The 41,328-nt window shown below is 32.8% G+C and carries 29 protein-coding genes; 13 read left to right on the forward strand and 16 right to left on the reverse strand.

Annotated features, from left to right (window positions below; translation table 11 throughout):
* Nucleotides 1-3,052, forward strand: a 3,052-nt coding sequence (locus F6K15_RS27295; RefSeq protein ID WP_293067002.1) for a tetratricopeptide repeat protein, incomplete at its 5' end; no start/stop codon positions are given.
* A gap of 1,107 nt (nt 3,053-4,159) precedes the next feature.
* Here F6K15_RS27295 and F6K15_RS27300 read toward each other — a convergent pair.
* Nucleotides 4,160-5,461 (reverse strand): glycosyltransferase, encoded by a 1,302-nt coding sequence (locus tag F6K15_RS27300; protein WP_293067005.1) that lies wholly within the window; start codon nt 5,459-5,461, stop codon nt 4,160-4,162.
* An 842-nt stretch (nt 5,462-6,303) separates the two neighbouring features.
* Entirely contained in the window at nt 6,304-7,413 is a 1,110-nt protein-coding gene (locus F6K15_RS27305; protein WP_293067007.1) for a glycosyltransferase family 1 protein, read from the reverse strand.
* A 436-nt stretch (nt 7,414-7,849) separates the two neighbouring features.
* Here F6K15_RS27305 and F6K15_RS27310 point away from each other — a divergent pair, with 436 nt between their 5' ends.
* From F6K15_RS27310 to F6K15_RS27325, 4 genes are all read left to right on the forward strand, one after another.
* Complete coding sequence (locus tag F6K15_RS27310; RefSeq protein WP_293067010.1) at nt 7,850-7,996, forward strand: hypothetical protein; 147 nt, start codon at nt 7,850-7,852, stop codon at nt 7,994-7,996.
* The gene (locus tag F6K15_RS27315) at nt 7,986-9,080 is read left to right on the forward strand and encodes a glycosyltransferase family 1 protein (RefSeq protein WP_293067013.1); all 1,095 of its coding nucleotides are present in this window, start codon (nt 7,986-7,988) and stop codon (nt 9,078-9,080) included. Before F6K15_RS27310 ends, F6K15_RS27315 begins: the two co-directional genes overlap by 11 nt.
* Before the next feature lie 15 nt (nt 9,081-9,095).
* Nucleotides 9,096-10,007, forward strand: coding sequence for a sulfotransferase (locus F6K15_RS27320; RefSeq protein ID WP_293067015.1), 912 nt, complete (start codon nt 9,096-9,098; stop codon nt 10,005-10,007).
* Nucleotides 10,008-10,241: 234 nt separating this feature from the next.
* Entirely contained in the window at nt 10,242-11,216 is a 975-nt protein-coding gene (locus tag F6K15_RS27325; protein WP_293067018.1) for a glycosyltransferase, read from the forward strand.
* 84 nt (nt 11,217-11,300) lie between these two features.
* Here the strand turns inward: F6K15_RS27325 and F6K15_RS27330 are convergent, their stop codons facing one another.
* Genes F6K15_RS27330 through F6K15_RS27345 form a run of 4 tightly spaced genes read right to left on the reverse strand, consistent with a single transcriptional unit; the run spans nt 11,301 to nt 14,670 of the window.
* Nucleotides 11,301-12,008, reverse strand: coding sequence for a sulfotransferase family 2 domain-containing protein (locus tag F6K15_RS27330; protein ID WP_293067020.1), 708 nt, complete (start codon nt 12,006-12,008; stop codon nt 11,301-11,303).
* 17 nt (nt 12,009-12,025) lie between these two features.
* Nucleotides 12,026-12,955 carry a sulfotransferase gene (locus tag F6K15_RS27335; protein ID WP_293067023.1) on the reverse strand — a complete coding sequence of 310 codons (930 nt, stop codon included), beginning with the start codon at nt 12,953-12,955 and terminating at the stop codon, nt 12,026-12,028.
* A 45-nt stretch (nt 12,956-13,000) separates the two neighbouring features.
* A complete protein-coding gene (locus tag F6K15_RS27340; RefSeq protein ID WP_293067025.1) occupies nt 13,001-13,762 on the reverse strand; it encodes a sulfotransferase family 2 domain-containing protein in 762 nt (253 codons plus the stop codon).
* Complete coding sequence (locus tag F6K15_RS27345; RefSeq protein WP_293067027.1) at nt 13,753-14,670, reverse strand: sulfotransferase; 918 nt, start codon at nt 14,668-14,670, stop codon at nt 13,753-13,755. The genes F6K15_RS27340 and F6K15_RS27345 overlap by 10 nt, the downstream gene beginning before the upstream one ends.
* A 96-nt stretch (nt 14,671-14,766) precedes the next feature.
* Between F6K15_RS27345 and F6K15_RS27350 the strand changes: the two genes are divergently transcribed.
* The 3 genes from F6K15_RS27350 to F6K15_RS27360 all read left to right on the forward strand — a co-directional run bounded on the left by F6K15_RS27350 (nt 14,767) and on the right by F6K15_RS27360 (nt 20,323).
* A complete protein-coding gene (locus F6K15_RS27350; protein WP_293067029.1) occupies nt 14,767-15,771 on the forward strand; it encodes an Npun_R2821/Npun_R2822 family protein in 1,005 nt (334 codons plus the stop codon).
* A gap of 1,930 nt (nt 15,772-17,701) precedes the next feature.
* Nucleotides 17,702-18,637: an Npun_R2821/Npun_R2822 family protein gene (locus F6K15_RS27355; RefSeq protein ID WP_293067072.1), complete on the forward strand. Its 936-nt coding sequence runs from the start codon at nt 17,702-17,704 to the stop codon at nt 18,635-18,637.
* Between the two features lie 906 nt (nt 18,638-19,543).
* Complete coding sequence (locus F6K15_RS27360; RefSeq protein ID WP_293067032.1) at nt 19,544-20,323, forward strand: hypothetical protein; 780 nt, start codon at nt 19,544-19,546, stop codon at nt 20,321-20,323.
* A gap of 820 nt (nt 20,324-21,143) precedes the next feature.
* On the opposite strand, the gene F6K15_RS27365 is transcribed toward F6K15_RS27360, so the two are convergent.
* The gene (locus F6K15_RS27365) at nt 21,144-22,094 is read right to left on the reverse strand and encodes an NAD-dependent epimerase/dehydratase family protein (RefSeq protein WP_293067034.1); all 951 of its coding nucleotides are present in this window, start codon (nt 22,092-22,094) and stop codon (nt 21,144-21,146) included.
* Nucleotides 22,095-22,163: 69 nt separating this feature from the next.
* The gene (locus F6K15_RS27370; RefSeq protein ID WP_293067036.1) at nt 22,164-22,466 is read right to left on the reverse strand and encodes a hypothetical protein; all 303 of its coding nucleotides are present in this window, start codon (nt 22,464-22,466) and stop codon (nt 22,164-22,166) included.
* A gap of 367 nt (nt 22,467-22,833) precedes the next feature.
* On the opposite strand from F6K15_RS27370, the gene F6K15_RS27375 reads away from it, so the two are divergent.
* Entirely contained in the window at nt 22,834-24,057 is a 1,224-nt protein-coding gene (locus F6K15_RS27375; protein WP_293067038.1) for a transposase, read from the forward strand.
* 412 nt (nt 24,058-24,469) lie between these two features.
* Here F6K15_RS27375 and F6K15_RS27380 read toward each other — a convergent pair whose 3' ends face one another.
* Nucleotides 24,470-26,206, reverse strand: coding sequence for an AarF/ABC1/UbiB kinase family protein (locus tag F6K15_RS27380; RefSeq protein WP_293067040.1), 1,737 nt, complete (start codon nt 26,204-26,206; stop codon nt 24,470-24,472).
* A 1,011-nt stretch (nt 26,207-27,217) separates the two neighbouring features.
* A complete protein-coding gene (locus tag F6K15_RS27385) occupies nt 27,218-28,372 on the reverse strand; it encodes a DegT/DnrJ/EryC1/StrS aminotransferase family protein (RefSeq protein ID WP_293067042.1) in 1,155 nt (384 codons plus the stop codon).
* Between the two features lie 684 nt (nt 28,373-29,056).
* Here F6K15_RS27385 and F6K15_RS27390 point away from each other — a divergent pair.
* Both F6K15_RS27390 and fetB read left to right on the forward strand, forming a co-directional pair.
* The gene (locus F6K15_RS27390; RefSeq protein ID WP_293067044.1) at nt 29,057-29,260 is read left to right on the forward strand and encodes a hypothetical protein; all 204 of its coding nucleotides are present in this window, start codon (nt 29,057-29,059) and stop codon (nt 29,258-29,260) included.
* Between the two features lie 536 nt (nt 29,261-29,796).
* On the forward strand, nt 29,797-30,567 hold the full coding sequence (fetB, locus tag F6K15_RS27395; RefSeq protein ID WP_293067047.1) for an ABC transporter permease: 771 nt from the start codon (nt 29,797-29,799) through the stop codon (nt 30,565-30,567).
* 123 nt (nt 30,568-30,690) lie between these two features.
* Here fetB and F6K15_RS27400 read toward each other — a convergent pair whose 3' ends face one another.
* The 6 genes from F6K15_RS27400 to F6K15_RS27425 form a co-directional block, all read right to left on the reverse strand.
* Nucleotides 30,691-31,134: a tetratricopeptide repeat protein gene (locus tag F6K15_RS27400; protein ID WP_293067050.1), complete on the reverse strand. Its 444-nt coding sequence runs from the start codon at nt 31,132-31,134 to the stop codon at nt 30,691-30,693.
* A gap of 183 nt (nt 31,135-31,317) precedes the next feature.
* A complete protein-coding gene (locus F6K15_RS27405; protein ID WP_293067053.1) occupies nt 31,318-31,725 on the reverse strand; it encodes a sulfotransferase family 2 domain-containing protein in 408 nt (135 codons plus the stop codon).
* Nucleotides 31,726-32,695: 970 nt separating this feature from the next.
* On the reverse strand, nt 32,696-34,627 hold the full coding sequence (locus F6K15_RS27410) for a hypothetical protein (protein ID WP_293067056.1): 1,932 nt from the start codon (nt 34,625-34,627) through the stop codon (nt 32,696-32,698).
* 288 nt (nt 34,628-34,915) lie between these two features.
* The gene (locus F6K15_RS27415) at nt 34,916-35,569 is read right to left on the reverse strand and encodes a nitroreductase family protein (protein WP_293067059.1); all 654 of its coding nucleotides are present in this window, start codon (nt 35,567-35,569) and stop codon (nt 34,916-34,918) included.
* Nucleotides 35,570-35,616: 47 nt separating this feature from the next.
* Entirely contained in the window at nt 35,617-35,778 is a 162-nt protein-coding gene (locus F6K15_RS27420; RefSeq protein WP_293067061.1) for a hypothetical protein, read from the reverse strand.
* Between the two features lie 1,257 nt (nt 35,779-37,035).
* Nucleotides 37,036-38,019 carry a GntR family transcriptional regulator gene (locus F6K15_RS27425; RefSeq protein WP_293067064.1) on the reverse strand — a complete coding sequence of 328 codons (984 nt, stop codon included), beginning with the start codon at nt 38,017-38,019 and terminating at the stop codon, nt 37,036-37,038.
* 238 nt (nt 38,020-38,257) lie between these two features.
* Here F6K15_RS27425 and F6K15_RS27430 point away from each other — a divergent pair, with 238 nt between their 5' ends.
* Nucleotides 38,258-38,995: a dienelactone hydrolase family protein gene (locus tag F6K15_RS27430; protein WP_293067067.1), complete on the forward strand. Its 738-nt coding sequence runs from the start codon at nt 38,258-38,260 to the stop codon at nt 38,993-38,995.
* A 122-nt stretch (nt 38,996-39,117) separates the two neighbouring features.
* Nucleotides 39,118-40,032: a S1 RNA-binding domain-containing protein gene (locus F6K15_RS27435; RefSeq protein ID WP_293067069.1), complete on the forward strand. Its 915-nt coding sequence runs from the start codon at nt 39,118-39,120 to the stop codon at nt 40,030-40,032.
* Nucleotides 40,033-41,328 lie beyond the last annotated feature (1,296 nt).

A 41,328-nucleotide genomic window follows, 5' to 3' on the forward strand; every position in this document is an offset into this window, starting at 1 on the left:
GAACGAGAATAATACCGAGAATTTGCCCGGTCTAAACCAAGTAAATAAAAATCCGGAAAAATTCAGTCAAGATAAAACCTTTGAAAACCAAGAATTAGAAACAGAAAAATATCTTGATTCAGTAATTGAGGAGAAATCAAGTCAATATATAGAACAGGAAAAATTCACAGTAGAGCCAAATCAAGAAATTATTGAGTCTGATGAGAAAAATGAAATTCAAGCTACTAATTTAAATCTAATTCCAGAGCAAAAATTTGAGAGGAACGAGAATAATACCGAGAATTTGCCCGGTCTAAACCAAGTAAATAAAAATCCGGAAAAATTCAGTCAAGATAAAACCTTTGAAAACCAAGAATTAGAAACAGAAAAATATCTTGATTCAGTAATTCAGGAAAAATTCACAGGAGACCAAAATCGAGAAATTATTGAATCTGATGAAGACTATGAAATTAAAACTGCTAATGTCAATCTAATTCCAGAGCAAAAATTTGAAACTTTCCAGAATAATATCGAGAATTTACCCAATCAAAATCAAGTCAATAAAAATCAGGAAAAATTCAGTCAAGTTGAAAATTTTGAATGCCAAGAATTAGAGCCAGAATTTCCCCAGAAACTATTAAAATATCCCGCAGCAGAAACTTATAGAAATCAAGCCAATACTGCTATTGGACAAGGAAATTTAGCAGTAGCGATCGCTCGCTGTAAAGAAGCTTTAAAAATTCAACCGGGTTATGCTCCATGTTATGTAACTTTAGGAAATGCTTTTTACAGACAAAATAATTTATCAGCAGCTTTACGTTCTTATCATCGGGCATTAGAAATTGAGCCGGAAGTTGCAGAAGTTTATGGAAATGTGGGTAGTGTATATTTGCAGTTAGGTCAATATAAACAAGCACTGTTTTATTATCAAAAGGCTGTTGATTTAAAACCTGGTTTGGCTGGTATTTATTGGAATATTGGTAAACTATTTCAATATTTAGGAAAGGTTGATGAAGCTCTGGAATCTTGGGGAAAAGCATTAGAAATTCAACCAGATATAGTAGAGGCAGATTTTCACTTTAAATTAGGCAATACCTTAGTTAAACTGAGTAGAATTAATGATGCAGTTAGAAGTTATCAAAGAGCTATTAATCTCAAACCAGATTATACCGAAGCTTATAGTAATCTAGCTAATATTTTAGGTAAACAAGGAGATAGAGAAGCAGCAGCAAAATATTATCAGAAAGCATTAAATATTAATCCAGAACTCAAACACTTACATGAAAAAATAGCTAATAATTTTTTGCTGAAAGGAGACTACGACCAAGCAATTTATCATTATCAAATAGCCATTCAATATAATCCTAATTCCTATGATGCTTATGCCAACTTAGGAACAGCACTTTCCAATAAAGGATTATTAGAATCAGCATTAGAAAAATATCATCAAGCATTAGAACTTAAACCAAACTGGGCAGAAGTATATTCTCGCATCGGACATATTATTAAACAAGAAAAAATGGAAGAAGCGATCGCTTTATTTGAAAAAGCTATCGAAGTTAAACCACAATTTGTTGAAGCTCATCAACAATTATGTGATTTACTGAGTCATACAACTAAACTTGCCCATGCTAGAAAAGCAGCCGATAATTTTTGTAATTCTTGTGGAGAAATAGCTCCTATTCTTTCAGGTACTGCCTTTTTATTTGCCTACTTTCAATCTGGAGTAAGTGATATGGCAAACTCCAAGCTTTCAGAAGTAGAAAAAATTTGTTATCAAAGCTGTGAAACCTTCAGCGAACTAGAAATAAAACTACTCTATGAAATTTTCTTATTTTCCGTACCTCACCTCCGGGATAACTTAGAAGAAAACGCTAAAATTTACAAATTAATAGCCAAACAATATTATCAAAATAGAGTCAAAAACTATCCAACTCCAAAAACTCATATTTCTACTTCCCAACCTCTAAAAATAGGATTCCTTTCCAAACATTTTCGCCGTCATTCAGTAGGTTGGTGTAGTGAAGCTTTAATCAGAGAATTATCTCAAATTACACCTCACATTCATCTATATATTACAGGTCCGTTGAAGAGAGATGACATTACTCAAAGATTTGAACAAATGTCTGTCAAAACCTATTGGCCGAAAAAGTATCCTAATGGGTTTCCATCCTACGAAGAAATTGTCGAACAAATATTAGAAGACAAATTAGATGTAGTAGTAGATTTAGATTCAATGACATTGCCAGTAAATGTACATATTATCCATGAAAAACCTGCACCAGTCTGTGTTTCTTGGCTAGGTTTTGATGCACCCTATATTTCTGAAAATAATTATTTTTTATGTGACTCGTATACTCACCCCGAAGGAAGAGAAAAATATTATCTAGAAAAATTAGTTAGATTACCAGAAACATCTGTAGCTGTGGGTGGGTTTGATAGTCATTTGGTTGATAGAAATACTGCTAGAAATAGTATCGGTATTGACTCAAATAAGATGGTTTATTTGTGTATAGCACCGGGACGAAAAACGAATCCAGAAATGGTACGCGCTCAATTAAAAATTTTGCAACATACACCAGAAAGTATATTAATTCGTAAAGGTCAGGGAGATGTAGATATAATTTATCAAACTTATCGTCAAGAATCTGAAAATTTAGGGGTAGACTTTAATCGAATTATCTTTTTAGGACAAACTCAAACAGAAGAAGAACATCGAGCAATTTATCAGATAGCGGATGTTTTATTAGATTCTTATCCCTACAATGGAGGTACTCATAATTTAGAAGCTTTATGGGCAAACTTACCAATAATAACTAGAGCTGGCGAACAATATTTGTCTAGAATGGGTTACTCATTTTTGCAAAATGTAAATTTGGATATAGGAGTAGCTTGGAGTTGGGAAGAATATACAGAATGGGGAATTAAATTAGGTAAAGATTTAGGTTTAAGAAATTCAGTGCGGGAGCATTTGCAAAAGTCAAAAAATCCAGATAATTTAGCGCCTTTGTGGAATCCTAAAAAATTGGCAAAACAGATTTATCAGGTATTTGTTGAACTCAGAAATAAGTAGGGCTTGCTGATTAAATCTAAAAGCATTGACATATAAAGAAAAGTGCCTTTTTGGTGCTTTTAAAAAGTACCTGGTTTTCAGCTCTTCATGCTCAAAAAGGAGCGTATTTTAGGCGCACAGTTGGGCAGAAAAATCATTCTTACAATTCTTACTCCTACCTCTTCGCTCATTCCCATTTCTCCTGTCTCCTGTCTCCTGTCTCCTGTCTTCTACAAAGAGCAAAAAGACTTTCCATAAGCAAACCCTAAGTAACAAGGAAGATGGAAAAGGTAGATGAGGAATTGGCTGAACTTTAGGAAAATTAATCACAGGAATTGAAATGATTTACCCCTAATTCTGGGAAAGCTGACAGAAAAAAGATAATAACGTATTAGTTATCAGATTTTAGATATAGGTCTGGATAGAACTTCTTTTGAGTGATGATTTACTTTGAGTTAACTGCAACGTCTTAGTTATCAGATTTTAGATCGAGCTCTCTCGCGTACGCCTCCTGAGTTAACTATATATTTGGACCTAACTATAACGTCTTAGTTATCAGATTTTAGATCGAGCTCCCTCGCGTACGCCTCCTGAGTTAGGTTCAAATATGTAGCTAACTATAACGTCTTAGTTATTAGATTAAATATTGGTCTCTCGCGTACGCCTCCTGAGTTAACTACATATTTGGACCCAACTATAACGTCTTAGTTATCAGATTAAATATTGGTCTCTCGCGTACGCCTCCTGAGCTGACTATTGCTTCAACCCAAACGTCTTAGTTAAATTTTGACACTTAACTTCTGACTCAGGTGGGTAAATATCACTTAATCTATAGTTGAGATTCATCACTCAATTTTATTGCTTTTTAAAATTTAACTTAACAGGCAACTTTTTAGTCCCTACAGAAAACTAACTACATATTTGGACCCAACTATAACGTCTTAGTTATCAGATTAAATATTGGTCTCTCGCGTACGCCTCCTGAGCTGACTATTGCTTCAACCCAAACGTCTTAGTTAAATTTTGACACTTAACTTCTGACTCAGGTGGGTAAATACCACTTAATCTTAAGAATAGTTTCGTCACTCAATATTATGACTTTTCAAAATTAAACTTACAGTTAACTTTTTACAACTGCTCCAACAGACGAACATACTCTTTAGCAGTCTCCCTCCAAGTCCAATGAGAAAAGCGTTTATCTACTTCTTCAGCAGACAACTTACTCTTAGGATGTAGAATAAATTTCTCCATACAATTTGCTAAAGCATCCACATCACCAACCGGGAAAAAATCTACCATATCCTCACATTTATAAAGTTCTACTTGTTCCTCAAAAACTTCTAAGTCTGACACAATAGCAGGTATTCCTCTAACAACTGCCTCAGATAAAGCCAAACCAAAACCTTCATACTTAGAAGGAAAAACTACACAGGAACATTTCCGATACCATTTTTCCACATCTTCATCAGAGCAATATCCTAACCCCTCAAAATATTCCTGCATTATATTCTGATTATTCTGAGATATTTCCTGACATTGATTCAAATAATCAATATACTCTTGACTATTAGCTTGCTGAGATAAACTAATATTTCCTGCAATCAAATTATCCGTTTCTTTACCAATCAAAACTATTTTAAACTTCAGATTTTTTTGAGCAAGCTTAATACCTGCTTTTAACAGAGTTAAGTGGTCTTTATAAACACCAAAAGAAGAAGGCAAATAAAATATTGGTAATTCATCATTAGATTCATGGGAATTTTCTGCTAAACCCAATAACCTTTGTGAAGGTGAAGCATTTGACTTAGTAGGAAAACCTGATATGGGTACAGGTGTTATTTTGCCACTAAATTCAGGAAAAACCGAGAGAATATCCTTTCGTGTTTTTTCAGAAATAGTAAAAACAATATTGACCTTTTTCAACCATTCTAATAAGCTTAAATCGTATTCATTAACATAAGATTCTGGATAAGTTAGTGGTGAAAATCTCCAGAACATATCATGGGTGATCATTGCTAAAGGAATATCAAGATTGGGTGGATTTAATCTATTAGCCAGAAAGTACAAACAATGAGTAGCTTGATAACGACTAGCTAAATATTTGAGACTAAACTCAGTCTGATATTTACGACGGAGACGCTTAAAAAAAATTTTAACTTTTTGTGCCTTAACATTAGCTGAGAAAGACGAAAACTTATCAATTAAAGAAAGTATTCGAGATTGTAAAGATTTAGGAGGTAATATAAATGATTCGTATTTAATTATTGGAGATTTAGGCAACTTTTCTTGAAAATGAGGAATATCTTTTTTTTGCAAAATTAATATGATTTCCTCTACTTCGTCAATTTCAATCCATTCTTCTACCGTTCCACAAATTACCCGTTCTATTCCACCTTTACGATAAAATTCAATAGGAAGTATAAGTTTCATAGTTGCTCCAAAATTTACTATTTTTTTCTCTTTCTATAGCAATTTCCATATTGGTAAGGTACAAAATTTTAGGTTTGAGGGAACAGGGAACAGGGAATAAAGAGACAAAAATATAACTGTACCTCACGACCTTGGGAAACGCTATATCAATTATTAACTAAACTAATTATTGTTCAGATAGTAAAAATATTTTTTACCGAATAATTATGGTTTTACAGCAAAAAAAAGAAAGAATAAGGAAGAATAAAGAAGGAAAAACCTGGCATTGTCTGAATTTTAAGCTTTTGATATATCCTAATTTTTCCTTCGACTGCTATATATGGTAAGAACTTAGAACTTTATTTCACAAGGTGGCGCATCTTCACTTTACTCATTCGAGCAAAAAAAATTAACCGAATAATTAAAGTTTAAAGCCTCTATACAGGTGCGACACTAATTGTAAACCTACAGGGAAAAACAAAGAAAAAATCCTTTTAATTAATCCTCCTCTTTTACTCTTTTCAGAACAGGTAATTATTAATTGTTAAATCCTAAAGATTTGAATAATCTCAAATAATGGGCAAGTCATTTCAGTTATCAGTTATCAGTACCTCTGTAATAAGGAGGCAAGAAAATACGGAATTCTCTTTTTATTTATCCCCTTAAAAGGGGAGGCTTTAGACCATAATTTTTCGGTAAAATACTAAAGCTCACCTTCTGTAATTTTTACTACTATCTGACCACTGAATCCTCTTCTATTTACAAAATAGACGTAGTTATTACTACCTTACTAAAGAATAAGCTAGATATTTTTTAGCTAATTTTCAATACCAACTAAATATATAGCCTAGAGTTTATTTCAGTCATACTTCATCAATATTTTTCAACCACAATGGTGCTACCTGCTCCCAAATTTCATTCTTGACAGATTCCTGGATTTTTCCCCTCATATCTTCTAACTCTTGAGGATTTTTTAAAAGTTCAACTACTCTATAAGCTAAAGCCTCTTGAGTTTCCTTTACCTGGGGTTCGCCATCCACTTTTATACAGTAATCTTTCTCCTTTATTGCTGCATAATTAGTAGTGACAGGAACACATCCTACCATCGCTGACTCCCGCAAAGAAATACAGTCTATTTCTTCATAAGCACACCCATAATAATGAATAGCTGAAGTAGATTTTTCATACATTAATTGATTGTGACCCACAATACCATGTTCAATTACTCCTGGCTGCTCCATTAATTCCATCATTTTTTGCCTCCAAGGTATTAGTTTTTTACTATAGTCACGCTTAGTCCACCCATAATAAATATGTAATTCTGCCTCTGGAATTTCTCTTTTAATAATCGGCCATCCCCACATCAACATAAATTCTAAACCTCGATAATACCTCGAAGCATATACTAATCTATATGGTTGTTTTTGATTTTCACTCAGTTCTAAAACAGTAGAATCTGCACCATTATTAATAACTACGAACTTATCATCAGGTATGTCTGGTAATAAATTACGTTGGTAATAACTTTTGACAAAAATTTTATTATATGGCTTTAAATATATAGGATCGAATGTAATTATATCGTGCCAATCAAACCAGGTTCTTTGAGCTTTAGCATAGGGAGGTAACATCTTAGGATGTCGCCACATAATCAAAGTATCAAAGGTATCGTACCAGTTAATTTTGTCATAATTAACATACTTAACTCCTCCATAAATACCCTCTTTGTCTTCACAATTAGTAAAAACTGTAACGTCATAGCCTTGCTTGACCCATTCTCTAGTCAAAAAGAAAACTGCACTATCCGAACCACTAGCACCCTTAGTTTTAAGATCGGATTCTAGTACTAAAAAACGCTTTCCTAGATAATATACAATTGACTTTTCCGGCCATTTTTTAGCAGTTAGTTTTTTAGTTAAGTCATTAGCAAAGGGAATTTGAGATTTAATCCACTTTTTTATAGGTGTTAACATAATATGCTCTAATATCAACTATAAAATCACAATCTTTGAAGAGATGTTGCATCTTTTTTTGCTATAGTAGTTGTTTAATATTCACTAAGTAGTTAATTTATATAATTCAGAAAAAGCATCTACTACAAAAAAATTATTCTTGATTACACTCAACCCTGTGTTAGAATCATATCACAAAATAGATGAATAAGTTCTAAGATAGATTATCTAGTTATCAAGGTTTACTCCAAGTTGATTAACATAGTATAGTCTGTATGTCAATAATTATTTTGTATTTGAAATTAGTAGGCAACAAGAAAAAAAATATTAGAGGTATCAACTATGTTAATAAATGTACTTGAGGAAAACCTATATAGTTAATAATTTATTGCATCTGTAGATGTTTAGTGAAAAATAAAAGAGACTATCTTCAATAGAAGAAATAATTTTTAGCTATATGAATCGGAGGAGATGTCTTGGCGATCGCCAAAAACCTCTAAATACTACTAATACTAAATATCATTCTGATTCGAGAAAATCTTTATTGTTAACAGCACAAGGAAAATTAAAAAATCTACTGGGAGTAATTAACTGTGGCGACTAAGAAACTACTCGATAGTTTTAATTCTAAATTAACTGCTTTAAAACAAAGAATAACACCAAAAATATGGTCAGAAAATTCAATAGTTTACTACACTGGTAACACTTCTTATGAATGGTCTCCAGAAAGTTTAAAAACAGGATTAGGAGGTGCTGATGCCAGGATTGTTTTTCTAGGCAGAGAATGGGTAAAGTTAGGTTATAAAGTTGCTGTCTATAATAACTGTGGCAATAAAGAAGGTATCTATGATGGAGTAGAATATCATCACTATTCAAAATTTAATCCTTACGATAGTTTTGATACTCTAATTATGTGGCAATTTGCCTGGAGAATTAAGTTTCCCATTAAAGCAAAAAGAGTCTGGCTAGATTTGGGTTCGGTATTGTTGCCTAGAGAAGTTACTTATGAAAAATTAAAACACTACGATAAAATTTTCTGCAAGAACAATTATCACCGTTCTTTATTACCAGAAATACCTGACAATAAAATTGCTATTATCCCCAATGGAATAGAACCATCTTTCTCATCTCTTTATCAAAATTCTAAAGAGCCTAACAAAATTATTTATGCTTCTAATTATATTAGAGGCTTAGAAAGAATGTTAGAATTTGGCTGGCCGATTATTAACAAAGAAATTCCGTCAGCAGAGTTGAATATTTACTATGGTTGGAGTAGTAAAGTCGAGGCAGATTGGAAAGAAAAAATGTTAAAATTAATGGCACAACCAGGAGTAACTGAACGAGGGAAAATAGGGCGAGAACAACTAATGCAAGAAAAATCAACTTCATCTATTCATTATTATGGTTGTACTTTTCAAGAGTTAGATTGTAATACAGTGCGAGAATCTGCCCTAGTAGGAGCAGTACCAGTAACAACAGATTATGCTGGATTAACAGACAAAAATTATTGTGTTAAAGTCCCTGGTCATCCTTACGAAAAAGAAACTCAAGAAGCATTAGCTTATAAAATAGTAGAATTGCTCAGAAACCCAGAACAAATTCAAGAAATCCGACAAAAAAATGTTGAGTTAGTCAAAGATGAAACCTGGGAAAATGTAGCGAAGTTGTGGTTAGCTGAAATATCATAGGGAGGTATTTTAATTATGACAATGCCAAATTTTTTATTAATAGGTGCTGCTAAGTCAGGAACTTCTTCTCTTTATTATTATCTGAAGCAACATCCTCAAATTTATATGCCAGCTTCTAGAGACCAAAAAGAACCAGATTTTTTTACTTTAGAAGGAGAAAGTAAAGAGCGAATTGGTCCTAATGGTATTCATTTTATGGGGAATGCAATTACAGATTTAGAAAGCTACCAAGAATTGTTTACTGGAGTAACAGATGAAATAGCAATTGGGGAAGCTTCTACTTCATATATATATAGTGAAAAAGCTCCACAGCGAATACATAACTATATACCTGATGCTAAAATAATTGCTATTCTCAGAGACCCAGCAGAAAGAGCTTTTTCTCACTTTTTATTTTCTCTAAGTAATGGTAGAGAACCAGAACCTGATTTTAAGAAAACATTAGAACAAGAAGATTGGCGAGTAGAGAATAATTGGAGTTTTCAATGGCATCATAAACGTCGAGGTTTTTATTATCTCCAACTCAAGCGTTATTTCGATCTATTTCCTCCTAATCAAATTAAGGTTTGTCTATACGAAGATATTAGAAAAGACCCTATTGCTTTAACTCAAGATATCTTTAAATTTTTGGGAGTAGATGATACTTTTGTTTTAAATGTGGCTAAAGTACATAACCCGACTAATGTACCGAAAAATCAAACTATAAATACATTGCTAAATCGTCCGAATCCAATTAAAGATAGTTTGAAATTATTTATGCCAATGGGAATTAGGAAAAAAATAGCAGGGACTATCAAAAAGAAGAATTTAGGTAAACCAAAATTATCTCCAAAAATTAGAAAGCAATTAATTGCAGATTATCGGGAAGATATATTAAAGCTTCAGGATTTAATTGGCAGAGATTTGTCAAAATGGTTAGAAGTTTAGTTCAACAATTAATAATTAATAATTAATAATTAATTATTACCTCTTCTTTCTAAGAATAGGATTGACTAAAAGGATCTTTTTTATTTTTTATCCATGAATGGAGAGGCTTTATACCTTTATTTTTCTGTAAATCAAAGATGATTTTTTTTAAATTACCAAATAAATAAATCAAGTTTCAAAGCTGCCTACTTGTTATAGGTAGTAATAACTGATAACTAATAACTGATAACTGAAATGACTGATTTACCCCCTATATATTTTTATCTTCCCCAAAAAGATTGGCTAGATGATATGCCAGATAAACCAGATGTTTACTGGGAAGAATTTGGCAGAGGCATATACTGTTGGACTTTACAAACCTATCTTTATCTTAAAGCAGATGGGTTTCCTTGTACTTTAGTAGGAACTATGCCAGATGAAGGAATTGTAATAGCTCATCGAGATTCTTTTCCATATAAATTAAGACCAACGCCAAAGGTTTTAATGGTCTGTATTAAACCAGATCGAAATCCTCATCCTTATGCTCAGTTACAAGTAGTTCAAAATCCTCAAGATGCCAAAAATTTCAGAAATAGTTACTATATTCCTCTATGGAGACAACCAGGATTAATTCCTCGTAATTCTGAAAGAGGCGATCGCTTTGAGAATATTGGTTATTTTGGCATTACTTCTAATTTAGCGCCAGAATTAAAAGCTGCTTCTTGGTCAAAGCAATTAGAAGAGTTAAGATTGAATTGGCAAATTATTCCTAGAAACCGCTGGTATGATTATAGTAATATTGATGCTGTTGTGGCTGTTCGTAATTTTCAACAGCAAGATTATACTCAAAAGCCAGCTACTAAGCTTTATAATGCTTGGCAAGCTGGAGTACCAGCAATTTTAGGTAAAGAATCAGCTTTTCAGTCAGAAAGGAAAAATGAGTTTGACTATTTTGAAGTTAGTTCAGTTGAAGATGCTATTGATATTTTGAAGCGTCTGAGGGATAATCCTCAGTTGTGTGAAAAAGTTAGAGAAAATGGTAAAGTTCGTGGGCAAGAAATTGAACCTCAAAATGTTGTTAAGCAGTGGCGTAATTTTCTAACAGATGTTGCTGTACCTGAATATCAGCGTTGGTTTATTGCTTCTAGATGGTCTCAACAGGTATATTTACAACGTTGTTATTTATTAATCAAATTTGATGCTTTGAAACAGAAATTAAGCTTGACATAACAATTTTCATATTAATTTCAGTTATAAGTGCCTATTCCTTAGTTGTATCTTTAATTTCCATCTATAAAATTTTAAACTAAAAGTTTACTTGTATATTTTTGCAAGCATATCTCTCAGGAAATTTTTGAATGAATTTTTTGGAGTTACCTCCCGTTTAAATTTTGTTAATCCTTCTTCATTAAACGACTGTAAATTTTCGATGAGTTTATAATCAATGGCATAATATTCATTAATTTCCTTTTTAATACTCTCTTCTATATCTTTAACTTCAATTTTCCTAGTAGTAGAAAGATTACTTTTTGGGAATTTTGATAAATTTACATCTAAAATATCTCTAATTTTTAGAAAATCTTCTAACAAAAATTCTTGCCTACACAAATAATCCACCTTAATAGACTTATCGTTAAGAGTAAAAAACATATTGTATTGAGGTTCCAGAAATTCTTTTGTTTTATTCATGTTCCAGAAATCATTAAAGCTTAAATCTCCTGTATATTGTTCTTTCCTCTTCAATGTTGGTCTGGAACGAAAATTGTACCAACTAACAACTCTTTTTACAGGATCTCTAATTATTCCCCACTTGAAAAATTTATCTAAGCTAAGTTCTTGATGTTCAAAAATCCAATTGAATCTATCGTATATTTCTTGTAGAGATAAATGCTTTCCTATTGGAGATCTTGTAATTCTTATATCTGCAATTTTACCAATGTAAGATGCTTCTACGGAAGATGATGCACATTTACGATTAGCAATGAAAATAAATTTATTATTTCCTGAATATTTAATGAGCATTTTTACTATCTAGTATTTTAAACATTCCATTCATAAGGTTTATTCAAATCTCCAACAATTCGATTAAACTCTTCAAGCTGTTCAGATGATAACTCGTTCTTCCATCGTAAATCTAACTTTAATTTCAAACCCATATTGTCATAATAGTCTCCCTGACGTTGTTGCACCTGATTTTGAACTGCGGTAGCTTCTTCATTTCTATACTTTAAAATCAAGGAACGAGTTCCTGTATTTCCAGCAATAGGATGGTGGTCATGTTTCCAATATTGAGCTATTTCTGGCACATATTTTATCTGTAAAAGCTGACATAAACTTTGTAAAGTTTCCTGATTTTCTGTGATAAATTTTTCATAACGAATAACCATTTTCCGTTCAGAAGGAAACTTATCAAAAAATTCATTAGTTTCTTTAATTCTTTTAGCCCACTGATGACTAAATTCCGTAGCTGTAAGTCCAGGAGTAATTCTCAATTTTGAACTCATAGTAGCTCTACCATCACGAACCATGTGAATGAGATAATTTTGAATTTTTCCCGCAGTAAACTCTTTAGCTTTATATCGTTCTTTCACCCAATCAACTTCTTTACTCGAATCGATTAAAACTGTTTTAGATAGTTTCTCAAAAATTGATGAGTAAGCATTAAATACTCCATCTAGATGGAATATTTCTCTAACTTTTTTTTCTAACTGAAGAGGAATTAATGGATTTAATCGGGTGTTACCTAAAACCGCAGTTAATCTATCTAGTTCTGTTTTAGTAAATTGTTGTTCCCAAAATGAGCAAGTACCCAAACATATACCACAAAGAGCTTGCTTTTTTTTATAATATCGATATAATTTACTAATTTCTCCTAGTGCAAAACATTCAGGGTGACTGCCCAAAATTAACATCAATAATGTTGAACCAGTTCTACCACTACCTACAATAGATACAACTTTTTTAGTCATTTACTCCTCATTCATTTCCTGACTTTTTTATAATGAAACAAAAACTTAAAAATTGTAATTAAAATACTTAATATCTTTATGATATCTTTCTTGAACTATTTCACGAATTTCATCATTATAATATTCTTGATAATTCCTGTGTTTGGATTTATGTGTGACATGAGGTAATTCCATATGTGACAAATTTAAGTTGCTCTTAAGTTGATTAAAGTCATTCTCTAAAGATTCAAACTTGCCAATGAAATCTACTATTATATTGCCCTCTTCATCCACCAAATAGTCTAATTGATTCCTCATATTTTTCATATTGTCTCTATGACTATTTTTGATAAAATCTTCAAAGCTATTGCAGTTTTTCAAGACATAAGAATAAAATTTACTGTTATTTGAACGATTAAGATATCGGTATTTTCTGTAGTTTCTAACAACTTTGTGCCATAAATTATAACTAGAGTAATTTTGGCTCATTTTTTCATCTAAACAAATTCCTAAAATCATGCTGTACCAAGATACTAATCTATCCCAAGGATTTCTCACAAAAGCAAATTTATAGTATTCATTCCATTTATCAACTCCCAATATATCTCTACCTGTTATGGCAGAACCATGTTTATGCTGAGTAACAAGTTTTTCTAAGTCAGGTACATTTTTCTTTAAAGTTTCTGTCAAACTTTGTCCTGCTGTTTTTTGTACATGAACAAAAATAAATTTATGTTTGTGAGATATTAGCATTTTGATTGTTTCTAAGTTATGAAATAATTTAATTCTTGTTTGAACAACAAAAAATATTTTGACTTTTAATTCCACTCAAAAGGTTTATTAGCTTCTCCCGCAATACGATCAAATATTTCTAGTTTTTCTGGTGCTAGCTCTCTTTGCCAGCGTAAATCTAACTTTATAGCTATATCTATATTATTATAGTAATCGCCATTGATTTTCTCTACTTTCTTTTCTATTTCCTGTCCTCGATAGCGACGAATCAGAGAATAAGCACCCTCATTACCAGAAATATCATAATGATCGTATTGCCAATATTCTATCATGGAAGGAACAAAATTTATATTAACAAAATTACAAATTTTTTCCACAGTTTGATGAGGATTACTCGCTAATTGTTCATAAGCAATCTCAATTCTTTTATTAGGATTAAATTTTTCAAAAAAATCATTTCTTAGTTTGTATTTTTCAACCCATTCTGTTGCTACCTTAGCCATATCCCAATGAGGATATTTTCTGAGATAAGAGTTAACAACAGCTCTACCATCACGAACTAAATGAATTAAATACGCTTCTACTTTTCCTGATGTAAATTCTTGAGCTTGAATTTTTTCTCCAATCCAAGGATAAGCTTTACTAGCATCAATAATAACCCTTTTATTATCTAACTTGGAAAACATAAAAGAATAAGGATTAAAAATCTCATCTTTTTTGAAAATTTGTCTAATTTTTTTCTCCAACTTTAAAGGAATATACTTATTTAAACGAGTATTTCCTAGAACACTAGCCAATTCATATAGCCCTTTTTCTCCAAAAGTTTTTTCCCAAAATTCAGATGTCATATTCACACAATCAATGGGCTTTTTTTGACGATAACGATTGGGAAGACCGACTAATTCACCTGCGGAAAAACAGTCTGGATGACTTCCTAAAATTAGGGATAAAAGACTAGATCCAGAATGCCCACTTGACATGATAAATATGACTTTTTTCTGCATAAATAATTATTCCTATAAATACAAAAATAAATAACAATAGTTTGTGATGAGTGTTGAACTTGATATAATCAAGGACAGTGGTTCAAATAAATTTTTATGACTAACGGCATATACACTGTAGCAAATGATGTTGTCTTCGATCAACTGGTAGCTCTACTCAATAGTATTGAGGTTAATGTTGATACTGATACTCCAGTTTGTGTTATTGCTTATGACAGTAATACTGCAAAAGTCCAAGCTGATATAGAAAAACGTAAAAATGTCCAATTTTTAGACAATCCAGAAATATTTGCCCCCTGGGAAGAATTTTCTTACGAAGCTTGGAAAGGTCATCCAAATGCTTTGAATATTTGGGCAGAAAAAGGGATTAAGGGAGTAAACCGAATTGGCATGAATCGTAGATATTGTGGCTTCGATCTTCAAGCTCCTTTTGAAAAGTTTATGTATTTTGATGCAGATATTCTGGTACTTAATTCTGTTGAATATATTTTTGAACAGTTGGATAAGGATGATTTTGTTGTCTATGATTTTCAGTATAAAGACCCCTCTCATATTTTTAATTTAGACTCGCCTAAATTGTTTGATGTTTTTCCTGAATCACGGATTAAATCTGAAATTTTTTGTGCGGGATTTTATGCAGGAAAAAGGGGTTTATTTTCTGAATCACAGAGGCAGTTTCTAGTAGAAAAGCTCAACTCTGGAGAAGGAGAAGTTTTATATACATCTGCTCCGAACCAATCTTTACTTAACTATATGAAAATGCGATTGGATATTCCTGTTTATAACTTTGGTCTTGATTTACCACCAGAAAAAAGAACAGGTTGTTCTGTAACATCGCCTCATTTTGAAGAAAGGGATAATGTACTATATGATAAAGGAGAAAGATTGACATATCTTCATTATATTGGAGTTTCTTCTAAAAGATTTGCTAGGCTTTGTCAGGGAGAAAATTTAGATTTTCCCTATCGAGATATTTTTCTCCACTATCGTTATCTCCATGAACCCGATAAAAGACCAAAATTTACAGGAAAACCAGAACCCTATAATCCGCCAGTAAACATAATGACTAAAATCTTCAAAAAACTGGGTTTAAATAGTTAAATAAAAAAAGATAAAAGAAATTTATATGGTAGATAAGAAACAGGGGAACGCTCAAACTATCTATTTGTGGAAAACTGTTCAATTTCTGATGATAATTTCTCGAAAATTACTCAAATTAACTGGTTAGTTAAAATTTGAAAATCTGCCAGTAAATATAATGATTGAAATCTGCCAAAAATTGGAGAGAAATAACTAAGGAAAAAAAAGATAAAAAGCATCTATTTATGTTGTCGTAAACTACTGGGGGAACGCTAAAATTATCTATTTGTGGAAAACTGTTCAATTTCTGATGATGATTTCCCGAAAATAGCTAAAATATACAGGTCAATTAGAATCTGATAATCCGCCAGTAAATGTAATGACTAAAATCAGCCAAAAACAGGATGAAAATAGCTAAGGGAAAAAGACGAAAGGCATTTATATTATTGCTAACTACAGGGCGATCGCTAAAATCATCCATTTGTGGAAAAGTCTTCTATTTATGATGATTTATTCCCGAAAATCGCTAAAATACACAGGGCAACTATAATCCGATAATCCCCAAGTAAATGTAATGACTAAAATCAGCCAAAAACAGGATGAAAATAGCTAAGGAAAAAAGATGAAAGCCATTTATATTGTTGCTAACTACTGGGCGATAGCTAAAATTATCCATTTGTGGAAAAGTCTTCTATTTATGATGATTATTTCTCGAAAATAACTAAAATTTACTGGTTAGTTAAAATTAGAGAATCTGCCAGTCAATATAATTCAGTAATATCTGCAAAGGATTGGAGAGAAATAACTAAGAAAAAAAAGAGAAAAAGCATTGATTTATGTTGTCTATGTTGTAGTAAAGTACTGGGCAATCGCTAAAATTATCTATTTGTAGATGTTAAATTTCAGATGATGATTTCCCGAAAATTACTAAAAGATACAGGGCAACTATAATCCGAGAATTCGCAAGTAAATGTAATGACTAAAATCAGCCAAAAACAGGGTTAAGATATCTAAGGAAAAAAATGAAAGGCATTTATATTGTTGCTAATTACTGGGCGAACGCTCAAGCAATCCATTTTTAGAAAAGTCTTATATTTCTGATAATTTATTTCAGAAAATAGCTAAAATTGACTGGTCAACTAAAATTAGAGAATCTGCCAGTAAATATAATGATGAAAATCAGCAAAAAATAGGAGAGAAATAACTAAGGAAAAAAAAAGAGAAAAAGCATTGATTTATGTTGTCTATGTTGTAGTAAAGTACTGGGCGATAGCTAAAATTATCTATTTGTAGATGTTCAATTTATGATGATTTATTACCGAAAATTACTAAAAGATACAGGGCAACTATAATCCGAGAATTAGCCAGTAAATGTAATGACTAAAATCAGCAAAAGAACAGGATGAAAATAGCTAAGGAAAAAAGATGAAAGCCATTTATATTGTTGCTAATTACAGGGGGAACGCTCAAACTATTCATTTGTGGAAAACTGTTCAATTTCTGATGATAATTTCTCGAAAATTACTAAAATTTACTGGTTAACTAAAATTTGAGAATCTGCCAGTAAATATGATGATTGAAATCTGCCAAAAATTGGAGATAAATAACTAAGGAAAAAAAAGATAAAAAGCATCTATTTATGTTGTTGTAAACTACTGGGCGAACGCTCAAATCATACATTTGTGGAAAAGTCTTCTATTTATGATGATTATTTCCAGAAAAAACAAAATTTACAGGGAAATCAAAATCTGAAAATCTGCCAGTAAATATAATCAGTGATATCTGTCAAAAACTAGGTGAAAAAAATCCAGATAAACAAGATGAAAGGAATTTTTTAATAATTCTTTCTCCAAAAAAATCAAAATTTGCAGGAAAATCAAAATCTGAGAATTTTCCAGTAAATATAATCAGTAAAATCTGCCAAAACTAGGTGGAAATAACTAAGGAAAAAATTATGAAAGGAATTTATATTGTCGCCAATGATAAAGTGCTTGATAATACGATCGCTCTGCTGAAAAGTATCCGATTATATGACACTGAGACTCCGATTATTATGATTCCTTTTGATGAAAATTATCAGCAGGTAGCAGAAATAGTTACGAGTAAATATGGTGTAGAAATTTATCCAAATTTAGAATTTGTAGATAATCTTTGCAATAATTTGTATAACATTTTTGGTCAGGGATTCTTCAATACTCCTAACAAACAAAAAAAACAAGCTTGTTGGTTCGGACCGTTTGATGAATTTCTCTATATTGATGTTGATATTGTTGTCTTTGAAAAAATTGCCGATAATCTCAAATATCTGGAAGATTATGATTTTTTGTGCTGCGACTATCAATATTTAAGTGGGATAAAAAATGTCTTTACATCCAAAGTTCTAGAAAATCAAATCTTTACTGAAGAACAACTTCAAGATGTATTTAATAGTGGGTGGTGGGCGTCAAAGAAAAACCTATTTACAGAAAATGAATTATATGAAACCTTTGCCGAATGTGCTGCCAATACTGAGTATTTTGACTTTTCCGAAAAAACCACAGACCAGCCAATTTTCAACTATATAGTATTAAAACATATTTCTCGGCGACTAAATCTAGTTAGACGGCCAGAAGGTAAAGGTCCAGGAAGTTGGGCAGGTAGTCCTCATTTTCAACAGGAAGGCGATCGCTTGATTGACCCTAAAGTAGGTAAACCTGTACAATATTTACATTGGGCAGGTTTTCGGATTGAACCAGGATGCCCTTATTGGGATATTTGGGAGCATTATCGATATCTGGGTGAAGCTAAACCTACTTACTATCCTCAAAAAACTGAAAAGGAAAAAAGTCCAGGAGAAAAATTTATTGATAAAGTCAAAAATATAGTTCGGCAAATTAAGAAAAGTTAGGGTCATTTCAGTTATCGGTTAGCCTTCTAGGTAGGAGTTGCCTCTCTTAGAGGAGCTATCCTACAGAATGCGGAGCATTCATGTCGCGAAGCGAAACAGTACTTCCGACTCAAGGCGAAGGTTGAAATCTGAAATTTCCTTTTTTATTCCTTTCAAAGGGGAAGCTTGAGACCTTATTTCTTGGTCATAAAGACAGAAGAATAATTTTTAATATATTTCAGATGATTTGGAGTCAGAAAAAAACCATCCCTAAAATAAATTTACCCCTTAAAGATATAGAGTAGTAAATCAAAAAAAGTTAAATAAAGAAGGCACAATTTTTTTTTTCAACAGGGATATATTGATAATTCAGATTTAGAAAAACTTGAAAGATTAAAAATATAGAGTTTCTCTAGAAGCATGATTTACACTTGTATTTTTTCCCTGTTACCTTTTCCTAGATTAGCTATTCCCTAAAACCTATAATTTTTTTTGTCCCTTACTTTTAATAACAATTGGTATATAAACCATTTCTCAAGTTATTTAAGTACTGTTTTGTTAGTTTATTTTCTATTCCCTGGAACCAGGTTTACTACTCCTTACTCCCTCAAACAAAGAAATTTTTTACCTCACTCAGAGATGAGATGGGAATTGGTATATAAATTTCTATTCTAGGATTTATTCAAGATATTTTTGAGTTATTATCCTTGTTATACCAAATTGAAATGAAGCTGCATAGAATAATATTTCAAGCAGAATTGACCGCAGATAGGAGTAGATAGAGATAGATAGATTTAATGAGTTTCATAATTCTATGCAACCTCATATAAAACTGGTATTATATTCAAAATTATTTCCTAATTTTGTCACTTCTTCAAATCAAATAATTTTAAGCATTTTTTATCGTTAAAATTTCTAGGTAAAAATATGACCGCCGAACAAAAAGATTTTTGTTTTTGTACATTGGCACTAGGGCAAAGATATCGCGATATAAGCAAAGAGTTAGCTAAAGATTTGGAAACTAATGCTCCAGGAATTTCACTGGTAATTTATACAGAGAAACCTGATGATTTTAGTAGCTATAAAAATGTCATGGCTTTTAAACATTATCAACAAGGTATTCTACATTGTTATAATGACAAAAGATTTCTCTGTCAGAAAGCAATATCATTATTTCCAGTAGCTATATATATAGATGCCGATACTAGAATTTTAGAATCACTACCAGAAGATATTGAATGGAAACCAGGAATAACTGGACGCCATAAAAAATTAGTAGAACACGTTTCAAAATATCGCGCTTCTAGTTTACCAATATTGAAAAAGTTGGCAGATAAGCTAAATATTTCTGATGATTCATTTAATAATTCTAGTTGGATAGGGGAGTCTTTATTTATTATAGTTAGAGATAATGGTAAGGAAATAGAATTTTTGGAAACTTGGGGGAAAGTTTCTAGGTATGCAGAATTAAAAGGAATGCACGCTGGAGAAGGTAGTTTAATGGGATTAGCTGCTGCAAAAGTGGGATGGGTTATTAATAGTGAAGCGTGGGAAAAACTTACTGGAATTACTCAACACTGGGATGCTTCTCGTAGTAAACCAAAAGCAAATTCTTGGGATAATTTACAAAAGAGGATGGGTTATCATTATCGTTTAAATAAAACTAGAATCATGGCTTTAAGAGATTTTGAATTTTATTATAGATGAGCAGTATAAAATCTGGTTGCTATAAACACCGAGGATAAAATATACAAACTAATTTTTAAAGCAAATATGATAACTTTGACAAAGATAGACAAAGATAATTGCCGCTGATTTACTGATTTAAAAAAATTGGTAATAAGTTCAATTTATTAGAAGAATATTTATATAGCAATTTTCATGCACATAGAAAACAACTATTACACATTACATCTTTAACTTATAGCAATTCCTATCTCTGAGTGAGGTACAAAATTTGTTTGTTTTAGGGAATAGTAATTCGGAAAACGGGAATAGAAAATAAGAAAAACAACTGTACCTCAGTAATATCATTCATCTTGAGAATAACCACAATAAAAAATTTAGGGAGCAGGGAGCAGGGGAAATTTTAAAAAATATTCTCGCACTTGAGATAAGAACGTTTTTATTATGGCTAATTAATCAGATTTGATATAACTTGAGAAACTCTAGATAAAACTTCAAATATACTTACTTATTTTGTTTTTAAGGGTTTTGAGATATTTTTAATTTTATTATGAGACCTCTTGCAAAAGTTTTAATTAAATCAATTCAATATCTGAAATCAACAATTTTGTCTCCCTATTCCCTATTCCCTATTTCCTGACTTCTGCAAGAAGTTTATTGTATTGTTAGTATCTTGGGTAGTGGTGCATTGTAATGGTACAGAGCATCTTGCTCCCGTTCTAAGTTTTCCTTGTCTCCACCTACCATTACGCGAGCAGGACTACCGTATTTTTAACTAACGAGTAAAGTGTTTACTCAGCACCTTACTCTATAAAGCTTTTTTCAGACAATAAATAAAAATCTAACTATAGAGAGACTTTACCCATTCCCACTCTCTTGATAACCCCTCTTTCAAAGAAACTTGAGGTTGATAACCCAAAATTTTCTGTGCCTTAGAAACATCAGCACTTGTATCACGAGCATCTCCCCTTGCTTTTTCTACAAAATTTTTCTTAATTGGACGCCCGACTATTTCCTCCATCATATTGATCACTTCTGCCAATACAACCCGACTACCCCCACCTACATTAAATACTTCACCCACTGCTTCTGGTACTGTACCTGCTAATAAGTTAGCTGCTACTGCATCGCTAACAAAAGTAAAGTCCCTTGTTTGCTGACCATCTCCATAAATAGAAATTGGTTCATCTTGCAATATCCACTTAAAAAATTTATGAAAGGCCATATCAGGTCTTTGCCGGGGACCATAGACTGTAAAGTAGCGTAAATATACACATGGTACACCAAAATTCTGATGGTACAACTTACCTAATCGTTCTGCGGCTAACTTAGTAATTCCATAAGGGGATACTGGTTGAGGACAAATAGTCTCAGGAGTAGGAAAAGTTTCAGCATTACCATATACAGAAGAAGTAGAAGCATAAACCAATCTTTTCAAATTAGGAGCATCTTTAGCCGCTTCTAAAATTATTTGAGTAGCATTAATATTACGTTCTGTATAAGCACGAAAACCTTCACCCCAACTAGCACGAACACCTGCTTGGGCAGCTTGATGATAAACTATATCTATATCTGCTAATAACTCTGACCAATTTAAAGATTGAATATCATTTTCTATTAGTTGGAAAGCGGAATTATCTTTAAATTGAGAAATATTCTGACGTTTCAAAACAGGGTCATAGTAATCATTAAATTGATCGATACCTATTACTTTTTCTCCTTGATTTAAAAGAGTTTCTGCTAAATGAGACCCAATAAACCCACCTACTCCGGTTACGATAATATTACTCATTTTTTCCTATATTCAAGTGGCTATTTTTTGCTGAAAGCGGGAGTCAATTTATCCTGATGTTGAAAAAAATTAACCCTCTTCTGTTATGCTCTGTTCCATCTTATCTAAAATTTTAGTAAGCTGAATCCAGACAACTACCCCAGTTGCGACAGTTAAAGGCAAACAAATAGAATAGGCAACTAAGTTAGTAAATCCAAATAATTGTAAACTTGAGGATAAAAATATTAATGCACCAATAGCAATACCTATGTATGGAAGCTGTAATGTTAATCCTCTCATACTAACTATATTACAAGTAGAAGGATTGGCTGACCAATCTTGAACCAGTTGCTTAATTAATTTGGCAAATACTATTCCTGAAGATAAACTCATGAATAAACCAACTGCGATTAAAAAATAGGGAGGTTGAGGGAGATTATACACAAAAAAATACTTCCTTAAATTAATACTTTTTATTTGCTAAAGTAGGTTGGTTAAAATAAGCTTTTTTTATGCTCCGCATAGTTTCTGTTTTTCATGTCGTAGTAATGCGTAGAATTTAATGGTAAAGCTTTTTTTAAAAGGGGAAAAAAACTTGGATTAACCAGATTGTTTTCGTTTTCCTTCCTCAATCCAACTTGATACGGTCTCGGGGTCTCCCATTATAATCTGCGATTTAACAGGAGGGGAATTGCCGAGCTGCAAATTAAATAGGTTTCGATTGCTGTTCAAATATAGCACTAAAGAGTAGTATAAAATTATGATAATTACTCATTGCTACAAAATTAAGCCTACTTGTGAACAGTCAGTCAAAATTGATTATTGGCTAGAACTTTTGCGGAAGCATTACAATTATGCTTTAGGCCAAAGACTAGATTGGTTAAACAGAACTAGATGTCAAATTGACCGTTGTTCATTAATTTCATGTCCTATTGGCGAGATTTCCAGTAGACCAGATTATTATTTTCAGCAATCAGCACTTAAACAGACAAAAAAGTTATTTCCTGATTACAAGGAAATATATTCGGAAGTTCAACAAATTAACTTACAAAGACTAGATAAAGCTTGGAAGCGTTGGCTAATACCTGACAAAAAGGGTAAGCGTGGAGGACGACCAAGATTTAAAAAATCAGGAAAGTTACGGTCATTTTGTTTCAGTAGATTTAATCATTCCAAAGCAGTAATTAAATTTGACGGAAAACAAATAATTACTACGAGGTTTGGTGCTATTCCAGTCATAGTTCATAGACAAATTCCAGATGGATTTACGATTAAAACTGCAACTATAACCAAAAAAGCTGATGGTTATTATATAAGTTTCAGTTTAGAAGATAAGTCGATTCCTAGTTTAATTCCTACAGAAAATATCAAAACTGCTGTAGGTATTGATGTAGGCTTAAAATACTTCTTAACTACCAATACTGGTGAGACTGTTTATGTACCTAAATTTTATAGAAAATCTCAATTTAATTTAGCAAGAAAGCAAAAAAAAGTATCTAGAAAAGAAATTGGGTCTAACAATTGGAAAAAGGCACAAAATAAAATAGCTAGACTACATCAACATATTGCTAGACAAAGAGAAGATTTTCATTATAAAACTGCTCATAAATTAGTTAAAGAATATGAGTTAATTGCTGTGGAAGACCTAAACATTAGAGGTTTAGCTAGAAACACGAAACTATCAAAATCAATTTATGATGTAGCCTGGGGAGCATTTATTGAAAAATTGAATGCAGTAGCGGTAAAACGCGGTGTTCATGTCATTAAAGTTAACCCTCACAATACATCACAAAATTGTAGTAATTGTGGCCACAAAGTTCCTAAGACTTTATCAGTTAGAACTCATTCTTGTCCTAAATGTAAAGTAGTTTTAGATAGAGATGAAAACGCTGCAATTAATATATTAAATAAAGCGTTAAACGAGGTGGGTATCATCTTGTCTGCTTGTGGAGGCTTAGGCATTAGTCAGCCTGTGTTCGCGTAGCGTTGCGTCAGCAAAACAAGAAACTTCTTTGTTTGAGAAGCTCCCGTTATCATCTCTGATTTAACGGGAGAGAACTTCACAATTAACCAATTTATTTTTATAGGACTACGGATTTAGGTTAGGACACTACTAAACCTTGTTTGCGGAGGATTTCCGCAGGAAAAAGTTAACAGGAAAAAGTTAATCAGAGATTACTTTTGACTTTTGACTTTTGACTTCTAACTTCTAACTTTTCCGTAGCACTATACCTGTAATTCAGTAATATCAAGACATCAATTAATTCATGCTTTTTTTGAGCAATAATAATTCAAGTATAAGAGTCGTTGAATTACAAATTTACAGAATATTTTAGGGGAAAATTATGACTACTTATTGCTGATTTTCCTGATGATTTATCTACAAAATAAACTCTTCAATTCTGACTCCTGAGTTCTGACTCCTGACTCCTCACTTGAAAATTTGTCATTGCCATTACAGAAGGTAAAATTGCAGTAGCTCTCTGTGTAGAAAATTCAGCTAGAGCACCTAAAGCAATATTAAACAAACGACTTGGTTGAAAGTCACCTTGAATTAAACCCCATAAACGACTAACTTCTTCTGTGTGAATTCGGTCGTCTTCTACCATTGCTAGAATCAATTTTTTTCGGAGAAATTCACCTTCTTCACTTAAAAGATATTGTAAACCTAATTGAGCAGTAGGTAGTATATCAAAATTTTGGTCTGTTTGAGCTATGCCAATCAAATTTTCTAACCTTTGCCACTGAAACTTTCCATCTTTAAACAATACCTCAATTAACCGACGACGTAATGCTGGGGACTCACCTTTTAATAATCTTCTTGCCACATAAGGATAAGCAATATCAACTATTCTGAAATTTGGATTTAGGGAAAGAGCTAAACCTTCCTCAGTGACCAAAGAACGAATAATTAAGGCAAACTTAGCGGGAACTCGGAATGGATATTCAAACATCAACTCCGAGAACTTATCTGTAATTGTCTTAAAGTTAAAATCCTTAACTTTCTCACCCAAAATATTTCCCAGCACTATTTCTAAAGCTGGTACAATTGGCTGAATATCAACATCCGGTGCCAAAAATCCAAGTTTGACAAAATCTTTAGCCAACTCTTGATAATCTTTATTAATCAAATGAATGACTGAATCAACCAAATTTTCTTTAGTATCCTGCTCCAATTGATCCATCATGCCAAAATCAATGTAGGCCATCCGACCATCTTTTAAGGCAAATAAGTTACCGGGATGAGGGTCTGCATGAAAAAAGCCAAACTCTAGTAATTGACGTAGACCGCTAGTAACCCCTACAGTAATCAAAGTATCAGTATCAAGACCTGCTGCTTTAACTGCTTCAGTATCTAATAATTTTAGGCCATCAATCCATTCCAAGGTCAAAACATGGATGGTAGTATAACGCCAAAATATTGATGGTACTTTCACACTTGGGTCATCGGCAAAATAAGTAGCAAATCTTTCTGCATTTCGCCCTTCATTGATATAATCAATCTCTTCAAATAGCTTTGTGCCAAATTCATCTACAATCAGAGATAAATCATGGCCAAGATTGAGAGGCAACCAGGGAGCTAACCAACTTGCTCCCCAGCGCATTAAGAATAAATCGAGAGTAATAATAGGCAATAAGTTTGGTCGTTGAACTTTTACTGCTACTACTTCTCCGGTCCGAAGACGTGCCTGATAAACTTGACCCAGACTAGCTGCTGCAACTGGTCTGGGAGAAATTTCGCTATATATGTTGTTGATGTTTTGACCTAGCTCTGTCTCTATAATTGAGATTGCTTTCTGATTATCAAAAGGTGGTAACTGGTCTTGTAGTTTTGTCAGTTCTTCTAAAAAGTCTTGACGAATTAAATCTGGTCTTGTGGATAATGCTTGGCCTACTTTAATAAATGTTGGTCCTAAGCGAGTTAGGATTTTTCGCAGTTGGGTAGCTCGTTCGGGAGTATCTTCAACCTTGTCATATTGCCATTTATCCCATAAAACTCCTAGTAGAAAACTAGCAAAAGACAAAACTATAACGAGAAATCTCCAAATTACTAACCAGGGACGGTAACGGTAATATTTAGCGATCGCTTCTGGGTCGTACCGTCTTGTTGAATTAAAGTGATTGTCATCCACTTTTAATATTTTCCTCTTTTTATATTTTTTATTTATTGAGTTGAGTTAAAGAAGCACTAAGCACTCAGCTGTATTCATTTTTTTTAACGTGGGAGAAGGGGATAGGCCACTCCTTCTAAACTATCGCTTGTGGTTGTCGGGAATTTTAACCAGAGCTGCCAAAAGCTTATAGCTAGTTAAACATGACTTAGGCTGTTTGGTTTTTCTCTGGCAAATCGCTATATATAGTGTGGCACTATAGTTTCTGTTTACTATATATAGAGTTTTTCCTCAGTCATTTGAAAAAAGGAGATGATATTTCTCCTTGGCTTTTCTCTGGCAAATTGCTATATATAGTGTGGCACTATAGTTTTTGTTTACTATATATAGAGTTTTTCCTCAGTCATTTGAAAAAAGGAGATGATATTTCTCCTTGACTTTTCTCTGGCAAATCGCTATATATAGTGTGGCACTATAGTTTCTGTTTACTATATATAGAGTTTTTCCTCAGTCATTTGAAAAAAGGAGATGATATTTCTCCTTGGCTTTTCTCTGGCAAATCGCTATATATAGTGTGGCACTATAGTTTCTGTTTACTACATATAGGGTTTTTGTGTAAGTCATCTGAAAAAAGGAGATTATATTTCACAACAAAAATAAGTCAAGGATATTTGCGGCTTCTCAGTAACGAGCAATTGTTACTTTTCTATATTTAGCTATATTTCTAGAGCTTAGAGCTGAAATTTTTCCTTCATCTTTTTGTTGTTTGTTGCACCTTTTTTCTTCTTAACTAATTGGCAGATTTTGAGTGATTCAGAAGGTATAAAAAAATTTATCCCTGCTGTATTAAATTAAATTTTTTTTATTTTTATTAAGTATAGTATACAAAACTACAAATTTCAAAAATAAATTTTAAAGAAATATTAAAGTCAACACTATCAGAACTTACGCATTTTTCCAACAAAAACACTATATATACCATAGTGCTATAGTTTTTATCTGCTATATGTAGTGCCTTGGCGTAATTCCTGACTATAAAAGTTCTTGTAAACAATCCTTCAAAGCAAATATAACTTGTTCTTGTTGTTGAGTAGAAAGTTCCGGAAATATAGGCAAGGACAAAACCTGATGACAAACTTGTTCTACTACTGGCAACTGACGGAATGCCAAAAATTTGTAAACTGGCTGTAAATGTAAAGGAGTAGGATAGTAAACCATTGAACCTATTCCTTTATTTTGTAACTGAATACGAATCCAATTACGCAGAGAATTAGAAAAACGAGACTTTACTGTAGCTTCTAAATCTTGACTTTTGAGCCTAATCGTGTATTGATTCCAAACACATCTACTACCAGCCAACTCTTGAGGAGGAACTACAGCATTTATTCCACTCATAAATTCAAAGTAACGATCTGCTAGACCGCGACGTTGCTCGTTCCAACTATCTAGATAACGCAACTTAACTTGCAGAATTGCAGCTTGTATGGTATCCAAGCGACTATTAATACCGATATGTTCATAAAAATATTTAGCAGACTGTCCATGATTTTTGAGCATCCGTACTTGGTCAGCGATCGCCGAATTATTAGTAGCTAAAGCACCCCCATCTCCAAAAGCTCCTAAATTTTTAGTAGGAAAAAAACTAAAACAACCAATATCACCAAAACTTCCTACTTTTTTTCCTGACCATTCAGCCCCTGTAGCTTGGGCACAATCTTCTATAACTATTAAATTATGGGAACGAGCGATCGCCATTAACCTGGTCATATCTACTGGTTGACCAAATAAATGTACTGGCAAAATAGCTTTTGTTTTTTCAGTAATTGCTGATTGGAGTTGTTCAATATCTAGGTTAAAAGTCTGGGGGTCAATATCGATAAAAACTGGTGTTGCTCCCACAGCACTTATTACTTCAGCAGTAGCGAAAAAAGTAAAAGGAGTAGTAATTACTTCATCACCAGGGCCAATATTTACAGCTCGTAAAGCTAGAAATAGAGCATCAGTGCCAGAGTTACAGGATACGCAATGAGATACATCTATATAGTTAGCAAATTGTTGTTCAAATTCATCAACAATAGAGCCACCAATATAGCGACCAGAGCTGAATACTTCTTGGACTCTGCTGTTTATTTCTTCAGCGATTGATTTATACTGTTGTGTTAAATCTAAGGGTGGAACATTAGTCATATTCAGAGTGAGAAATTAAAGAATAAAAGGCTAGTAAAATTTCTTGATATGATAACTGACTTAGAAAATCAAGCTACTGTTAACGTGAGTCTTGTAATAGCAATCCTAAATCATTTGTGATAATTTTATTGCTTCGGTGTTTCTCCCATACCTATTCCCTATTTCCTATTTCCTAAAATCTACAATATCTCACAACTCAAATAAGATTGCTAAAATACAATTTTAGCTACAATCTAAAGATAGATATTTTCTAGTATTAACTCAATCAAAACTTTACCGAAAAATTGTGTTCGAAAGTCTTCTATTTTAAGGGAATAAAAAAAAGAATATTCCTTATTTCAATCCCAATGCTTTAGCTAGAGGTACTGATAACTGATAACTGATAACTGAAATGACTTAATCTATAACTTTAGGTAGTAGTATAATTCTTTTTATCTTTGATATATTTGCATCTAGAATAAATGCTTGAATTTATTGCCAAGACAAGTAAATTTTTAATTTGCCTAAGAGTTTATAATTCAAGAAATTTCAGTTAAGGATTTTTTTTGGTAGTTCTGTAATCTGAAGAGTGGCTCTAATTATTCCATACCTTATGAGTTTTGGTCTGATCTATTTGCGCAGCATTCCGTAGGAAACCGTACTGGTTTATAATTGTCTATTCTTAACTCATAATAGGAGAATACAATGTCAAAATATTTTGTTATTACAGTTGACAATAAAGAAACTGGAAAAAAAGAGAATGCGTATTGGAAAGAAGAAAAATATTACTATGGTAAAAAGTTAATAGAGAGTATGCAAAAGAGATGTGCAGATCGCTTTGGTGGCTTAGTTTTAAAAGTGCTGCCTGATATTCATAATTCAGGTATTGAAAATCCTCCTGAACCGTAAGCATTCAGCTATTAGCGGTCAGCTTTTAGCTGTTTCATAGATAATGTATATACACTACTAAGGTTAAGGTCAATTTTTTTCCAATACTTTATAATTATCCTTAAATTTTTTAATACTAATTCCTGTTCTCAAGGCAATGAATTAATAACTGATAGCTGTTTGCGCAGCATTCCACAGGAAATGCTTACCCTGAATCTGCTGTAGATTATGATGATATGAATGAGGCTATTAACTAATATTAAAGTTCATCCCAAGAATCCTCATATCAGTAATTATAATTCACTATTCCTAGCTAAGTTTTATGGAAATTATAATCTCAGAATATACATTAATATAAATCAGTCATATATCACCAGAAATCATAATACTTCTATTCAGGTTCATTATGATTTTTACTAACTAATATATAATTCAATTTTATTGTGAAGTTGCAAAAAATTATGAAATTTATTAATTTGTCTGTCTGAATCTACAGTCAACTCTGATTAAAATATTATTCTATGCAACTTAATATTAATTTGGTATAAGTAAAAAATATGATTCAATTAACAATTACAGATATAGCTATGGCTTTAGGACTTATTGCTATAGCTATTGGTCTATCAGCTTGGCAAAAATTAGGATTAGAATGGCAACTGTTAATAGCCACAATTCGTACTATTGTACAGTTAATATTTGTTGGCTATGTATTAGAAATAGTATTTGAGAATAAACAACCTTGGTTGGTGGTTGCTATGATTACTATTATGTTAACAGTTGCTTCTATTGTTGCTAGAAATAGAATTAGTAAAAAAATACCTCGATTATTACCTTTAGTTTGGGGTTCGATTTTAACAAGTACAGTTTTAAGTATTAGTTATACCAACTTATTAGTCATTCAACCTGATACTTGGTATGAACCTCAATATTTAATTCCCTTAGTAGGAATAGTATTAGGAAATGCCATGAATACAGCAGCGATCGCTGGAGAAAGACTTGTCAGTACAATTAATTCTAGTCCAGTAGAAATTGAAACTTATTTAAGTTTAGGAGCGACTCCTCAACAGGCAGTTGCTAAATATAGAAAAGATGCTGTTCGTGCTGCATTAATACCTACTTTAAATTTAATGATGGTAGTTGGAATAGTTACGCTTCCTGGTATTGTTACTGGTCAGTTATTAAGTGGTATTAATCCTTTAGATGCTGTGGCATATCAAATATTAATTATATTTCTTTTAGCTTTTGCAAATTTGATTACAAGTTTATTGGTTACTTATAGTTTATGTAGACAATTTTTTAATCAGGATGCACAATTGCAAAATTTATAAAGAAGGAAAAAGTAAGAAGGAAGAGGGAAGAAGGAATAAGAAAGAATAAGAAAGAAGAAAGAAGGAAAGTATATGAGTCTATAGATCGATACTTTATGAGTTTTAGTTTTAATTTCTCTAAGACTAATCTTCAATAATAGTGAGTCCAATATCTATAGCATTTTGATAATAAGTGAAAGCTTCATCTAATTTTCCTTGTTTCTTTAACACTACTCCTAAATGATAGTGAGTCCAGGGAAAATCTGGTTTAATTTTAATAGCTTGATAGTAAGCTTCTATTGCTTCTCCATAAAGATTATTTTCTCGAAAAATACCACCTAGTGTATGATAATAAGCCCAAGATTTTTTGGGATTAATTCCAATTCCTTGAGCATAAGCAATCACAGCTTCCTCTAATTTTCTTTGATTTTGTAGTAGAAATCCTATTTGATTGTAATATTCTTCAGTATAATTTTCTGCTTGTTCTTTTTCTTTGTCTGAAATTGAAATATTGTGATTATTTTGATTTTTATTGCCATAACCTAATAAATCAATAACGTTTGAGTTACATTCACCGATAATTTGCATTTGTTAGGCAGTCAAAAATTCATAATAAGGGCGGTTATCATCTCTGAAAAATCCTTTAGCCTTTGGTAAATACCCATCGAATGGTATATTTAATTTTTGACAGACAAAAGTTAAATCTGAGCGAATATTTTCATACTTACCAATAAAATAAACTGCTACTGTATCGTTAATTGTGTAAATATTTCAATTGTCTTTTAGGAATAAATTAGTATACTTATTCTTCAGCCAATTATCAAAATTAATAGATTTGTTTCGACAGCTATAATAGTAGCGAGATATAGCTCTATCAAAAGGATTTCTTTCAAAACAAAACTTATAGTAACTATCCCAAGTTGAAGGTTCTATAACACTTTGAATTTCTTTAGCAGTGATATGGTTGAAATACTTTTTATATTCATTTCCATGAGCATCAAAATCTAAATAATTTTGTGGCCTTTTCCCCAGAAGTTTTCTAATAGCTTCATCTTCCAAGGAGATAGGAGTAATTACATCATCATCACCACAAAATCTAGATAAAGAAATTTCAACTGATGTGCCAGCAGTTTTTTTGGTTTTCAGGAAAATAAATTTATATCTGTAGGATATGATCATTATGAAAATAGAAAATTAGAAAAATTATCCAATTGAGCGATCGCTTCTGAAATAAATCACCCTGTTTCTACTTTCAAAAAGTAGCAATTTTCTGATATTTAAGACTTTTATATTCACTAAATTCTCACTCTAAAAGTATGATATTAATTGTTAACATTCCCCTACTCCCCTACTCCCCTGCTCCCTCACTGCCATACTTCAACTATTAGGAATATGAGCAGCAACTTTTAAACCTTGTGGGTGATAAACCTCTAAAGGAATTTTGGTATTATTACTATCCAAAGGGTTTTCTGATGGCTTAATCTTCTAAGGAAATAGAAGTTTTTTGTTTTCAGGAAAATCAAGAAAAATCAATTTATATCTGTAGGATATTATCATTATGAAAATAGAAAATTAGAAAAATTATCCAATTGAGCGATCGCTTCTGAAATAAATCACCCTATTTAGACTTTCAAAAAGTAGCAATTTTCTGATATTTAAGACTTTTATCTTCACTAAATTCTCGCTCTAAAAGTATGATGTTAATTGTTAACATTCCCCTACTCCCCTACTCCCCTACTCCCCTACTCCCCTACTCCCTCACTGCCATACTTCAACTATTAGGAATATGAGCAGCAACTTTTAAACCTTGTGGGTGATAAACCTCTAAAGGAATTTTGGTATTATTACTATCCAAAGGGTTTTCTGATGGCTTAATCTTCTAAGGAAATAGAAGTTTTTTGTTTTCAGGAAAATCAAGAAAAATCAATTTATATCTGTAGGATATTATCATTATGAAAATAGAAAATTAGAAAAATTATCCAATTGAGCGATCGCTTCTGAAATAAATCACCCTGTTTCTACTTTCAAAAAGTAGCATTTTTCTGATATTTAAGACTTTTATCTTAACTAAATTCTCACTCTAAAAGTATGATGTTAATTACCAACACTCCCCTGGTCTCCTACTCCCCTACTCCCTCACTTCCCTACTTCAACTATTAGGAACATGAGCAGCAACTTTTAAACCTTGTGGGTTATAAACCTCTAAAGGAATCTTGGCATTATTACTAATAGCCTTCAAAGCTATCTGTAAAGTTTTCAAATGTTTTTCTAGTTGATTCAAACTCTTTTCATCTTTATTACTTTTTAAGTCCTGAGCTGTTTTCTTGATTTTATCCACATAACCAGAAGTTAAACGTACAGTAATTAAATCCTTCGTAATACTATATTCGCAAATTTTCGGTGTCCCCTTACAAGTCTTACTTAAATCTTGACGAGCTTTAGCTATAGTATCCAAAAATCTCTGGTTAGCTTGCGCTATTTTGAGAATAGTATCATAAGATTTTATCAGAGGTTTTGCCTTAGAAAAATAACTAGAAGTAGTAGGTACTTCTTCAGCAGAATTTAGAGCATTTTGCCAATATTTCACAGCCTCTTGCCAATTATCTTTTTTCTCAAAAACTTCAGCTTGTTTCGCATAACTAATAGCTTGATTATAATATTCTTCACCAATTTGTTCTATAATTCTACGTTCCTCAGCTAACTGAAGTTTTTGTTCATACTGAGGTAGTAAATTTTCAGCTTCTAAATAGGCAGTTGTTTGTGGTGGAATAGAAGACATTTTATCCAAGGCATCTTCCCAACTTGAATATACACTTTTCCAGCTTTCAGGAAACCGAGCTACTACTTCTCTAGTATTTGCTAACTGAGCTGATTTTTTAGCAGCAATTAGTTTTTCATCTGCTGCTTCTTCTGTGGTTAATCTACCTTTAATCGCCACTAAATATTTACGATATTGCTGTAGTTTATTCTTGGCAAAAGCATAAGCACTACTATCTTCTGGTACTTTTTCTAGTAAAACAATTGCATCCTGCCAAAGTGATTGAATTTTCACCCAATCTTCTACTTTTAGTGGCAACCCTTTACTATTTTGAGCCGCTTTTTGACCTTTATTCAAAGCTTCTCTAATTCCTGCCAAATTTTTAATTTCTGTTTGGTAAGTAGATTTTAAATGCCGTGATTCAAAGTAATGTATTGACCAAAATGGAATCTTTTCTAAACTTTGAGTTGCTTTTTCTAACTTTTCTTGTGCCTGCTTTGGGGCTAGAGAATTTTTAACATTTTTGATTGTTTCTAATGACTGCAGATTTAACTCTTTTGCTGTGGGTATAATCATACATTTTCCAATAACACAGGGTTGAGTTATTGCATAAAAACAGCCTATTAAAATTGTCAAACTTAAACTTGCACTGAGAAATTCTACTTTAGAGAAGGTACTTAAATTAACAGTTGATTTTTGTTCTACATAATTAGAATGTTTTGTTTTTCTTCTGGATTTTTTAGGAGATATATCTAATTTTTCTATATCAAAAGGGTTATCTAAATCATCCAGCAATTTTGAGGTAATCTTAATCTCTGAATTTTGACTATTATCTCCAGGAATATATTCTTTCTCAACATTAGTATTTAGCTCAGACTCTAACCTAATAGATATCTGTTCTAAATTTTTTAAATCAAATGGATTATCTAAAGAATCTAAAAATTCTGGTGTAATTTTTACTCGAGTACCCATATCTCCATCTACCCATCTCGGCAAAAAAGTTAATGTAGACTCTTCTTGCTGACTCTTTGTAAAAAATGAATGATAAGCATAAGGATATATATGACCAATAACATTCAAACAAATACCTACTTTTTCAATAGATTCTAGTTGTTGTTTTTGAACTATACCTTTTAACTCAGAAATTGTTTTTTCTCGATCTATAACTAAATTTGCTGGATGCTCACAAATCACTAATAATGTTCCAGCTTTTAAGTCACATTGAATTTTACAAGCATCATTGAAATTTCTCAAAGATTGCCAGCTTTTTTGTAAATTATCCTCTAAGATCTGAGTATTAATATTTCTGATTGCTGTTTTCATTTTCTAGTTAAAAATTTTATTGTTTAATTTGCTAGCTGTATTAATGTAAGCATTTCCTGCGGAATGCGCTCGCATTCAGCTATTAGCTCTCAGCCACCAGCTGAGAGCTGAATGCTTACGTATTAATTATTTTAGGTATTATATTTTTGGATGTTGTAATTAAATCAAAAATCCTGAATATGAAATAAATTATTAATAAAACCATTCGGATAAATATTTGCTAAAAATTCCTGTTCCATAGAAACAAATTTTCGTAATATTCTTTTTCAAATTAGTATAATTTGTTGATTATATAAAATCCTGACCATAGGTTTCTTGAAAGCAAACCTGGCTCAAAGAAAGACGTCCACCATATTTTTTAAATGGTTCAGCAGCATAACCCAGAGCTAATAAACAGCAAACATCTACTTGCTCAGGAATATTAAATGCTGCTTTAACTTGAGATGTAATAAATCCTTCCAGAGGACAACTATCAACCCCAAAACTACTAGAAACGAGCATAATTTGAGCTACTGCTAACATTACTTGCCTATTTATCCAAGCTTCCATAGACTCAAAAGAAGGAGGATTTTCAAACATTTTAGGAATTGAATTTCGCATATAATCTGCATAAGTATCATTGATAGCTTCATGCTCTTTGCGCAACTCAATTATAGATTCTATATATTCTGGTTTAGATACATGGCGATCGCCACAACAAATCAGAACTACTGGAGCTTCTTCTACCTGCCGTTGATTAAAGGCACAAGCCTTAAGTCGTTCTTTATTCTCTTGTTTCTTAACCACAATAAAACGCCAAGGTTGTAAATTAAAACCAGAGGGAGCCATCATACCCAGACGTAAAATTTCTTCTAAGATTACATTAGGAATTGAATTTTTACTAAATGCACGAGCAGAACGACGTTTCTCTATAGCTTGCTTTAAGTTAATACTAGGTTCCATAAAGTCAAAATGTAATTTGTAGTTGGATTTTTTGATTTCTGATTGAACTATAGTTTTTCTATTTTACAGCGCTTTTCAGATTGATAAACCACATCGTCATCACCAAAACCCTGTAGCCCACATTCCGCACCACAAAATGTAGCAACCGAAGAAGGAGTCAGGAGACAGCTATACTGGAGACAGGAGACAGAATTTGAGAAGAAAATCATAACTGCCGTGATCGAGTAATCAATCAAACAAGTATTTATGCGTAAATTTTTGACTCGGAATTTGATGAACGAAAAAAGTAATTGAGATAATTTGCATAGTATAAATACCTACCAAAATACAAATTTATATACTACTTTTAATGATACGCTCTTGAAGTTCCGAATGTGGGCTATAGGGGCAATGGCCATTTGCTGACGTAGAGCTGCCGCTTTATATGTCGCGGAGCGTTAACGGAGTTATGCGACAGCAAAACCCCCCTACTGTGGTCTACCGTGCAGGAAAACCGCTGTAAGGTGTGAAACTAAGATTGACAGAAAAATGGAATAAGAATAAATTAGGGTTTGCGCTTCACTAGTCTTATGGGTAAGGGTAGGAGACAGGAGACAGGAGACAGAAGACAGGAGACAGGAAGAACAGGGAATGAGCGAGGAGGTAGGAGTAACAATTGTAAGAATGATTTTTCTGCCATAGTCAGGCCAAAATGCTATCTTTTTGAGCGAAATCAAGTGAAACAGGCGCACTGTTTTCACTCCTCAAAATGCTCAAACCTTTATGTATCAATACTTTGATAATTAATCAGCAAGCCCTAAATTAGGGTTTGCGCTTCACTAGTCTTATGGGTAAGGGTAGGAGACAGGAGACAACCCACCCGCGGGCCCCTCCCAGGAGGGGAGGGGAAGACAGGAGGAACGGGGAATTATAGAGGAGGTAGGAGAAAGAATAATCAAGGGATTATTCTGCCCAACTATGCGCCTAATATGCGCTCTTTTTTGAACCATTAAGACCATTAAGCTTGGACTTTTTTTAACTAAAAAATGCGCTCAACCTTTATATGTCAATGCTTTTAGATTTAATCAGCAAGCCCTAAATTATAGATATAGCAATTCTAAATTGGTTGTGAAAATTTTTATAGTATTTAATTTAAACTGAAAACTTCTAAAATTATGGCTCCTGACTGCCACTAAAATATTACAAATTAAAAAGGATTGCTATAGAGATTTTTTAGTACTGCTATATTCAGCAATTATTAAGCTCCACAATATTTATAGCAGTTTTCACTCATGTTGACTACAAAGCTTCTGCCTTTTGCCCTCAGCATAGCTGCCTTTCAGCCAAAATCTCTTGATTCTATGAAACATGAAAACTGCTATAAAAATGCCATATAAAGTTATAGCAGCATAAACATGGGAAATAAGGAATAAATTAATATTAATTTTATCTAATTGTTCTTCATATTGCATAATCTGTAGCAGTAACTATACCAAACCCAACTCTCGTTTCAATAAATTAATTGACTCTGTACCAATGTAATTTTCAAAGCATTTAATTTGTGGTGGACGAATAATATCTGCTCTGTTTTTTTGTACGGCAGCTTTAACTTTAGCATGACTAAATCTGTCACAAATAATTACTTCAGCTATCCGCACAATAGCATCAATTTTGTGGGTTTCTTCCTGTTGCGCAGTCATTACATTTATGTCATTTCCACGCAAGCTGTAAATAATTACTTCTGCAGCTTTTAGTAGACCAGAACTGAGACTAACTATACCAAAGTAACTTCCCTGAGATAAATTATTAACCAACTTAAATTCTTGAGCATAATCATATATATCAATTGGAATGACTCGTACAGATTGAGGAGCAGCTATTTTTTCAGCTTTCCCAATAAAATATCGACTGGTGACAACTGTTCCAGAAGATACTTCATCTATAACTCTACCCAGTTCTTCTAAAGGAACTACTTGCACAGAAATATTAAGAGCTTGTTCCAACTCTTTAGCCATTAACTGTCCAATACCAATATCATTAGAGGGAGCTGTAACTAATACCCTGGCACTACAACGTAGTCGCCAGTCAATCTCAGTGAGGAACATTTCTCTAGCTTCATTCAGACTACAGCCTTGGGACAGTAATTCATCCAAGCCACCCTTGACTATATTACTGGCATGGGGATACTTTTCATAAATGGGAGACTTTAACCTTGACCCTCCCTCATTTCCTTGTGCTTTAACATAAATACCCGAACCTGCTTGAGCTTCCACAAGACCAATATCTTCAAGTTGACGATATACCTTACTTATAGTGTTGCGATGTAAACCAGTTTGCATCGCAAGTTGTCGGGTACTAGGCAGTCGATGGCCAGGAGGAAACTTTCGGGAAGCTATGGCAAACCGAATTTGATTAAATAATTGGTTTGATGCAGGAATATCACTATCTGTTTTAATCTGAAAATTAACCATAGTAGAAAAAACTGCTGCTCAGAAATAAATTTTCATGTTCTAATTTTAGTTTTTGCTTCGTCAAGAACTCAGTCATATTAAATCTTTTAATTAAATTGATATTAATGGCTTGAGCAATTATTATGTATTCTGAACAATCAACTGGATAGCATCTAGTTTTGAATCAGGATTTAAGTAAACTTTTCCCATCTCAATACTTACAAACTGCGACCTAATAACTTCGGAGTATAGCAACTATATGACAGAATTAAAAATCCGTACAGCTCATATTCAAGTCCCCAACGGAGACCTAGAAATAACTTCCTATCTAGCACAACCAGTAGAAGAAAATCTATTTCCAGCAGTAGTAGTAATTCAAGAAATATTTGGGGTCAATGCCCATATTCGAGAAGTAACAGAAAAAATTGCCAAAGAAGGTTATGTAGCGATCGCTCCCTCAATCTACCAACGTCAAGCTCCCGGTTTTGAAGTGGGCTATACTGAGGAAAATGTAAAACTGGGGCGCAAGTATAAAGAACAAACCAAAGCTTCAGAACTACTCAGTGACATTCAAGCTACTATAAATTATCTCAAAACCCTACCTACTGTTAAGGTAGACCAGTTTGGTTGTATTGGTTTCTGTTTTGGAGGCCATGTGAGTTATCTGGCAGCAACTTTACCAGAAATTCAAGCAACTGCCTCTTTCTATGGAGCTGGTATTGCCACTGGTACTCCTGGTGGTGGTGAACCTACTATTACTCTCACTCCGAAAATTAGTGGTACGATATATTGCTTCTTTGGCACAGAAGATCCTTTAATTCCCATAGAACAGGTAGACCAAATAGAGGCAGAATTACAGAAACATCAAATTAAACATCAAGTATTTCGTTATCCAGCAGACCACGGTTTCTTTTGTGACCATCGTAGTAGTTACAATGCTGAAGCTGCTGCTGATGCTTGGGTGAAGACAAAGGAACTTTTTAGTCAAGAATTGTAAAGAAAAAAGCTATATAAAGTAATAATTTAACTTTTAACTTTTGACTTTTGCTATAGGTTATTTTTCTAACAATGCCCCAAAGATTAGCTATATTGAAGTAGTCTAGTGTTTTTTTTACCGTAATGAATCCCGAATCAAGCAGCTCTCAAGAAAGTAAACAGTCCTTTTCCATGGACGATTTTGCTAAAGCTCTCGAACAACCTCAATATAATTATGAATTTCAAAAAGGACAAATAGTCACTGGAAAAGTATATAGTTATGAATCTGAAGGTATATACATTGATATAGGGGGTAAGTCTTTAGCTCTTTTACCCATTCAAGAAGCTTTCTTGGGAGTAACACAAGATTTATCGGAAGCACTACCATTACAGCTAGAACGGGACTTCCTAATTATCCGCGAGCAAAATGCAGAAGGAGAAGTGCTTCTTTCTATCAAGCAGCTAGAAATTAATCAAATTTGGGAGAATTTGATTGAATTACAAGAAGGTGGTCAGTCTTTCCAAGTTCGAGTAATTGGCACGAATAAGGGTGGGGTGACGGTGGATGTACAATCTTTGCGGGGTTTTATTCCGCGCTCCCATCTTCTGGCAAAGGATAATTTGGAGTCATTGATTGACCAAGTATTGACAGTCAATTTTTTGGAATTAGACCAAGAAAAGAAGAAAATTGTAATGTCTCAGCGTTTGGCTGCTCAATCTGCTGGTTTTAGTAAGTTAGTTGTTGGTCAGTTGGTTGAAGGAAATGTTGTTGGAGTGAAACCTTTTGGGGTTTTTGTAGATTTAGAGGGTTTAACTGGTTTGCTGCATATTACTCAAGTTAGTCAAAAACGGGTTGATTCTTTATCAACAATTTTTGCACAGGGTAATCTGATTAAGGCGCTAATTGTTGATTTAGATGAAGGTCGAAAGCGAATTTCTCTTTCGACTAAGGTGCTAGAAAATTATCCAGGGGAAATGTTGGAAAAAATTGATCAAGTGATGGAGTCGGCAGATGCTCGTGCAGAAAGGGCAAAAAAGGCTTTACCTCAATTACAGTAGTTGTGGCTGTTAAATTGAATTTGTTCTCTTACTTATGAGCAAGGAAGGCTGAATAGGTCTTGGCACTTATTCAGCAATTTTTAGTCGAAATTTTTATCAATATTAAATGGCACGAACAAGAGGGAATAATATCAAATGCAGTAGCATTGGTGTAATGAGATAAAGAGTGTGGGGAGTATGGGGAGATGGGGACTCACCCGCAGGCCCCTCCCAGTAGGCAGCAGGGTAATTTATTGTCACCCTTAGAAAAAGGGAGTGGGGGAGTGGGGGAGTAGGGTCAATTTATTGTCACGCGAGCGAAAAATTGTATCCTTTGAAATTTCGTACATCTTGCTAGGATTAGTTAACCAAAAATATAGAGTTGTAAATATTCTCCTCAGGCAAAGAATTATATCATGTCCGGATAATAGCGTGATGAAAACACTTTTTTCCCTATCTCCTGTCTCCTACCTACTAGACATCTCCAAAAATCCAAAATAAAATCAATTCTCACACATAAATCATCAATTATTTCTCCCTACTGCCTACTCCCTACTGCCTACTCCCTTTTTTCTGGATATGTCTTCTACCTCCTGTCTCCTGTCTCCTGCCTAATTATTTATAACTGTTCAACCGGACATGATATTAGCCCTGCTCCCAGGAGGGGAATATTGAGAAAGATTTGGCAATGGCGCTCATATGGAACATTTTTTTATACCGAACCTGAGCGGATTTGATCTCATTATCAATCTTAATCAATCAATACGGTTTAGATAAGACCAAAACTTATCAGATATGAAAATATTAGAGTAGCTCTTCAGATTACAGAATTGCCAAAAAAATCCTTAACTGAACTGTATTTTCTGATCGATACTATTTTATGATCGCACTCCCACTCACTAATTCTCTTTTTCATTTTTGTAAGCACCAACGCAGAGCTGCAGACTTGTTATTAATATACATCAAAATTGACCGATAAGCAAAAATCCAGGATTTATTGCATATCAAGACTTATAGCGTTTATGAAAAGATTGCTAATACAGGCATGAAATCGTGATTTTTCCCTAAAATTTGGTCTTTGATAGCTCATTTGAACTTTTTTTTGCCAAAATCAATTTAAATTATAAATATTTTAATCAATTAAATATAATAATTATTAATATGATATTATTTTATAGTCTTATAAATAAAGAGGAAGTGCGATTCGTTCTTGATGAAAATCAGACTGTCAAAACAGAAATCTCAATAAGATTTACACAGAATGACATAACTCAAGGGATAAAACAGATGTTATCTAACTCTTATGTAGATGTAGGT

Origin of the sequence: Okeania sp. SIO2B3 (genome assembly GCF_010672525.1) — a bacterium.
Lineage (GTDB): Bacteria > Cyanobacteriota > Cyanobacteriia > Cyanobacteriales > Microcoleaceae > Okeania.

What these genes read in the sequence shown, in the direction of transcription:
- F6K15_RS27300 (WP_293067005.1), bottom strand. Translation starts at nt 5,461, where the DNA reads ATGAAACTTATACTTCCTATTGAATTTTATCGTAAAGGTGGAATAGAA.
- F6K15_RS27305 (WP_293067007.1), bottom strand. Translation starts at nt 7,413, where the DNA reads ATGTTAACACCTATAAAAAAGTGGATTAAATCTCAAATTCCCTTTGCT.
- F6K15_RS27310 (WP_293067010.1), top strand. Translation starts at nt 7,850, where the DNA reads ATGAATCGGAGGAGATGTCTTGGCGATCGCCAAAAACCTCTAAATACT.
- F6K15_RS27320 (WP_293067015.1), top strand. Translation starts at nt 9,096, where the DNA reads ATGACAATGCCAAATTTTTTATTAATAGGTGCTGCTAAGTCAGGAACT.
- F6K15_RS27325 (WP_293067018.1), top strand. Translation starts at nt 10,242, where the DNA reads ATGACTGATTTACCCCCTATATATTTTTATCTTCCCCAAAAAGATTGG.
- F6K15_RS27330 (WP_293067020.1), bottom strand. Translation starts at nt 12,008, where the DNA reads ATGCTCATTAAATATTCAGGAAATAATAAATTTATTTTCATTGCTAAT.
- F6K15_RS27335 (WP_293067023.1), bottom strand. Translation starts at nt 12,955, where the DNA reads ATGACTAAAAAAGTTGTATCTATTGTAGGTAGTGGTAGAACTGGTTCA.
- F6K15_RS27345 (WP_293067027.1), bottom strand. Translation starts at nt 14,670, where the DNA reads ATGCAGAAAAAAGTCATATTTATCATGTCAAGTGGGCATTCTGGATCT.
- F6K15_RS27350 (WP_293067029.1), top strand. Translation starts at nt 14,767, where the DNA reads ATGACTAACGGCATATACACTGTAGCAAATGATGTTGTCTTCGATCAA.
- F6K15_RS27360 (WP_293067032.1), top strand. Translation starts at nt 19,544, where the DNA reads ATGACCGCCGAACAAAAAGATTTTTGTTTTTGTACATTGGCACTAGGG.
- F6K15_RS27365 (WP_293067034.1), bottom strand. Translation starts at nt 22,094, where the DNA reads ATGAGTAATATTATCGTAACCGGAGTAGGTGGGTTTATTGGGTCTCAT.
- F6K15_RS27370 (WP_293067036.1), bottom strand. Translation starts at nt 22,466, where the DNA reads ATGAGTTTATCTTCAGGAATAGTATTTGCCAAATTAATTAAGCAACTG.
- F6K15_RS27375 (WP_293067038.1), top strand. Translation starts at nt 22,834, where the DNA reads ATGATAATTACTCATTGCTACAAAATTAAGCCTACTTGTGAACAGTCA.
- F6K15_RS27385 (WP_293067042.1), bottom strand. Translation starts at nt 28,372, where the DNA reads ATGACTAATGTTCCACCCTTAGATTTAACACAACAGTATAAATCAATC.
- F6K15_RS27390 (WP_293067044.1), top strand. Translation starts at nt 29,057, where the DNA reads ATGTCAAAATATTTTGTTATTACAGTTGACAATAAAGAAACTGGAAAA.
- fetB (WP_293067047.1), top strand. Translation starts at nt 29,797, where the DNA reads ATGATTCAATTAACAATTACAGATATAGCTATGGCTTTAGGACTTATT.
- F6K15_RS27400 (WP_293067050.1), bottom strand. Translation starts at nt 31,134, where the DNA reads ATGCAAATTATCGGTGAATGTAACTCAAACGTTATTGATTTATTAGGT.
- F6K15_RS27405 (WP_293067053.1), bottom strand. Translation starts at nt 31,725, where the DNA reads ATGATCATATCCTACAGATATAAATTTATTTTCCTGAAAACCAAAAAA.
- F6K15_RS27410 (WP_293067056.1), bottom strand. Translation starts at nt 34,627, where the DNA reads ATGAAAACAGCAATCAGAAATATTAATACTCAGATCTTAGAGGATAAT.
- F6K15_RS27415 (WP_293067059.1), bottom strand. Translation starts at nt 35,569, where the DNA reads ATGGAACCTAGTATTAACTTAAAGCAAGCTATAGAGAAACGTCGTTCT.
- F6K15_RS27420 (WP_293067061.1), bottom strand. Translation starts at nt 35,778, where the DNA reads ATGATTTTCTTCTCAAATTCTGTCTCCTGTCTCCAGTATAGCTGTCTC.
- F6K15_RS27425 (WP_293067064.1), bottom strand. Translation starts at nt 38,019, where the DNA reads ATGGTTAATTTTCAGATTAAAACAGATAGTGATATTCCTGCATCAAAC.
- F6K15_RS27430 (WP_293067067.1), top strand. Translation starts at nt 38,258, where the DNA reads ATGACAGAATTAAAAATCCGTACAGCTCATATTCAAGTCCCCAACGGA.
- F6K15_RS27435 (WP_293067069.1), top strand. Translation starts at nt 39,118, where the DNA reads ATGAATCCCGAATCAAGCAGCTCTCAAGAAAGTAAACAGTCCTTTTCC.